The organism is Kitasatospora sp. NPDC059673, assembly GCF_042734215.1.
Taxonomy (GTDB): Bacteria; Actinomycetota; Actinomycetes; order Streptomycetales; family Streptomycetaceae; genus Kitasatospora.
In genome coordinates, this window is record NZ_JBHWEN010000038.1 from 1 (window position 1) to 50,051 (window position 50,051).

General features: G+C 72.9%; 50 protein-coding genes, 1 pseudogene and 1 riboswitch. Of the genes and pseudogenes, 14 read left to right on the plus strand and 37 right to left on the minus strand.

What is annotated here, in order from left to right; all coding sequences use genetic code 11:
- Positions 1 to 286 precede the first annotated feature (286 nt).
- The 5 genes from ACFV18_RS30575 to ACFV18_RS30595 form a co-directional block, all read right to left on the minus strand.
- Positions 287 to 973 (minus strand): copper homeostasis protein CutC, encoded by a 687-nt coding sequence (locus ACFV18_RS30575; RefSeq protein WP_380488527.1) that lies wholly within the window; start codon positions 971 to 973, stop codon positions 287 to 289.
- Positions 974 to 1,108: 135 nt separating this feature from the next.
- Complete coding sequence (locus ACFV18_RS30580) at positions 1,109 to 2,068, minus strand: hypothetical protein (protein WP_380488529.1); 960 nt, start codon at positions 2,066 to 2,068, stop codon at positions 1,109 to 1,111.
- On the minus strand, positions 2,065 to 2,409 hold the full coding sequence (locus ACFV18_RS30585) for a PadR family transcriptional regulator (RefSeq protein WP_380488530.1): 345 nt from the start codon (positions 2,407 to 2,409) through the stop codon (positions 2,065 to 2,067). The genes ACFV18_RS30580 and ACFV18_RS30585 overlap by 4 nt, the downstream gene beginning before the upstream one ends.
- A 25-nt stretch (positions 2,410 to 2,434) precedes the next feature.
- Positions 2,435 to 5,149 carry an ABC transporter permease gene (locus ACFV18_RS30590; RefSeq protein ID WP_380488532.1) on the minus strand — a complete coding sequence of 905 codons (2,715 nt, stop codon included), beginning with the start codon at positions 5,147 to 5,149 and terminating at the stop codon, positions 2,435 to 2,437.
- Positions 5,146 to 5,862, minus strand: a complete 717-nt coding sequence (locus ACFV18_RS30595) for an ABC transporter ATP-binding protein (RefSeq protein WP_380488534.1) — start codon at positions 5,860 to 5,862, stop codon at positions 5,146 to 5,148. The genes ACFV18_RS30590 and ACFV18_RS30595 overlap by 4 nt, the downstream gene beginning before the upstream one ends.
- Before the next feature lie 149 nt (positions 5,863 to 6,011).
- Between ACFV18_RS30595 and ACFV18_RS30600 the strand changes: the two genes are divergently transcribed.
- Complete coding sequence (locus ACFV18_RS30600) at positions 6,012 to 6,641, plus strand: HD domain-containing protein (RefSeq protein WP_380488535.1); 630 nt, start codon at positions 6,012 to 6,014, stop codon at positions 6,639 to 6,641.
- Between the two features lie 273 nt (positions 6,642 to 6,914).
- On the opposite strand, the gene ACFV18_RS30605 is transcribed toward ACFV18_RS30600, so the two are convergent.
- The 5 genes from ACFV18_RS30605 to thrC all read right to left on the minus strand — a co-directional run bounded on the left by ACFV18_RS30605 (position 6,915) and on the right by thrC (position 11,704).
- The gene (locus ACFV18_RS30605; RefSeq protein WP_380488536.1) at positions 6,915 to 7,271 is read right to left on the minus strand and encodes a hypothetical protein; all 357 of its coding nucleotides are present in this window, start codon (positions 7,269 to 7,271) and stop codon (positions 6,915 to 6,917) included.
- A gap of 109 nt (positions 7,272 to 7,380) precedes the next feature.
- Positions 7,381 to 9,003 (minus strand): chaperonin GroEL, encoded by a 1,623-nt coding sequence (gene groL, locus ACFV18_RS30610; RefSeq protein ID WP_380366033.1) that lies wholly within the window; start codon positions 9,001 to 9,003, stop codon positions 7,381 to 7,383.
- Between the two features lie 322 nt (positions 9,004 to 9,325).
- Positions 9,326 to 9,532, minus strand: a complete 207-nt coding sequence (locus ACFV18_RS30615) for a cold-shock protein (RefSeq protein WP_014137493.1) — start codon at positions 9,530 to 9,532, stop codon at positions 9,326 to 9,328.
- 567 nt (positions 9,533 to 10,099) lie between these two features.
- A complete protein-coding gene (locus tag ACFV18_RS30620) occupies positions 10,100 to 10,378 on the minus strand; it encodes a MoaD/ThiS family protein (RefSeq protein ID WP_380488537.1) in 279 nt (92 codons plus the stop codon).
- A 45-nt stretch (positions 10,379 to 10,423) separates the two neighbouring features.
- Positions 10,424 to 11,704 carry a threonine synthase gene (thrC, locus tag ACFV18_RS30625; RefSeq protein ID WP_380488538.1) on the minus strand — a complete coding sequence of 427 codons (1,281 nt, stop codon included), beginning with the start codon at positions 11,702 to 11,704 and terminating at the stop codon, positions 10,424 to 10,426.
- Positions 11,705 to 11,721: 17 nt separating this feature from the next.
- A riboswitch (SAM riboswitch) is annotated at positions 11,722 to 11,851 on the minus strand.
- Positions 11,852 to 11,990: 139 nt separating this feature from the next.
- Between thrC and ACFV18_RS30630 the strand changes: the two genes are divergently transcribed.
- Together ACFV18_RS30630 and ACFV18_RS30635 are read left to right on the plus strand one after the other, a co-directional pair.
- Complete coding sequence (locus tag ACFV18_RS30630; protein WP_380488539.1) at positions 11,991 to 12,989, plus strand: glucosyl-3-phosphoglycerate synthase; 999 nt, start codon at positions 11,991 to 11,993, stop codon at positions 12,987 to 12,989.
- A gap of 192 nt (positions 12,990 to 13,181) precedes the next feature.
- Positions 13,182 to 14,648: a trehalose-6-phosphate synthase gene (locus ACFV18_RS30635; RefSeq protein ID WP_380488540.1), complete on the plus strand. Its 1,467-nt coding sequence runs from the start codon at positions 13,182 to 13,184 to the stop codon at positions 14,646 to 14,648.
- Between the two features lie 67 nt (positions 14,649 to 14,715).
- Here ACFV18_RS30635 and otsB read toward each other — a convergent pair whose 3' ends face one another.
- The 4 genes from otsB to ACFV18_RS30655 all read right to left on the minus strand — a co-directional run bounded on the left by otsB (position 14,716) and on the right by ACFV18_RS30655 (position 18,093).
- A complete protein-coding gene (otsB, locus tag ACFV18_RS30640) occupies positions 14,716 to 15,564 on the minus strand; it encodes a trehalose-phosphatase (protein WP_380488542.1) in 849 nt (282 codons plus the stop codon).
- A gap of 46 nt (positions 15,565 to 15,610) precedes the next feature.
- Positions 15,611 to 15,841, minus strand: a complete 231-nt coding sequence (locus tag ACFV18_RS30645; RefSeq protein WP_380488543.1) for a DUF3263 domain-containing protein — start codon at positions 15,839 to 15,841, stop codon at positions 15,611 to 15,613.
- A 52-nt stretch (positions 15,842 to 15,893) separates the two neighbouring features.
- On the minus strand, positions 15,894 to 17,156 hold the full coding sequence (locus tag ACFV18_RS30650) for an extracellular solute-binding protein (protein WP_380488544.1): 1,263 nt from the start codon (positions 17,154 to 17,156) through the stop codon (positions 15,894 to 15,896).
- A 148-nt stretch (positions 17,157 to 17,304) separates the two neighbouring features.
- Positions 17,305 to 18,093, minus strand: coding sequence for a DeoR/GlpR family DNA-binding transcription regulator (locus tag ACFV18_RS30655; RefSeq protein WP_380488545.1), 789 nt, complete (start codon positions 18,091 to 18,093; stop codon positions 17,305 to 17,307).
- A gap of 189 nt (positions 18,094 to 18,282) precedes the next feature.
- Between ACFV18_RS30655 and ACFV18_RS30660 the strand changes: the two genes are divergently transcribed.
- From ACFV18_RS30660 to ACFV18_RS30675, 4 genes are all read left to right on the plus strand, one after another.
- On the plus strand, positions 18,283 to 19,203 hold the full coding sequence (locus tag ACFV18_RS30660; protein WP_380488546.1) for an SIS domain-containing protein: 921 nt from the start codon (positions 18,283 to 18,285) through the stop codon (positions 19,201 to 19,203).
- Positions 19,204 to 19,329: 126 nt separating this feature from the next.
- Positions 19,330 to 20,262, plus strand: coding sequence for an ROK family protein (locus tag ACFV18_RS30665; protein ID WP_380488547.1), 933 nt, complete (start codon positions 19,330 to 19,332; stop codon positions 20,260 to 20,262).
- On the plus strand, positions 20,259 to 21,434 hold the full coding sequence (nagA, locus tag ACFV18_RS30670) for an N-acetylglucosamine-6-phosphate deacetylase (protein ID WP_380488548.1): 1,176 nt from the start codon (positions 20,259 to 20,261) through the stop codon (positions 21,432 to 21,434). The genes ACFV18_RS30665 and nagA overlap by 4 nt, the downstream gene beginning before the upstream one ends.
- A gap of 87 nt (positions 21,435 to 21,521) precedes the next feature.
- Complete coding sequence (locus ACFV18_RS30675; RefSeq protein WP_380488550.1) at positions 21,522 to 22,376, plus strand: ketose-bisphosphate aldolase; 855 nt, start codon at positions 21,522 to 21,524, stop codon at positions 22,374 to 22,376.
- A 51-nt stretch (positions 22,377 to 22,427) separates the two neighbouring features.
- Here ACFV18_RS30675 and ACFV18_RS30680 read toward each other — a convergent pair whose 3' ends face one another.
- Positions 22,428 to 23,342 carry a hypothetical protein gene (locus ACFV18_RS30680; RefSeq protein WP_380488551.1) on the minus strand — a complete coding sequence of 305 codons (915 nt, stop codon included), beginning with the start codon at positions 23,340 to 23,342 and terminating at the stop codon, positions 22,428 to 22,430.
- Positions 23,343 to 23,417: 75 nt separating this feature from the next.
- Positions 23,418 to 25,190 (minus strand): diguanylate cyclase domain-containing protein, encoded by a 1,773-nt coding sequence (locus ACFV18_RS30685; RefSeq protein ID WP_380488553.1) that lies wholly within the window; start codon positions 25,188 to 25,190, stop codon positions 23,418 to 23,420.
- Between the two features lie 294 nt (positions 25,191 to 25,484).
- Here ACFV18_RS30685 and ACFV18_RS30690 point away from each other — a divergent pair, with 294 nt between their 5' ends.
- Positions 25,485 to 26,039 carry a flavin reductase family protein gene (locus ACFV18_RS30690; protein ID WP_380488554.1) on the plus strand — a complete coding sequence of 185 codons (555 nt, stop codon included), beginning with the start codon at positions 25,485 to 25,487 and terminating at the stop codon, positions 26,037 to 26,039.
- 7 nt (positions 26,040 to 26,046) lie between these two features.
- On the opposite strand, the gene arfB is transcribed toward ACFV18_RS30690, so the two are convergent.
- Positions 26,047 to 26,475: an alternative ribosome rescue aminoacyl-tRNA hydrolase ArfB gene (gene arfB, locus ACFV18_RS30695; protein WP_380488555.1), complete on the minus strand. Its 429-nt coding sequence runs from the start codon at positions 26,473 to 26,475 to the stop codon at positions 26,047 to 26,049.
- Positions 26,476 to 26,537: 62 nt separating this feature from the next.
- Here arfB and ACFV18_RS30700 point away from each other — a divergent pair, with 62 nt between their 5' ends.
- Both ACFV18_RS30700 and ACFV18_RS30705 read left to right on the plus strand, forming a co-directional pair.
- Entirely contained in the window at positions 26,538 to 27,029 is a 492-nt protein-coding gene (locus ACFV18_RS30700) for a hypothetical protein (protein ID WP_380488557.1), read from the plus strand.
- A gap of 115 nt (positions 27,030 to 27,144) precedes the next feature.
- On the plus strand, positions 27,145 to 27,720 hold the full coding sequence (locus tag ACFV18_RS30705) for a TerD family protein (RefSeq protein WP_380488558.1): 576 nt from the start codon (positions 27,145 to 27,147) through the stop codon (positions 27,718 to 27,720).
- Between the two features lie 61 nt (positions 27,721 to 27,781).
- Here ACFV18_RS30705 and ACFV18_RS30710 read toward each other — a convergent pair whose 3' ends face one another.
- The 7 genes from ACFV18_RS30710 to ACFV18_RS30740 all read right to left on the minus strand — a co-directional run bounded on the left by ACFV18_RS30710 (position 27,782) and on the right by ACFV18_RS30740 (position 34,203).
- A complete protein-coding gene (locus ACFV18_RS30710; RefSeq protein WP_380488560.1) occupies positions 27,782 to 28,801 on the minus strand; it encodes a hypothetical protein in 1,020 nt (339 codons plus the stop codon).
- Positions 28,802 to 28,926: 125 nt separating this feature from the next.
- Entirely contained in the window at positions 28,927 to 29,424 is a 498-nt protein-coding gene (locus ACFV18_RS30715) for a DUF3180 domain-containing protein (protein WP_380488561.1), read from the minus strand.
- 142 nt (positions 29,425 to 29,566) lie between these two features.
- Positions 29,567 to 30,166, minus strand: a complete 600-nt coding sequence (folK, locus tag ACFV18_RS30720) for a 2-amino-4-hydroxy-6-hydroxymethyldihydropteridine diphosphokinase (RefSeq protein WP_380488563.1) — start codon at positions 30,164 to 30,166, stop codon at positions 29,567 to 29,569.
- 35 nt (positions 30,167 to 30,201) lie between these two features.
- Positions 30,202 to 30,561, minus strand: coding sequence for a dihydroneopterin aldolase (gene folB / locus ACFV18_RS30725; protein WP_380488585.1), 360 nt, complete (start codon positions 30,559 to 30,561; stop codon positions 30,202 to 30,204).
- Between the two features lie 164 nt (positions 30,562 to 30,725).
- Positions 30,726 to 31,223 (minus strand): nuclear transport factor 2 family protein, encoded by a 498-nt coding sequence (locus tag ACFV18_RS30730; RefSeq protein WP_380488565.1) that lies wholly within the window; start codon positions 31,221 to 31,223, stop codon positions 30,726 to 30,728.
- A 2-nt stretch (positions 31,224 to 31,225) separates the two neighbouring features.
- Complete coding sequence (gene folP, locus ACFV18_RS30735) at positions 31,226 to 32,092, minus strand: dihydropteroate synthase (protein ID WP_380488566.1); 867 nt, start codon at positions 32,090 to 32,092, stop codon at positions 31,226 to 31,228.
- A 278-nt stretch (positions 32,093 to 32,370) separates the two neighbouring features.
- A complete protein-coding gene (locus ACFV18_RS30740) occupies positions 32,371 to 34,203 on the minus strand; it encodes a phosphatidylglycerol lysyltransferase domain-containing protein (RefSeq protein ID WP_380488568.1) in 1,833 nt (610 codons plus the stop codon).
- A 392-nt stretch (positions 34,204 to 34,595) separates the two neighbouring features.
- Between ACFV18_RS30740 and ACFV18_RS30745 the strand changes: the two genes are divergently transcribed.
- Positions 34,596 to 35,780 (plus strand): alpha/beta hydrolase, encoded by a 1,185-nt coding sequence (locus ACFV18_RS30745; RefSeq protein ID WP_380488570.1) that lies wholly within the window; start codon positions 34,596 to 34,598, stop codon positions 35,778 to 35,780.
- Between the two features lie 22 nt (positions 35,781 to 35,802).
- Here ACFV18_RS30745 and folE read toward each other — a convergent pair whose 3' ends face one another.
- The 6 genes from folE to dacB all read right to left on the minus strand — a co-directional run bounded on the left by folE (position 35,803) and on the right by dacB (position 43,525).
- Positions 35,803 to 36,408 carry a GTP cyclohydrolase I FolE gene (gene folE / locus ACFV18_RS30750; protein ID WP_380488571.1) on the minus strand — a complete coding sequence of 202 codons (606 nt, stop codon included), beginning with the start codon at positions 36,406 to 36,408 and terminating at the stop codon, positions 35,803 to 35,805.
- Positions 36,409 to 36,526: 118 nt separating this feature from the next.
- Positions 36,527 to 38,569: an ATP-dependent zinc metalloprotease FtsH gene (gene ftsH, locus ACFV18_RS30755; protein ID WP_380488573.1), complete on the minus strand. Its 2,043-nt coding sequence runs from the start codon at positions 38,567 to 38,569 to the stop codon at positions 36,527 to 36,529.
- Positions 38,570 to 38,790: 221 nt separating this feature from the next.
- Positions 38,791 to 39,345, minus strand: coding sequence for a hypoxanthine phosphoribosyltransferase (hpt, locus tag ACFV18_RS30760; protein WP_035864922.1), 555 nt, complete (start codon positions 39,343 to 39,345; stop codon positions 38,791 to 38,793).
- Positions 39,346 to 39,408: 63 nt separating this feature from the next.
- Positions 39,409 to 40,554: a tRNA lysidine(34) synthetase TilS gene (tilS, locus tag ACFV18_RS30765; protein ID WP_380488575.1), complete on the minus strand. Its 1,146-nt coding sequence runs from the start codon at positions 40,552 to 40,554 to the stop codon at positions 39,409 to 39,411.
- Positions 40,555 to 40,797: 243 nt separating this feature from the next.
- Positions 40,798 to 41,952: a zinc-dependent metalloprotease gene (locus tag ACFV18_RS30770; protein ID WP_380488576.1), complete on the minus strand. Its 1,155-nt coding sequence runs from the start codon at positions 41,950 to 41,952 to the stop codon at positions 40,798 to 40,800.
- A 115-nt stretch (positions 41,953 to 42,067) separates the two neighbouring features.
- Positions 42,068 to 43,525, minus strand: coding sequence for a D-alanyl-D-alanine carboxypeptidase/D-alanyl-D-alanine-endopeptidase (gene dacB / locus ACFV18_RS30775; RefSeq protein WP_380488577.1), 1,458 nt, complete (start codon positions 43,523 to 43,525; stop codon positions 42,068 to 42,070).
- Positions 43,526 to 43,662: 137 nt separating this feature from the next.
- On the opposite strand from dacB, the gene ACFV18_RS30780 reads away from it, so the two are divergent.
- Positions 43,663 to 44,154: an inorganic diphosphatase gene (locus tag ACFV18_RS30780; RefSeq protein WP_100587648.1), complete on the plus strand. Its 492-nt coding sequence runs from the start codon at positions 43,663 to 43,665 to the stop codon at positions 44,152 to 44,154.
- Positions 44,155 to 44,247: 93 nt separating this feature from the next.
- Here the strand turns inward: ACFV18_RS30780 and ACFV18_RS30785 are convergent, their stop codons facing one another.
- The 3 genes from ACFV18_RS30785 to ACFV18_RS30795 all read right to left on the minus strand — a co-directional run bounded on the left by ACFV18_RS30785 (position 44,248) and on the right by ACFV18_RS30795 (position 46,094).
- Positions 44,248 to 44,466 carry a dodecin gene (locus ACFV18_RS30785; protein ID WP_380488578.1) on the minus strand — a complete coding sequence of 73 codons (219 nt, stop codon included), beginning with the start codon at positions 44,464 to 44,466 and terminating at the stop codon, positions 44,248 to 44,250.
- 96 nt (positions 44,467 to 44,562) lie between these two features.
- The gene (locus ACFV18_RS30790; protein WP_380488579.1) at positions 44,563 to 45,513 is read right to left on the minus strand and encodes an asparaginase; all 951 of its coding nucleotides are present in this window, start codon (positions 45,511 to 45,513) and stop codon (positions 44,563 to 44,565) included.
- A gap of 62 nt (positions 45,514 to 45,575) precedes the next feature.
- A complete protein-coding gene (locus tag ACFV18_RS30795; RefSeq protein ID WP_380488580.1) occupies positions 45,576 to 46,094 on the minus strand; it encodes an ABC transporter substrate-binding protein in 519 nt (172 codons plus the stop codon).
- Positions 46,095 to 46,440: 346 nt separating this feature from the next.
- Here ACFV18_RS30795 and dtd point away from each other — a divergent pair, with 346 nt between their 5' ends.
- Positions 46,441 to 46,872 (plus strand): D-aminoacyl-tRNA deacylase, encoded by a 432-nt coding sequence (gene dtd, locus ACFV18_RS30800; protein WP_035872970.1) that lies wholly within the window; start codon positions 46,441 to 46,443, stop codon positions 46,870 to 46,872.
- Between the two features lie 6 nt (positions 46,873 to 46,878).
- Here the strand turns inward: dtd and ACFV18_RS30805 are convergent, their stop codons facing one another.
- The 3 genes from ACFV18_RS30805 to ACFV18_RS30815 all read right to left on the minus strand — a co-directional run bounded on the left by ACFV18_RS30805 (position 46,879) and on the right by ACFV18_RS30815 (position 48,962).
- Positions 46,879 to 47,835: a YgfZ/GcvT domain-containing protein gene (locus ACFV18_RS30805; protein ID WP_380488581.1), complete on the minus strand. Its 957-nt coding sequence runs from the start codon at positions 47,833 to 47,835 to the stop codon at positions 46,879 to 46,881.
- A gap of 10 nt (positions 47,836 to 47,845) precedes the next feature.
- The gene (locus tag ACFV18_RS30810; RefSeq protein WP_380488582.1) at positions 47,846 to 48,292 is read right to left on the minus strand and encodes a Fur family transcriptional regulator; all 447 of its coding nucleotides are present in this window, start codon (positions 48,290 to 48,292) and stop codon (positions 47,846 to 47,848) included.
- Positions 48,293 to 48,377: 85 nt separating this feature from the next.
- Positions 48,378 to 48,962 (minus strand): FABP family protein, encoded by a 585-nt coding sequence (locus tag ACFV18_RS30815; protein ID WP_380488583.1) that lies wholly within the window; start codon positions 48,960 to 48,962, stop codon positions 48,378 to 48,380.
- Between the two features lie 254 nt (positions 48,963 to 49,216).
- Between ACFV18_RS30815 and ACFV18_RS30820 the strand changes: the two genes are divergently transcribed.
- Entirely contained in the window at positions 49,217 to 49,579 is a 363-nt protein-coding gene (locus ACFV18_RS30820) for a DsrE family protein (RefSeq protein ID WP_380488584.1), read from the plus strand.
- A gap of 178 nt (positions 49,580 to 49,757) precedes the next feature.
- Here the strand turns inward: ACFV18_RS30820 and ACFV18_RS30825 are convergent.
- Positions 49,758 to 50,009 (minus strand): annotated as a pseudogene (locus ACFV18_RS30825) (DUF3099 domain-containing protein); the annotation flags it as partial.
- Positions 50,010 to 50,051 lie beyond the last annotated feature (42 nt).

The window sequence follows — 50,051 nt, forward strand, 5'->3', positions numbered from 1 at the left end:
CTCCACACCTACAACTACCATCGCTGCCACACCGCACTCGGAGGACAACCACCGATCACCCGCGTCAACAACCCTGCGGGTCAATACAGCTAGGCGGGCGGATGGGCGCGAGACAGGGGACGCGAACGCAGGTGGGCGCGAAGACAGGGGCGCGGGGAACTGCGCGCAGCGGAGGCACCCACCCGCAAGATCGCGACGCAGGACAATGACCTGCACTTGATCGCGACCTTGCGGACGTGGCCTGCGCTTGTCGCGCAGTTCCCCGCGCCCCTCTCTGCGCACCTCACTACTCCCCGATGAGCTCCCGCCACTGCACGACCTTCGTCGCGTCCACCGCCCCGGCCCAGCCGCCCAGGCGCACCGCGCCGCCGATGTGGAAGGCGTCGAAGCCCGCCGCGCGCAACTCGGGGACGTGTGCGGCGCGCAGGCCGCCGCCGACGAGGATCTGCTGGCGGTAGCCGGGTTCGCCGGACTTGGCGAGTTCGCCGAGGAGGACCTCCCGGCCCGCGTCCACGCCGGCCGGGTCGCCGGAGGTGAGGAAGGTGTCGAGCCCGGGCAGCTCGGCGACGGCGGCGCGGACCTCGGAGCGGTCGGTGCTGTGGTCGATGGCCCGGTGGAAGGTCCAGCGGCAGCCGGTGACGGCGTCGGCGACGGCGCGGGTCGCGTCGAGGTCGATCGCGCCGTCGGGGGTGAGGAAGCCGAAGACGAACTCCTCCGCGCCCTCGGCCCGCAGCGCGGCGGTCCGGGCCAGCAGTACGTCGAGGTCGCCGGGGGTGAAGCCGTCGCGGATGCGGAGCATGACCCGCAGCGGCAGCGAAACGGCGGCGCGGATCGCGGCGAAGTCCTGGACGGTGGGGGTGAGCCCGTCGGCGGCCATGTCGGTGACCAGTTCGAGGCGGTCCGCGCCGCCCGACTCGGCAGCCCTGGCGTCCTGGGGGGTCAGCGCGATCACTTCGAACATTGGTCTAGACATGTCCGACAGCCTGCCACATCGGCCCGCCCCGGGCGACCCCCCTCGGCCGTTCGGCCCCGCGCCCTCTCCCCGTTCGCTCCCCGTCGGCGCCCCGTTCGCCCGTCTCCCTCCCCGTTCGCCCGCCTCCCTCCCCGTTCAGCCCAGCCGGGGCGCGACCTGACGCCCCGCCGGCCGGACGGAGCCGAGCAGTCGGAACGCCAGCAGCAGCGCCAGCGCCGTCCCGAACGCGTACGGCGCGGCCCGCCACACCCCGCCGAGCTGCTCCCAGAGCGAGAACAGGCTGAACCCGGCGGTCAGCGGCAGCAGCGCGACGCCGAATGCGGCGGGCAGCAGCCGGTCGCGGGCGGCGAACAGCATCAGCAGCGGCGGGAGCAGCAGCAGCGCGACGGGCCACCAACCGTCCATCAGGTAGCGGGTGTCGTAGCTGCCCTGGGCCCGGGTCACGGCGAATCCGGCGGCCGCGCCGGCCAGGACCAGCAGCCGGTCGGCCCGGCCGCGGGAGTCGCCCGGCCCGGTCGGTGCGAGGGCCAGCAGCAGGCCGCCCAGCAGGTAGGGCATCAGGACGACGGCGGAGTAGAGGAAGAACCAGCCGCTGCCGGGCTTCGGGCCGAACAGGTCCAGCGCGGCGTACCCGATCCGGACGGCGCCGAGCAGCACCACCACGGCGCCGAGCAGCCGGACGGCCCGCCAGGCGCCGAACGCGGCGGCGGCGGCCAGCAGCAGCGGGACGACGACGAGGCCCAGCACGGCGAGGTTCTCCACCAGCCGGGCCCACGGCACGGCCGTTCCGGCCCGGGCGGCGTCGGTGATCCCGAACTCCCGCCAGTCGCCGGTGCCGGGCAGGGTGCCGAGGCCGAGCAGGGCGCCGGCCAGCAGCGGGGCGGCGGCGACCAGCAGGCGGCCGGGGAGCGCGGTCTCGGTCAGGCCGGTGCGTAGCCGCAGGCCATAGCCGGCGAGGTCGAGTGCCTCGCGGGCGGTGGCGAGGCGGCCGGAGCCGGCGGTGGTGTCGGCGAACACCTCGGCGAGTTCGGCGCCCCGGTCGCGGCGGTAGCGGGCGGGGTAGAGCGCGAGGGCGGTGCGCAGCGCCAGGTTCATGCGGTGGCCCCCCGGGGACGGGCGGCGCCGCCGAGGCGGCGCTGCGCCTCGGCGGCGACGGTGCGCAGCCGTTCGGCCTCGGTGGCCAGGACGTCCCGGCCGGTGCCGGTGAGGGCGTAGGTGCGGCGGGCCCGGCCGTCGACGATCTCCTCGGCGGCGACCTCGATCAGGCCCTGCTGGAGCAGCCGGTCGAGGGCGCCGTACAGGGTTCCGGTGCGGAGCCTGACCCGCCCCCCGGAGATCGCTTCGACCTCCTGGATCAGCGCGTATCCGTGCCGGGGGGCGTCCGCGAGGGCGGTGAGCAGCAGCAGGGTGGGTTCCTGCATGGCGCGTTCAGTCATACGACTACATATATCGCCGACCTTCCTATCCCCGCCATCCGGATCCGCTCCGCCCTGCGGGGTCGTCCCGGCGCAGCGCGCCGAGCAGGCCGGCCAGCACCGGCAGCCCCAGGGCGAACAGCGCCAGGGTGGCCCACGGGATGTCGGCGGTGTTCAGCACGGCGGGCGCGCCCATCACCCCGGTCACCCGGGAGCGCAGCAGGGCGTAGGCGGGGACGAAGCCGCTGACGGTGCCGAGCAGGGCGCCGAGCAGGGAGATCAGTCCGGCCTGGAGTCCGGCGACGGTGCGCCGGGTGCGCGGCCGGGCGCCGATCGCGGACAGCAGGACGCGTTCGCGGCGGGCGTCGTCGGCGGCCAGCGCGGTGGAGACCACGGCCGCGCCGAGCACCACCAGGGCGGCGAAGCCGCTGAGCGCGACCCGCACCACGCTGTCCTGCGGCCGGAAGCCGCGCTCCACCCCGAACTCGGAGTGCGGGGCGAGCCGGGCGACGGTGGCGGCGGCCCGCTGTTCGGCCCGGTCGGGGACGGGGGTGGTGGGCAGCCAGATCGCCCCGGTCGGCGTGACCTTCAGGCCGAGTCCGCGGATCGTCTCGGGCGCGATCACCAGCGGCGCGTAGCGCTGCGCGGCGGGCCGCTCGACCAGGACGGCCTCGACGGTGACGTCCTTGGCCTCCATGCCGTTGCCCAGCATCCGCAGCACCGCCTTGCCGTCGTGCAGGTAGGACGGGTCGGTGACCACGGCCTTCCCGGCGAGCAGCGCCGTCTCGGCGGCCGGGTCGCGCACCGCCAGCAGGTTGTGCAGCACCGGGACGTCGCCCACCACGGCCGGCCTGGTGACGCGCTGGCCGTAGCGCTGCCCGCCCTCCGCGTACACCACGCTGGAGCAGCCCTCGCAGAACACGTACTGGGCCTCGTACAGGTCGGCCCGCTCGCCGAGGTCCGGCAGGTCCTGGACCAGGGCCGTGCGCAGCTGTGGCAGGGCGTCGGTGTCGCCGTGCACGGTGAGCCGGACGGCGCCGACGGGCTGTTCCAGCCGGTAGGAGGCGCGGTCCTGGGCCTCGGCGCCGGCGGTGTGCACGCCGACCGCGACGGCTCCGGCGACGGCGGCCAGCACGGCGGCGACGGCGGGCCCGGTGCGGGAGCGGTGCCGGGCGGTGTCGCGAAGCGCGAGCCGCGGGCCGACGGGCAGCAGGCGGGCGAGCCGGCCGAGCAGGGCGAGCAGCAGCGGGGTGAACAGCAGCAGGCCGAGTTCGGCGAGCGTCGCGCCGCCCAGCACCGCCAGGGTGCGTATCGACAGTCCGGCGACCACCGGCATCCCGCCGGTCGGGGCGACCACCGCGCCGTACAGCGCGAGCCCGCTGCCGAGCAGCACGACGACCAGGCCGAGCAGCGGCGTCCAGCGGGCGGAGCGGCGCACCGGGTCACGGTCCGTCAGGCCGTCGAGCACCTCGCGGCGTCCGGCCTGCAGGGCGGGCAGCAGCGCGGCCAGCAGGGCGGTGACCACGCCGACGGCGGCGATCGCCAGCAGGTCGGACGGGTTCAGGGTGAGCTGCCCGAACCGGCTGCCGCCCCACTCCTCGATCCGGGTGCGCAGCACGGCGACCAGGGCGGCGCCGACCACGGTGCCGAGGACCGCGCCGGCCGCGCCGAGCACCAGGCCGCCGCCGAGCACCACGGCCCGGACGTGCCCGGGGCGGCCGCCCGCCGCGCCGAGCAGGGCGAGTTGGCGGCGGGCCCGCCGGGCGCCGACCGCGAAGGCGGGGCCGGCCAGCAGCGCGACCTCCAGCAGGGCCATCGCGGCGGTGGTGGCGACCGTCATCAACCGGCGCTCGCGGGCGTCCTGGGCGCCGACGGCCTCCTGCCCGGCCAGCACCTCGGCCGGCGGGTGCGCGGCGACCTGACGGCTCGCCAGGGTGTAGCCGTAGCGGTTGAGTTCGCGCACCTGCTCCCAGCCGAGCTGCGCCCCGGCGGACAGCCGGACCAGCCAGGCGGCCTTGCCGGCGGCGGCCTGTTCGGCACTCGGGTTCTGCGGGGCGAGCCCGGCGACGACCTGAGCGGCGTCCAGCTGCTGGTACAACTCGCCGGGGCGGGCGACCAGTTCGGACTTGTTCAGGTCACCGGGGAGTTCGACGGTGCCGGTCAGCGTGAACGGGGTGGACTCCAGGCCGCGGACGGTGACCCGGTCGCCGATCCGCAGGCCGGTGCCGGTGAGGAACGCCCGGGTGGCAGCGGCCTCGTGGGCGGCGGCGGGGGCCCGGCCGGAGACCAGGTTCAGCCGGCCCTGCCAGAGCTCGCCGGTCAGATCGGCCTCGAAGGTGTCGACGGGGGCCAGGCCGTCCTTGGTCTGCACGGCCGCCACGGGGCCGGTGCGGGCGGGGATCAAGGTGCTGCCCTTGGGGAGCAACTCGCCGAGCAGCGCGGTCGGTTCGGTGGCGGCGGCGCGCTTCTGCTCGGGCGTTTCGTTGCCGGGGCGCAGCGGCAGGGTGCGGACGCCGTCGGCCGGGAACACCGACTGCTCGATGCTCCGGCCCGGGTCGTAGGCGCCGATCAGCGCGTCGGAGCGGCCCATCAGCCGGTCGGAGCGCTCGGCGGCGGTGAGCTGTCCGCTGCGGTGCACCACGTCCACGCCGGTCGCGCCGAGCACCGGCAGCGCGATCATCGCGACCACCAGGGCGCTGCGGCCCTTGGCCCGCCAGGCGTCGCGGCGCGCCATCCGCAGCACCGCCCGCCAGGCGCTCATCGGCCGGCCCCGGTGCGCTGCGCGGCCTCCCGCAGGTACCGGCCGTCCCGGAGGAACACCACCCGGTCCGCCCAGGCCGCGTGGGTGGCGTCGTGAGTGACCATCATGGCGGCGGCTCCGGCGTCGCAGCGCGAACGCAGCACCTGGAGCACGGCCTCGCCGGTGGCGGAGTCGAGCGCGCCGGTCGGCTCGTCGGCGAGCACCAGGCGGCGTTCACCCGCCAGCGCCCGGCCGATCGCCACCCGCTGCTGCTGGCCGCCGGACATGTCCTCCGGGAAACGGTCGGCGAGTTGGGCGATGCCCAGTTCCTCCAGTGCGGCCAGCGCCTCCGCGCGGGCGGTCCGGGCGGAGACGCCGTCGAGTTCGCGCGGCAGCGAGATGTTCTCGGCAGCGGTCAGCGACGGAATCAGGTTGTACGACTGGAACACGTAGCCGACCGAACGGCGGCGCACATCGGCCAACCCGGCCCGGCTCAGGCCCTCCAGCGGGGTGCCCTCGACCAGCACCCGGCCGGCCGACGGGCGGTCCAGGCCGCCGGCCAGCGCGAGCAACGTGGACTTCCCGGAGCCGGACGGCCCCATCACGGCCAGGAACTCCCCGGCGCGCACCTCCAGGTCGATCGGGTGCAGGGCGTGCACCTGGGCCTCGCCCCGGCCGTGCACCCGCCCGACTCCCTCCAGGCGCAGCACGGCCTGCGCGCTCGATCCGGTCATGACTCCCCCTCGGAACAGCGGAACGTCTTGCATACCGAGTATGTATAGCCTTCGCGCGACGACTACTCAAGTCTGCGTCATAAGTCGGTGAACTACCTATAGTGTGGGTCACATCCGGGCTACCTCCGGCAGGGAGCAGAATGACCGTCATGACCGCATCGCTGTCCGAGCGCTGGCACGCCCTGCTCACCCGCTGCGGCGCCACCGTCAACCCGGAGCCGTACGCCCGCGACCTGCTCGCCCGCTGGGCCGAACCGCAGCGCCGCTACCACACCACCGACCACCTGCGGGCCGTCCTGGACCGGATCGACGAACTCGCCGACCACGCCGAGGACCCGGACGCCGTCCGGCTGGCCGCCTGGTTCCATGACGCCGTCTACCGGCCCGACCGTTCCGAGAACGAGGAACGCAGCGCCGCCCTCGCCTGCCGCGCCCTGCGCGAGGCGGGCCTGCCCGAATCCCTGGTCCACGAGGTCGCCCGCCTGGTCCGGCTCACCCTCACCCACCACCCCGCACCCGGCGACCACAACGGCGAAGTCCTCTGCGACGCCGACCTCGCCGTCCTCGGCTCACCCCCCGACCGCTACGCGGCTTACACCGCCGCCATCCGCGAGGAATACTCCTTCGTCCCCCCGGACGCCTTCCGCGAGGGCCGCACCGCGATCCTCCACCACCTCCTCGCCCTCCCCGCCCTCTACCGCACCCCCGAGGCCCACACCCGCTACGACGCGCAAGCGCGAGCGAACATGCAGGCCGAACTCAGGGAGCTGGGGAGCTGAAAACAGGGGGCGCAAAAGCAGGTGGGCGCGAAAACAGGTGGGCGCGAGAGCAGGTGGGCGCGAAAACAGGGGCGCGTGGGGGTACCTCCCGGCCCGCTAGGGCTGGGGGAGAACTGCGCGAAGCGGAAGGCGCCCACCAGCCAGATCGCGACGCAGGACAGTCACTTGCACTTGATCGCGACCTTGCGGACGTGGCGTGCGCTTGTCGCGCAGTTCCCCGCGCCCCCGGTTTCGCGCCCGCCTGCGTTCGCACCCTCTCGCGCCCGCCTGCTCTCACTCGAGCGAACCCACCGCCGCGACGACCATCCCCTTCTTGCCGCACACCCAGTGCGGATCCGCCCCCAACTCCGGCTCCACGCCGAGCGCGTGCGGGTCGTCCTCCGCCGCGCACGCGGAACAGAGCGGCCAGCGCCCGTACGACTCCAGCAGCGCGTCCTGTACGTCCTGGGCGATCAGCCCGAGCACGAACTCGCAGCCGTCGGGCCACTGTTCGAGCCACCAGCGGCGGTGGGTGACGGCGTCCTCGACCAGCGAGACGATCGCGGCGTCGGCGACGTCACGCGCGGTGAGGTCGGCGAGGATCAGTGCGCGGGCGTTGTGCAGGGCGGCTTCGATCTGGGGGCTGGCCATCCGCCCATTGTCCCAAACCGCCGCGACAAGCAGGAACGCCGCGAGGGCGGCCTCCCGAAGGAGACCGCCCTCACGGCGTGAGAACGACGGATCCGTCCGAAGGGCCGGATCAGAAGTCCATGTCACCGCCCGGCATGCCGCCGCCGGCGGCCGCAGCGGCCTTCTCCGGCTTGTCGGCGATGACGGCCTCGGTGGTGAGGAACAGCGCCGCGATGGAGGCGGCGTTCTGCAGGGCGGAGCGGGTGACCTTGGCGGGGTCGATGATGCCGGAGGCGATCAGGTCGACGTACTCGTTGGTCGCGGCGTTCAGGCCGTGGCCGGCGGGCAGGTTGCGGACCTTCTCGACCACGACGCCGCCCTCGAGGCCGGCGTTGGTGGCGATCTGCTTGATCGGGGCTTCCAGGGCCACGCGGACGATGTTGGCGCCGGTGGCCTCGTCGCCGTCCAGCTCCAGCTTCTCGAACGCGACACCGGCCTGCAGCAGGGCGACGCCACCACCGGCGACGATGCCCTCCTCGACGGCGGCCTTGGCGTTGCGCACCGCGTCCTCGATGCGGTGCTTGCGCTCCTTGAGCTCGACCTCGGTGGCCGCGCCGGCCTTGATGACGGCCACGCCGCCGGCCAGCTTGGCGAGGCGCTCCTGGAGCTTCTCGCGGTCGTAGTCCGAGTCGGAGTTCTCGATCTCGGCGCGGATCTGGTTGACGCGACCGGCAACCTGGTCGCTGTCGCCGCCGCCGTCGACGATGGTGGTCTCGTCCTTGGTGATGACGACCTTGCGGGCGGTGCCCAGCAGGTCCAGGCCGGCGTTCTCGAGCTTGAGGCCGACCTCCTCGGAGATCACGGTGCCGCCGGTCAGGATGGCGATGTCGCCCAGCATGGCCTTGCGGCGGTCGCCGAAGCCCGGGGCCTTGACGGCGACGGACTTGAAGGTGCCGCGGATCTTGTTCACGACCAGGGTCGACAGGGCCTCGCCCTCGACGTCCTCGGCGATGATGACGAGCGGCTTGCCGCTCTGCATGACCTTCTCCAGCAGCGGGAGCAGGTCCTTGACCGAGGAGATCTTGGAGTTGGCGATGAGGATGTACGGGTCCTCGAAGCTCGCCTCCATGCGCTCCAGGTCGGTGGCGAAGTAGGCGGAGATGTAGCCCTTGTCGAAGCGCATGCCCTCGGTGAGCTCGAGCTCCAGGCCGAAGGTGTTGCTCTCCTCGACGGTGATGACGCCTTCCTTGCCGACCTTGTCCATGGCCTCGGCGATGAGCTCGCCGATCTGGGTGTCGGCGGCCGAGATGGAGGCGGTGGAGGCGATCTGCTCCTTGGTCTCCACGTCCTTGGCCTGGGCCAGCAGCTGGTCGGAGACGGCGGCGACGGCCTTCTCGATGCCGCGCTTCAGGGCCATCGGGTTGGCGCCGGCGGCGACGTTGCGCAGACCCTCGCGGACGAGCGCCTGGGCCAGCACGGTGGCGGTGGTGGTGCCGTCACCCGCGACGTCGTCGGTCTTCTTGGCGACCTCCTTGACGAGCTCGGCACCGATCTTCTCGTACGGGTCCTCGAGCTCGATCTCCTTGGCGATGGAGACACCGTCGTTGGTGATGGTGGGGGCGCCCCACTTCTTCTCCAGAACGACGTTGCGACCCTTGGGGCCGAGCGTGACCTTCACGGCGTCGGCAAGCTGGTTCATGCCACGCTCAAGGCCGCGGCGGGCTTCCTCGTCAAAGGCGATGATCTTGGCCATTAGAAGTGGTCCTCCGGGACACGGTCGACTGCTCGGACCAAGGGGGTGCCCGCGACGGACGGCCCAGGAGAGCGCGGGTCCTGTCCCCGCCGCTTCCGGGGCCTCACCGGCCCGGTCCGTTGTCACTCTCACGCTGTGAGTGCTAACGCCAATGATTAGCACTCGGGGGTGTCGAGTGCAAGCCCATTCGGCGCCCTCCGACAGCCCTCCCGGGAAACCCGCAGGCCGGGCCGGAGAACGCCGACAGGCCCGACCTCGGACGCGTCGCGCCGGGGCCGGACCTGCCGGGTCGTACCTGTCGTGGGTGCGGTCTACCGGGCCGTCAGGCGCCGGCGGCGCGGACCATGTCGGCCTGCGGACCCTTCTGACCCTGCGAGATCTCGAACTCGACCCGCTGGCCCTCTTCCAGGGTGCGGTAGCCGTCCATCTGGATCGCGCTGTAGTGGACGAACACGTCCGCTCCACCGTCGACCGCGATGAAGCCGTAGCCCTTCTCGGCGTTGAACCACTTGACGGTGCCCTGAGCCATTCCGAACTCCCCTTGTGCTGTGCTGGCCCTTCAGAGATCCGCGGGACGCGGACCCGGAGGTCTGGAAGGCCGGCCTGTGGGGACTCCCCCCCGTACGGCGCAGCCTCTGTCGCGGCTGAATGTATCCGGATATGCGCCCTCTGCAACAGGGCCTAATTTTGCGGAAACTCCGCGCCCGGCAGGGGATATGACGGGGCGAAAGGTATGCAGGGCGACAATTGCCACCGGACATAACGGACGCGTCCCCGCAAATCGCCGGAAGAATTCTGACGGCGGCCTGACAGGCCGAGCGGCGAACGGTCCGGCGCATGTCTCGGAGCGCGGGACGGGACGGGGCCGGCGCGAGGTGCGGCACGGGGAAAAGCGAGGATTGGAACGGGCCGTATCGGGGAACGGCTCCACCCGCACTCTACTCCCCCGCAAAGGCGGGAATTCCAGCGGCCCGCCGGGTCGGAATCACGGCTGCCCGCACGCCCTCGGCCGATGCGCCGAGCCGCCGCCAGGCGGCTCGGAAATCGAATTCCGAGCGCGCGCCCGACGGCGGCGGAGCGAATGCGCGGGGCGGCGTCAGCAGCCGCCGGCCACCGCCGGAATGATCGACACCGAGGCGCCGTCCTTGATCTCGGTCTCCAGACCGTCCGCGAAGCGCACGTCGTCGTCGTTGACGTACACGTTCACGAAGCGGCGCAGCTTGCCGGTGTCGTCCAGCAGGCGGGCGGCGATGCCGGTGTGGTTGGCCTCCAGGTCCGCGACGACGGCGGCCAGGGTGGCGCCCTCGGCGGTCACCTCGGCGGCGCCGCCAGTGTAGGTGCGGAGGATGGTGGGGATGCGGACGGTGGCGCTCATGGGGTTGGCTCCTCGAAGAACTTGGGGGGGTCAGGCCGGGAGGGTTCAGGCGGAGGCGAGACCGGCGGCGCGGAAGGACTCCAGCGTCGGGCGGATCACGGCGGTCATGCCGGAGTCGGCGACCGCGTCGAGGGTCTTCAGGCCGTCACCGGTGTTGATCGCGACGGTCTCCTTGCCCGGGTCGAGCTGCCCGGTCTCGACCAGCTTCTTCAGCACGCCGATGGTGACGCCGCCCGCGGTCTCGGCGAAGATGCCCTCGGTGCGGGCCAGCAGCTTGATCGCCTCGACCACCTGGGCGTCGGTGACGTCCTCGACGGCGCCGCCGGTGCGGCGGGCGATGTCGAGCACGTACGGGCCGTCGGCGGGGTTGCCGATCGCCAGCGACTTGGCGATGGTGTCCGGCTTGACCGGCTTGATCACGTCGCGGCCGGCCTTGAACGCGGCGGAGACCGGGGAGCAGCCCTCGGCCTGGGCGCCGAAGATCCGGTACGGGCGGTCCTCGACCAGGCCGAGCTTGATCAGCTCCTGCAGGCCCTTGTCGATCTTGGTGAGCTGGGAGCCGGAGGCGATCGGGATGACGATCTGCTCGGGCAGCCGCCAGCCGAGCTGCTCGCAGATCTCGAACGCCAGGGTCTTGGAGCCCTCGCCGTAGTACGGGCGCAGGTTGACGTTGACGAAGCCCCAGCCCTCACCGGCCGGGTCACCGATCAGCTCCGAGCAGAACCGGTTCACGTCGTCGTAGTTGCCGTCGATGCCGACCAGCTCGCCGCCGTACACAGCGGCCATCACGACCTTGCCCTGCTCCAGGTCGTGCGGGATGAACACGCAGGACTTGAAGCCGGCCCGGGCCGCGGCGGCGCCCACCGCGCCCGCCAGGTTACCGGTGGAGGAGCAGGACAGCGTGGTGAAGTCGAAGGCGCGGGCGGCCTCGATCGCGCAGGCCACCACCCGGTCCTTGAACGAGTGGGTGGGGTTGCCGGAGTCGTCCTTGATGTGCAGCTGCGCGGTGAAGCCCAGCTCGCGGCCCAGGTTGTCGGCCTTCACCAGCGGGGTCCAGCCCGGGTTCAGGTTCGGCTTGCCCGCGACGTCGGCCGGGACGGGCAGCAGCGGGGCGTAGCGCCAGATCGACGCCGGGCCGGCCTCGATCCGCTTGCGCAGTTCCTCGGCGTCGTGGCCGGCGTAGTCGTAGGCGATCTCCAGCGGACCGAAGCACTCCAGGCACGCGAAGCTCGGGCCGAGCGGGAAGCGGGTGCCGCACTCGCGACAGGACAGTGCGGTGGCCGGACCGAGATCGACGGCGGCAGCTGCGGGGGTGTCAACAGCCATGGTGGCGAGGCCCTTTCTCCTCATCTTCCCCGGGACGCGGTCGCGCCCGGGCCGGAATTGGCACCTGTCCCGCCGGGCCCTGCGAGGCCGCGCGAGAAGGTTGCCGGGACGTCAACGGGCCGTTCCCTCAGTCCCTCTGGATGAGCTCTGTGAAGTTGTGGTCGTACGCTGCGAGCGACCCCGGCGTGCGAAGGTCCGAGCGCAGTACGAAGACTGTAACGGAAGGCCGGTGCAGTCCAACCTCACCGTCCGACACCCGAGACAGACCGAGACAGGGAGCGAGATCTTGGCCGAGCAGCCCGAGCCCGGGGTCCTGCCGGAAGTGGCCGACTGGCTGCGCCGCCGGTCCTGGACGGCCGCCGACCGGCCGCTCGACCGGCTGCTCGCCGCCAAGCACGCCGCCGGCCCGGCCGGCACCGTCAGCGTGGTGCTGCCCGCCCTGGACGAGGAACCCACCGTCGGCGAGATCGTCAGCACGATCCGCACCGAGCTGATGGAACGCGTCCCGCTGGTCGACGAACTGCTGGTGGTCGACTCCGGCTCGGTGGACGGCACCGCCGCCGCCGCGGCCGCCGCCGGCGCCCGGGTGGTGCACCGCGACGCCATCCTGCCCCGGCTGCCCGCCGCCCCCGGCAAGGGCGAGGTGCTGTGGCGCGCACTGCTCGCCAGCAGCGGCGCGATCGTCTGCTACATCGACGCCGACCTGCGCGAGTTCGACCCGGCGTTCGTCTCCGGCATCGTCGGCCCGCTGCTCACCGACCCCGCCCTGCACCTGGTCAAGGCCATGTACGACCGCCCCTTCGAGGCCGACGGCGCCATCGTCCCGGCCGGCGGCGGCCGGGTCACCGAACTGGTCGCCCGCCCGCTGCTCAACCTGCACTGGCCGCAGCTGGCCGGCTTCGTCCAGCCGCTCGGCGGCGAGTACGCGGCCCGCCGCAGCCTGCTGGAGCGGCTGCCCTTCCCAACCGGCTACGGCGTCGAACTCGGCCTGCTGGTCGACGCGTTGGAGCTGGTCGGGCTGGACGCGCTGGCCCAGGTCGACGTCGGCGTCCGGCACCACCGCCACCAGGACGGCCAGGCCCTCGGCCGGATGGCCGCCACCATCTACCGCACCGCCCTGGAACGCCTCGACCGCGCCCACCGCCTGAAGGCCGACGACGACCTGGTCCGCCCCCTGCTCACCCAGTACACCCGCACCACGGACGGCTTCACCCCCCGCACCCACCCCGTGCCGGCCACCGAACGCCCGCCGATGATCACCGTCCCGGAGTACCGCAACCGCTGACCGCGGCCCCACGTCCGTCCCGGCGAACGGCATCCACCTGCCCGATCAGCCGGCCGCCGTGGTGGCCCTCGGTGCCGCCGCTGCCCGACCACGGCCCGGCCCGCCCGTTCCCGGAGGGCTGACCCCACTGTTCACCCGGCGCGAGCCGCGCCGGGTGGTTTGGTCCGCTGATCGCACGGCAAGGTTGGCTGTATGGCCGATCACGCGTCCGAACGCCCCAAGCAGTCCGGAACCGCCCCGATCCTGGTGGCCTCCAACCGCGGCCCGGTGTCCTTCCGCACGGAGGACGACGGCGCGCTGAGCCTCCGCAGAGGCGGCGGCGGCCTGGTCTCCGGGCTCTCCGCGATCGACGACCCGAACGCCGTCTGGGTCTGCGCCGCCCTCTCCGCCGCCGACCGCACCGCCGCCCGGCAGGCCCCCGACGGACGCCTCGACCGGGCCGGCCACGACGTCGGCGGACAGGCCGTCCGGATGCTGGACATCGACCCGGAGACCTTCGCCCGCGCCTACAACGGCGTCGCCAACTCCACCCTGTGGTTCGTCCACCACCTGCTGTACGACATCCCCACCAAACCCGTCTTCGACGACCGCTTCCGCACCGAATGGGCCGCCTACCGGGCCTACAACACCGCCTTCGCCGAGGCCCTCGCCGCCGAAGCCGCCCCCGGCGCCGCCGTCCTGGTGCAGGACTACCACCTCTCGCTGGCCCCCGCGCTGCTCCGCGAACTCCGCCCCGACCTGCGCATCGGCCACTTCTCGCACACCCCCTGGGCCCCGCCCGACTACTACCGGCTGCTGCCCGACGACGTCGCCGCCGAGGTCCTCCGCGGCATCCTCGGCGCCGACCGCGCCGCCTTCCTCACCCGCCGCTGGGCGCTCGCCTTCGCCGACTGCTGCGAGACCGTCCTCGGCGCGGGCATCGACCGCGACGCCCTCACCGTCACGCACGCCGGCCGCACCACCCGGCTCGGCGTCCACGGCCTCGGCGCCGACGCCGCGTTCCTGCGCGAACGCGCCCACCGGCCCGACGTCGACGAACGCCTCGCCGCCCTGCGCGAAGCCGTCGGCCACCGGCGCACCATCGTCCGGGTCGACCGCACCGAACTCAGCAAGAACATCGTCCGCGGCCTGCTCGCCTACCGGCACCTGCTGCGCACCCGCCCCGAATGGCTCGGCCGGGTCGTCCACATCGCCTTCGCCTACCCCTCGCGCACCGACCTCGTCGAATACCGCGAGTACACCGCCGCCGTGCAGCGGATCGCCGAAGAGATCAACACCGAATTCGCCACCGCCGACTGGCAACCGCTGATCCTGCACGTCGAGGACGACTTCCCCCGCTCCCTCGCCGCCTACCGGCTCGCCGACGTCGCCCTGGTCAACCCCGTCCGCGACGGCATGAACCTGGTCGCCAAGGAAGTCCCCGTCGTCTCCGACCACGGCTGCGCCCTGGTCCTGTCCCGGGAGGCCGGCGCCCACGCGGAACTCGCCGACGACGCGATCACCATCAACCCCTTCGACATCGTCGCCACCGCCGAGGCCCTGGCCCAGGCCCTCGCCATGCCCCCCACCGACCGCACCGCCCGCACCAAGCGCCTGGCGGCCGCGGCGACAGCGCTGCCGCCCCAGCAGTGGTTCCTGGACCAGCTCCACGCGTTGTGAGCAAGCCCAGGGAGCCGAGCACCACTGGGGTGCCGGGGCCTGCGCGGAGGCGAACCCAGGGCCGTGCTCACGCACCCAACCGCTGTGCCAGCTCGTTGAGCAGGTCCACCACCCCCGCGGGCCCCGCCACCACCAGGTCCGCGCGGTCGGCCAGCTCCCGGACGGGGGGCTCGCCGGTGACGGGGCCGCTGCAGACGAGGAGGCCGGGGTGGCCCTGCGCCCGGCGCTCGGCGACAGCCTCGTACGCGGCGATGTCACCGAGATCGTCGCCGGCGAACAGCACCGGCCCGGCCTCCCGTTCGGCGAGGAACCTCCGGAGAGCGACGCCCTTGTCGACCCCGGGCGGGCGCAGCTCCAGCACCATCCGCCCGGGTTCGACCACCAGCCCGTGCCGCTGGGCGAGTGCGGCCAACGGCGCGCGCAGCCGCTCCAGCTCGCCGGAGGGGTCGTCCGCGCGCCGGGTGTGCACCGCCAGCGCCCGCCCCTTGTCCTCCACGAAGACACCCTCGGCCGCCTTCAACTCCTCCAGCAGCACCGGCAGTTCACCCCGAACAGCCGCAACGCCCAACGGGGCCGGCGCCGCGGTGACAGCGCCCGTGCGCGCGTCCCAGCGCTCCGCGCCGTAGTGGCCGAGGACGGTCAGGTGCTCCAGGCCGGGAGTGGCGGCGAAGCCGCCGTACCCGGCGGCGGTCGCGGCGGGTCGGCCGGTGACGATGACGACCGAGCCGACCAGCGGGGCGAGTGCGGTGAGGGCGGGGACGACGCCGGGGTGGGCGCGGGCCAGTTCGGGGTCGGCGACGATCGGGGCGAGTGTGCCGTCGAAGTCGAGTCCCACGACCGCGGAGCCCGGGTCGGCGAGCAGGCCCGCCAGTCCGGCCCGCCCTGCCTGGGACGTGATCTGCTCAGCAATTCCCATGGCCCCGACGCTACCGGGCGCAGGCCGCCGACGGGCCCCGATCGCGTCACTGCCGGGCGTCGCGCCGCCCCTGCCGCACCCGCCGCAGCCGGTTGACCAGGACGGGTGCGTGGGCGAGTGCCTCCGGCCGGTCGAGCAGGGCGTTGAGCAGCTGGTAGTAGCGGGTGGCGGAGATGCCGAGTTCCTGCCGGATCGCCTGTTCCTTGGCGCCGGCGGTCCGCCACCCGCGTGCTTCCAGTTCGAGTACCGCCCGGTCGCGGTCGGTCAGTTCGGCCATGTGTCCAGGCTAGACACCGCAGCCGTCAGCCCCCGGCCGGGCATCGCAGCCGTCAGCCCTTGCGGGCCCGCGACGCCTCCGCCGTGGCGGCGGACTGGAGGTCGCCGAGCACGTCCGAGGAGCCGGCCCGCACGGCCTCGCCTATGCGCTGCTTGAGCATGCTGTTGACCTTGTCCCAGGACGGGTCGCCGAGCGGGTAGAAGCTCGCGCTCGGCAGCGCGTTGAGGAACTCGTTGAGGTCCTTGTGCGCGGGGTTGGCGGACATGTCCTCAAGGGTGTCCTGGGTGACGGGCAGCATGTTGTACTGCTCGTCGAACTTGAGGGTGTTCTCCTTCGCGTAGGCGAAGTCGAGGAACTTCTTGATCTCCGCCCGGTGGCCGTTCGCCTTGAACGCCATCACCCAGTCGGCGACGCCCAGCGTCGAGGGCTTGATGCCGGTGTCCTTGCGCGGGATCGTGGCGGTGCCGTACTGGATGTGCCCCGCGACGGCCTTGCTGATCAGCCCGGGGTGGCCGTTGAGCATGGCGGTCTTGCCGGCCGCGAAGTCAGCGAACGCGGTCTTGCGGTCGACCTTGGCCGGGTCGTCGTAGGTGAGGTGCTTCTCGACCAGGTTGGTGCGCAGCCAGGAGAAGGTGGCGCGGTTCGCCGCGCTGTCGATGGTGTAGTTGCCGATGCTGTCGGCGAGTCCGCCGCCGCCGCTCATCGTCCAGATCATCGCCTCGCCCTGGGCCTCCTCGGGGCCGAGCGGCAGCGCGTACGGGGTGACGCCGGGGACCTTGGCCTTGATCTGTTCGGCGGCGCGGCGCACGTCGTCCCAGGTGGTGGGCGGGTTGGTGATGCCGGCCTTGGCGAAGATCTCCTTGTTGTAGAAGAAGACCCGGCTGGAGGAGATGAACGGGATGCCGTACTGGCTGCCGAGCACCTGGCCGGCCTTGGCGAAGGAGTCGAGCAGGTTGACCTGGGTGCGGTTGGAGAGCACGTCGCCGGCCGGGTAGAGGCGGTTGGCGACGACCTGGTCCGCGTAGCCGCCGGTCTGCGCGATGTCAGGGGTCTTGCCCTTCGCGATCAGGTCGGCGAGGTGCTTGTCGATGTCGTTCCAACTGACCACATCGACCTTGATCTTGATGCCGGAGTTGGCCGCCTCGAAGCGGCGGGCCAGATCGTTCCAGTAGATCGAGCTGGAGTTGGTCTCGTTGTCGCCGTAGTCGGCTGCGACCAGATTGAGCGTGACACCCCCCGACATGTCCAGGACTCCGCAGCCGGTGAGCAGCAGGGATCCGACGATGGGCAGGGGGAGCAGCGCTGATCGCTTCACAGATGGACCGCCTTCATAAGGGTTACAGCGTGACCCTGACAGGCGTCCGGCGGCCCGGTCCAGGCCTGCTGGAACGGAGTTAACGAAGTGTCACATCCAGTTGCGCTCAGTGTGACGGTCCATCAGAAACTGTCCGAATAGCGGACGCTCACGCCTTGAGAACGGTGACCCGTGCGTCGGCGAAGGCGGCCGCCACCGGGTCGGCGACCTGGTCGTCGGTGACCAGGATGTCCACCCGGTCCAGGCCGCAGATCCGGGCGAAGGCGCGGTGGCCCAGCTTGGAGGAGTCGGCGGCGACCACCACCCGGCGGGCCCGCTCGGCGAGCAGCCGGTTGACCGCCGCCTCGCCCTCGTGGTGGGCGGTGGCGCCGTGTTCGGCGTCGATCGCGTCCACGCCCAGCACGGTGGTGTCCAGGGTGAGTTCGCCGAGCACCTGGGCGGCCAGCGGGCCGATCAGCTCGTAGGACTGCGGTCGGGCGACGCCGCCGGTGACCACGATCTTCACCTGTGGACGGACCGTCAGTTCGTTGGCGATGTTGAGCGCGTTGGTGACCACGGTGAGGCTCTGGCCGTTCTCGGGGTGCTCGGCCAGGTCGGGCCGGACGGCGAGGGCGCGGGCCACCTCGGTGGTGGTGGTGCCGCCGTTCAGGCCGACCACCTCGCCGGGCGCGATCAGGCCGGCCACCAGGGCGCCGATCCGCTGCTTGGCGTCGGCGTTGCGGGCGGTCTTGTAGCGCAGCGGCAGATCATAGGAGACGCTGTGCGCCACCGCGCCGCCCCGGGTGCGGGTGACCATCTGCTGACGGGACAGCTGGTCGAGGTCGCGCCGGATGGTCGCGGCCGAGACGTCCAGCGCGCCGGCCGCCTCCTCGACGTCCAGCTTGCCGTGCTCGGCCAGCAGTTCCAGCAGCGCGTTCCACCGTTCGTACCTGGACACCGTTCCGCTCCTTCCGCGCTCGCCACCGCGCGCCCCGCGGCCCGGTCGGGAAAGCTTCGCACAACCCGGTCACGGCGGATGCATTGCGCGATGCTGCGCGAAACGGCTATAAAACAATCAGATTTGCGCACGCGCTCACTCGACTGCAGGAATGCAGCCCGCCCGGTGACAGCCGAAGGAGTCCGCACCATGCCGCACCCGTCCCTGACCGGCGAGGAGATCGCCACCCAGCCCGAGAACTGGCGCACCGCCGCGGCGCTGGCGGCGAGCGGCCCGGCCGGCCTGCCGCAGCGCGGCGAGCGCGTGGCCGTGGTCGGCTGCGGCACCTCGTGGTTCATGGCGCAGGCGTACGCCGCGCTGCGCGAGGCCGGCGGCCACGGCGAGACCGACGCCTTCGCCGCCTCCGAGTTTCCGCACGGGCGCCGCTACGACCGGGTGCTGGCGATCACCCGCTCCGGCACCACCACCGAGGTGCTGCGGCTGCTCGCCGACACCGACCTGCCGAGCACCGCGATCACCGCCTGCCCCGACCAGCCGGTCGCCGCGGACGCCGGGCACCTGATCGACCTGGGCTTCGCCGACGAGCGCTCGGTGGTGCAGACCCGCTTCGCCACCACCGTGCTGGCCCTGCTCCGCGCCCACCTGGAGCTGGAGGAGGCCCGCCCGGTGGGCGTCGCCACCGTCGCCGAGGCCGCCGCGGACGCCGAGCGCGCCGTCGCCTGGGAGGTGCCGCAGGAGCTGGTCGAGCTGGAACAGATCTCCTTCCTCGGCGCGGGCTGGACCAACGGCCTGGCCCAGGAGGCCGGCCTGAAGATGCGCGAGGCCGCGCTGGCCTGGACCGAGGCGTACCCGGCGATGGAGTACCGGCACGGTCCGATCTCGATCACCGCTCCGGGCCGCGCCGCCTGGGCCTTCGGCGCCCTCCCGGCCGGCCTGGCGGACGAGGTGGCGGCGGTCGGCGGCCTGCTGGTGGCCGGCTCCGGCGCGGGCGGCCTGGACCCGCTGGCCGACCTGGTCCGGGTGCACAAGCTGGCCGTCGCGCTGGCCGCGCACCGCGGTCTGAACCCGGACGAGCCGCGCAACCTGACCCGTTCGATCATCCTGGCCTGACCGTCCGCCCGGGCCCGGCAAAACCCCCAGGAGTCGGCATAGCGCGACAAAGCTCACCTCTCAGGACCAGACCAATCGAGCAACTGGACTAGACCTCTTCGACCTGGCCAAGGGAAACTGTCCCCCGTGAAGCACGTCATCGCACTTGATGTAGGCGGCACCGGCATGAAGGCCGCGCTGGTCGCCCAGGACGGCTCCGTGCTGTACGAGGCACGCCGACCGACCGGGCGGGAGCACGGCACCGACGCCGTCGTCGCCACCATCCTCGACTTCGCCGCCGACCTGGCGCAGGAGGGCCGCACCCGGTTCGGTGCCGCCCCCCTCGCGGCAGGCGTCGCCGTGCCGGGAACGATCGACGAGAAGAACGGGATCGCGGTCTTCTCCGCCAACCTCGGCTGGCGGGACCTGCCGATGCGCAGGCTGCTCGGCGAGCGCCTCGGCGACATCCCGGTCGCCCTCGGCCACGACGTCCGCTCCGGCGGGCTCGCCGAGGGCCGGATCGGGGCCGGTCGGGGAGTCGACCGCTTCCTGTTCATCGCGCTCGGCACCGGTATCGCCGGCGCGATCGGCATCCACGGCGCCATCGAGGCCGGCGCCCACGGCTACGGCGGCGAGATCGGGCACGTGGTGGTCCGCCCCGGCGGCCCGCAGTGCGGCTGCGGCGCCCGCGGCTGCCTGGAGACCCTGGCCTCCGCCTCCGCGGTGTCCCGGGCCTGGGCCGGGGCCACCGGCGACCCGGAGGCCGACGCCGCCGCCTGCGCGCTGGCCGTCGAGGCCGGCGACCCGGCGGCCCTGGTGGTCTGGCAGAACGCGGTGGACGCGCTCGCCGACGGCATCGTGGTGGCACAGAGCCTGCTCGACCCGTCGACGGTGATCGTCGGCGGCGGGCTGGCGGAGGCCGGTGACACCCTCTTCACACCGCTGCGCGCGGCGGTGACCGAGCGCCTGACCTTCCAGATGCCCCCGAAGGTCGTTCCGGCCATGCTCAAAGACACCGCCGCGTCCCTGGGCGCCGGTTTGCTCGCCTGGGATCTGCTCTCCATGGAGGTGACCGCGTGACCGCGGACCGAACTGCACTGGCCGGAGCCCGACTTGTCGTCCCCGGCGGGGTGATCGAAGGCGGCCGGCTCACGGTCGTGGGCCCGCGCATCGCGGACCTCGGCGGCGAGCGGGCGCCCGGCGACCTCGACCTGACCGGTTGCACCGTCGTCCCCGGCTTCGTCGACCTGCACGTGCACGGCGGCGGCGGCGCCTCGTACGCGTCCGGCGTCGCCGAGGAGGCGCTCACCGCCGCCCGCACGCACCTGGAGCACGGCACCACCACGACGATGGCCTCCACCGTCACCGGCGAGATCGACGAGGTCTGCCGCCAGGCGGCCGTGCTCTCCGAACTCGTCGAGGACGGCGTCCTGGCCGGCATCCACTTCGAGGGCCCGTTCATCTCCCCGGGCCGGTGCGGCGCCCACCGCCCCGACCTGCTGCGCGACCCCGACCCGGCGCTGGTACGCAAGCTCGCCGACGCCGCCCGCGGCCACGCGAAGATGTTCACCCTCGCCCCGGAGCTGCCCGGCGGCCTGGAGTCCGTCCGGATGCTCGCCGACCAGGGCATCATCGCCGCCGTCGGCCACACCGACTCCGACTACGCGGTCACCCTGGAGGCGATCGACGCCGGAGCCACCGTCGCCACCCACCTGTTCAACGCGATGCCGGGCATCCAGCACCGCGCCCCCGGCCCGATCGTGGCGCTGCTGGAGGACGAGCGGGTCACCGTCGAGCTGATCAACGACGGGATCCACCTGCACCCCTCGGTACTCGAACTCGCCTACGGCACGGCCGGCGCCGAACGGGTCGCGCTGATCACCGACGCGATGGGCGCGGCCGGCATGGGCGACGGCCTGTACCCGCTGGGCCCGCTCCAGGTCCGGGTCGAGAACGGCGTCGCCCGCCTGGTCGAGGGCGGCTCCATCGCCGGCTCCACCCTCACCCTGGACGTCGCCTTCCGGCGCGCCGTCACCGTGCTCGGTCTGTCCCTGAACCAGGCCGTCACCTCGCTGTCCACCGTCCCGGCCCGGCTGATGGGCCTGGCCGACACCCTCGGCACCCTGGAGGCAGGCAAGAACGCCGACCTGGTCGTCCTCGACTCCGACACCTACGAGCTCGCCGCGGTGATGCGCCGCGGCGAGTGGATCGTCGGCGCGGACCGCTTCACCAGGGCCGGCAACCCGGCCTGACCCGGCACCGCCCGCAAGGGCGGGTCCGCACGGAGGGTGAGCAGCGGAAACCTGCGCCTCGTTGCTCACCCCACCCGGGAGACCCCCTTGCCGCTCGCCGCTACCTCCGACCTGCTCGCCTCCGCCGCCGCCGACCGGCGCGGACTGCCCGCCTTCAACGTGATCACCTTGGAGCACGCCGAGGCGATCGCCGCCGGCGCCGAAGCCGCCGGCACGCCCGTCGTGCTCCAGCTCAGCCAGAACGCGATCGCCTACCGCGGCGGCCGCCTGCTGCCGATCGCCCGGGCCTGCGCGGAGATCGCCGCCGCCGCCCGCGTGCCCGTCTCTCTGCACCTCGACCACTGCGAGGATCTCGACCTGCTGCGCGCGGCCCCCGCCGCCGGGTTCTCCTCGGCGATGTTCGACGCCTCCGCGCTGCCGCACGACGAGAACGTCAAGGCCACCGCCGAGGCCGCCGCCTGGGCGCACCGCCACGGCCTGCATCTGGAGGCCGAACTCGGCAGGGTCGGCGGCAAGGACGGCGAACCGCCGCTGTCCGCGCACGCTCCCGGCGCCCGCACCGACCCGGCGGAGGCCGCCCGCTACGTCGCCGACACCGCCGTGGACGCGCTGGCCGTCGCCGTCGGCTCCTCGCACGCGATGACCTCGCGCACCGCCGACCTCGACCTCGCCCTGATCCGCGAACTGACCGCCGCCGTCCCCGTCCCGCTGGTCCTGCACGGCAGCTCCGGCGTCCCCGACGAGCAGCTCACGGCGGCGGTCGCGGCCGGCATGGTGAAGATCAACATCGGTACGGCGCTCAACCTGGCCTTGACCTCCGCCGTCCGCGACCACCTGGCGGCCCACCCCAACGCCACCGACCCGCGCAGGTACCTCACCGCCGCCCGCGACGCGATGGCCCGCACCGTCGAGCAGCTGGCCCGGGTGGTCACCGGCCGCTGACACGCCGACGGGGGCGCCGGGGAAGCTCTCCCGGCGCCCCCGTCGCGGTGATCACTTGGTGGGGTAGGTGTTGACCGACATCGGCGTCACCGCGACCTGGTCGAGCAGCACGGTGCCCGCGCCGGCCGGCAGGGTGACGGTGATGGTGTTGGCACCGGCCTGCAGGTCCGGCCATATGTTGGTGCTGTACCAGGACTGGTTCGGGTCCTGGCCCTGGCTCTTCGAGTAGTTCTTGAAGGTCACGCCGCCCTGGTGCTCCTTGCCGTTCACCAGGACCTGCGCGGGCTGGTCGGCGCCGGTGTTGTTGAAGTGCAGCCAGACCTTGGTCCGCCCGGCGGTGTCCCAGTTGACCGTCCAGGTGAACGACGAACCGCCCTGCAGCGTCAGGTACTTGCCGTCCGCGGAGACGGCGCCCTTGACGGCGGAGTCGGTGCTCGCACCCTGCGCCTGCAGCTTGGAGGCGTCGCCGAGCGGCTCGTTCGCGGCACTCGGGCTGGGCGCGGGGCTGGACGGCGCCGACGAGCTGGGCCCGGCCGGGGCGGAGGGGCTGTGCGTGGTGCCGGCGGCCTGGTTCTTGCCGCCGTCCGGGTCGCCGGTGGACAGCGCGACGCCCGCGCCGATGGCGATCGCGGCGACCACCGCGACGGCGCCGATCACGGCGGCCTTGCCGCGCCCGGCCGGCCGGTCCTCGCCGGGCCGGGGCCGGGAGCGCTCGGCGTACCGGGACTGGTGCGGCAGCGCGGCGGTCTCCTGCCCGGGCGCGGCCTGCGGGTGGCCCGGGCCGCCGGGCGGCGGGGCCTGCGGGTGGACGGGGCGTTCGCCGTAGTTGGCGCGGCCGACCTCCATCGGGCGGCTGTAGCCGGTCCGGGGCCGCTCGGGCGCGGGCTGCTCGCCCTCGGCGGGGCGGTAGAGGTACGCGAACGGGTCGTCCTCGTCCGCGCCGTCGTTGCTGCCGGCCGTCGTCACGGTCAACTCCCCAGGACTGGATGCTCTCGTACCCAGGGCACCCTACCTGCCGTCCTTGACGGCGGCGTAAGCGGTTCAGCCCGCCCGGCGGTGCGAGCGCTCGCCGCGCGAGCCGCGGGCCGCGCTGCCGCGGGTGCGCTTCTCGTCGTACATCCGCTCGTCCGCGGAGTGCAGGACCTCGTCGATGCTCATGCCGCAGCCGGCCCAGCCGATGCCCAGGCTGACGCCGACCCGCACGGCCCGGTTGTCGATCCGCATCGGCGGCAGGATGGCGCTGCGCAGCCGCCCGGCGAGCTCCTTGGCCTCCTCGCGGCCGATGCCGTCGGCCAGCACCACGAACTCGTCGCCGCTCATCCGGGCCACCGTGTCGCCCTCCCGGACGACCTGCAGGAGCCGGCGGGCGATCTCGATCAGCACGGCGTCGCCGGCGTTGTGCCCGTAGCGGTCGTTGACCAGTTTGAAGCCGTCGAGGTCGCAGTAGAGGACGGCGAGCCCCTTGTCGGGGCCGGGGCGGCGGTGACCGTGCCAGAGTTCGCCGGCCGGCGGATCGGCGGGGACGACGGCGTGCGCATGGTGCGCGGGGGCGCCGTCCTCGCCGAACACCTCGCCGGACGCGAAGGCCTCCCGGTCGCGGCCCAGGGCACTGTCGGGGGGCGCGTAGCCGTGCGCGAGGGTGACGGGGCCGACGGGCACCTGCGGGCCGTCCTGGACGGCGTGGCCGGGCGGCAGCGCCTGCCCGTGCGGGCCGGGGGCGGGCAGCGGGGGGCGGGAACAGAGCCGGCGGGCCAGCCGGGCCCGCAGTTCGGCGCCGTTGGGCAGGCCGGTGAGGGCGTCGTGGCTGGCCCGGTGGGCGAGCTGCAGCTCGTGCCGCTTGCGCTCCTCGATGTCCTCGACGTGGGTGAGCAGGAAGCTGGGCCCCTCGGTGGCGTCGGCGACCACCGAGTTGCGCAGGCACACCCACTGGTAGCCGCCGTCACGGCGGGACAGCCGCAGCTCGGCCCGGCCGCCCTCGGCGCTGGTGCGCAGCAGCAGCTCCAGGTCGTCGGGGTGGACCAGGTCGACGAAACGCTGCTGGCGCAGGGTGGCCCGGGGGCGGCCGAGCAGGCGGCACAGGGCGTCGTTGACGCGGGTGAGCTGGCCGGTGCCGTCGCCGTGGAGTTCGGTGATGGCCATGCCGCTGGGGGCGTACTCGAAGGCCTGCCGGAAGGATTCCTCACTGGCCCGCAGGGCCTGCTGCTCCTTCTCCAGCCGGGCCAGGGCGCGCTGCATCTCGGCCCGCAGCCGGGCGTTGCCGATGGCTATGGAGGCCTGGAGGGAGAACATCTCCAGCGCTTCGCGGGTCCAGGCGCCGGGGCGTTTGCCGCTGCGCGGGCGGTCCACCGAGAGGATGCCGAGCAGGTCGCCGCCGGCGCTGTACATGGGGGCGAGCAGCACGTCGGCGGGGTGCCAGTCGTTGTCGTAGACGGGCATCGGGCCGTCGCCGGTCCAGGTGGGGATGTCGGTGCCGATGGCCCAGCCGCGGTCGTGCGGGATGAAGCGCAGGGTGCCCCAGTGGTCGGCGACCTGGAGCATCCGGTCCCAGGACTCGCGCGAGCCGACCTGGCCGAGCAGGACGGCGGGGCCGCCGAAGGTGCTCTCCTCGATCTCCCAGACGGCGGCGACCACCAGGTCGCCGTCGGGCCGCACCAGGCTGACCGCTGCGGCGTCGAATCCGAGCCCGTGGACCGCTCCCTCGACGACCGCCTGCAGGGTTCCCGCCAGGCTCCGGGCAGCGTTGAGGTCCGCCACGACCCGGTGCAAGGTGCGGAGGGTCGCGAGGCGGACGTAGGGCTCCGACTCGGCTTCCATGCGGGGGCTCCCCGGCTGCTTCGGATGGTCTTGAAAGGTTGTCGTCCGATTGCCAGAAGAACTGAATCACAGCGAGCACTCCGATAGGCACGCTCGGTCAGCAATAGGCTGTCAGTGTGACTCAAATCACATAATGATGAAGTGATGATCGTATTCGGAAACGGCAGGGAACGACAGGACGCCCGGCAGGCGACTTCCAGCGGCGCGCCGCCCGCGCGCTCGGCCCAGCGACCGACCCGGCCTACGACCAGGGCCCGATACCGGCACGCGCGCCCGGCGACTACCGTGCGGTACGTGTACAGCTCCCCGCAGTCCCCCACCTCCCCCTCCGCTCCCGCCCCGGTCGCGGAGGCCGGCGCCACTCCCGAGGAGTTCCGCGCCGCCCTCGGCCAACTGGCGGCCGGCGTCTCGCTGGTGACCGTGCACGACCCCGAGGAGGACGAGGACGCCGGCATGACCGCCACCTCGTTCCTGTCGGTGTCGCTGGAGCCGCCGCTGGTGCTGATCTCGGTGCGCGAGGACTCCCGGATGGACGACCTGCTCACCCGGGCCGAGACCTGGGCGGTGTCGCTGCTCGGCGAGGAGCACCGCACGCTGGCCTCCCGGTTCGCCATGAAGGGCCGGCTCAGCGACCGCCTGCTGTTCGCCGACGCCGCCTGGCAGCGCGGCCCGCACTCCGGCGCCCCGCTGATCGACGGCGCGCTCGCCACCGTCGAGTGCCGCACCGAGCGGCGCATCCCGGCAGGCGACCACACCCTGGTGCTCGGCCGCGTGCTGGCCGCGCGGGTGCCCGCCCCGGCCGCGAAGCCGCTGGTGTACTTCCGGGCCGGCTACCGCCACCTGGGCTGACCGGCCGTCACTCCGGCTTGATCCGGCCGCGCCCCTGCTTCAGCGTGGCCCGGTGCCGCTTGTTCTCCAGCCGCCGCTCCACCATGCCCCGGCTCGGCCTGGTGGCCCGCCGGGCCTTCGGCGGCGGCGCGGTGGCCTCACCGAGCAGCGAGGCCAGCCGGGCGGCCGCGACCTCGCGGTTGCGCCACTGCGAGCGGTGCTCGGAGGCGCGCACCACCAGCACCCCGTCGACCAGCCGGGAGGCCAGCCGCTCCAGGGCGCGGTCCTTCCACACCGGCGGCAGCGCCTCGGAGGCCGCCAAGTCCCAGCGCAGCTCGACCTTGCTGTCCGAGGTGTTGACGTGCTGGCCGCCGGGGCCGGAGGAACGGGAGAAGCGCCAGACGAGCTCGGCGTCGGGGACGACCACCGAACCCCGTACGCGCACGGGCTCAGTCATGCCGCCATCATCCCGCCCGGGCCCGGCGGCCGTCACCTGGTTAACCCGGCACAATGGCGGGCGTGATCGAGCTCGGCTACTCCCTGTCCAACCGCTTCCCCGACCCCCCGCAGACCGACTACCGCACCGCGCCCGTCCGCGCGCTGCGGCACGACCTGTTCGCCGGGGACGTCTACCTGGAGACCGACGACGGCGCCGGCGTGGAAACCCGCTGGGGCTGGGTGCCGGTGCTGGACTTCGCCTGGGCGCTGTGCGACATCGTCGAGCGCCTGGACGAGGACCCGCGCGGCAGCCGGGAGGCCCGGGTGCGCACCGAGGACCTGGACTTCACCCAGAACACCGAACTGCTGCGCTTCGCCCGCCGGTTCGGCTGGGTGGAGATCACCGCCACCTGGCGCCCCGAGGACGAGCCGCTGGTGGTCCGGCACGCCGAACTGCGCCGGGAGTCCCGGGACTTCCTGCAGGACGTGCTGGCCGACCTGACCGAGCTGCACGAGGACCTGGCCGACAATCCGAACATCTGGACCGTGCAGGGCCGGTACCGGAGAATCTGAGCCAACGTCGGGCGGCCGATCGGGGGAGAAATCCGTCCGTCCACCAAGCAGCGGAACCAATGGCCGCTCATCCCGCGTTCTCAGGGCAAAACCGACCGAAGGGACACCACAGACCATGCCCGTGAGCCTCTCCAAGGGTGGCAACGTCTCGCTGACCAAGGAGGCCCCCGGCCTGACCGCGGTCACCGTCGGCCTCGGCTGGGACGTGCGCACCACCACCGGCACCGAGTTCGACCTGGATGCCAGCGCGATCGTGCTGAACGGCGAGGGCCGGGTCTACTCCGACCGCCACTTCGTCTTCTTCAACAACACCAGCACCCCGGACAGCACCGTCGTCCACACCGGCGACAACCGCACCGGCGAGGGCGCCGGCGACGACGAGGCCATCAACGTCAACCTGGCCGCGCTGCCCGCCGACGTCACCCGGATCGCCTTCCCGGTGTCGATCTACGACGGCAACAACCGCGGCCAGAGCTTCGGCCAGGTCCGCAACGCCTACATCCGGGTGCTCAACCAGGCCGGCGGCGCCGAGATCGCCCGCTACGACCTGTCGGAGGACGCCGCCACCGAGACCGCCATGGTCTTCGGCGAGCTCTACCGCAACGGCGCCGAGTGGAAGTTCCGCGCCATCGGCCAGGGCTACGCCTCCGGCCTGGCCGGCATCGCCCAGGACTTCGGCGTCAACGTCTGAGCTCCCCGCAGCACGTGAAAAGGGCCCCCGCTCCGTCCGGAGCGGGGGCCCTCTCGCGTCCTCAGGAGCGGCCGGCCCGCAGCTCCGGCAGGTCCAGCACCTCGGTCTCGTCGTGCGCGGTCAGATCGACCACCTCGCCGGGCTCGGTGTCGGACTCCGCGTGCTGATGGCTCGGCGACTGCTCCACCGCGCGGTGCGCGGGCTGCCCGGCGTCCACCGGAGCGGCGTCCAGCACCGCGTAGCGCTCGCTGTCGGCCACCGCCTCGTCGCCCACCACGTCCGCCAGGTCACCGACCGCCGGGGCCGGCGCGGCCGCCCGCAGCGCGGCCCGGGCGGTGCCCGGCCGGCCGAAGAAGCTGAACGCCGCCGCCCGCGGCCGCTGCGGGGCCACCGGGGCCGTCTGCTCGCCGTCCTGCGGGCGCGCCGCGGGCAGCGCCGGGCCGACCGGGCGCAGCGCCGCCGAACCGGTGGCCGGCACCGGCTCCGGCATCCGCGGCCGCAACTCGACCTGGGCCCGCTCGTCGACCACGCGACGCGCCTCGGCCGCCGCCGCCTGCCGCTCCAGGTGCCGCAGCGCGGCCTGCGCGCGGACGAACGCGGCCGGGGTGGCCGGGTGCTTGGGACGGGTCGCCTCCAGCGCCCGGCGGGCCGCCTCGGCCTCCTTCAGCGCCTGCTCGGCGACCAGCACGGCACGCTCGCGCAGCAGCCGGGCGATCTCGGTCTCCGCCTTCGCCAGCCGGGACTTCTCCGCGGTCAGCCGCCGCCCGAAGCGGGTGGCCCGCTCCTCGGCGACCTCGGCCGCGTACTCGGCCTCGGCGATCTGCTCCTCGTAGCTCTCCTCGGCGCGCAGCCGGCGCACCATGGCCACCTCGGCGGCGGCCCGGGCGGCCCGGTCGCGCTGCCGCAGCACCAGCGCCAGGCCGACCACCGCGACCACCGCGGCGACCCCGACCGAACGGGCCACGATCTGATCCGGACTGGCCACCAGCGCGGCCACCGCCGCGACCACGAGCACACCGGAGGCGACCGGTGGCAGCGACCGGCTCAGAACGGAGGAATGACGGTGGCGTCCGCGAGACATGGCTAGAAACTAGCGTGCGAGTCGAGGCGCTGTCAGCCTCGGCCCCCATTCCGCCCTTGACACGCCGACAGAAACACGGGACGCGTACGTCCCACCACGCAGCGCGACCGGATCCGGCGCGAAGTTCAGCGCGAGGACGCGGCCGTGCCGCGCGGGTGGTCCGGGTCGTCGTGGTCCTCGGGGAGCTTGCAGATGTGCTGCAGCCACAGCGCCACCGCGATCACCGCCGCACCGGCCAGCACCGAGAACAGCGCCGTCCCGGCCTGCGCCCGCCGGGCGGGGACTTCCAGCGAGCCGAGCAGGAACACCCCGACGCCCGCGTACACCCCGGTCACCACCGCCGACACCAGCGCGCTGGCCTGCCCCAGCACCAGCGCCCGCGCCGCGTGCAGCGGATCGACCCGCTTCGCGTCCGGCTGCCGCTCCCGGATCGCCTTCAGCCGGGACCGCAGCGAGATCGCCACGGCCAGCAGCACCATGGCGATCGCCGCCAGCACGAACGGCGCGTACGCGGGCACCCCGGGCAGCGTGCCCAGCGAGTCCCACAGCCGGGCGCCGCCCCAGGACAGCAGCCCCGTGATGGCGACGATGCCGAGCAGCAGGCGGAGACGGAGCGGCTTCACGCGGACGGGCTTCCTTCCCAGTGGTTCGACCCGGCCTTCACGGCCCGGGGGTCCGGCGGGTCACGGCGACCAGCCCACCGTACCGGCCGGGCCGCACCCGCAGGGAGCTACGCCCGCACCCCGCCGGAAGTTCCCGGACCACTCACTCCGGCAGTCGCAGCTGCAGGTCGGAGCGCAGCCGCACGCCCTGGCCCTCGGCCCCGCCGAGGCCCGCCAGCAGCTCCGCGACCGGCCCGTGCCCGGGCACCTCGGCCTTCGGGTCGGCGTCCTGCCAGGGCGCCAGCACGAACGCCCGCTCGTGGGCCCGCGGGTGCGGCAGGGTCAGCTGCGGGTCGTCGCTGACCACGCCCTCGTAGGTGAGGATGTCGACGTCCAGGGTGCGGGCCCCCCAGCGGACGGTGCGTACCCGTCCGAAGGCGTCCTCCACGGCGTTGGCCCGCTCCAGCAGGTCCCGCGGCGGCAGCGAGGTGCGCAGCACCGCGACGGCGTTGAAGTAGGCGGGCTGGTCGGCGGGCCCGCCGACGGCGTCCGTCTCGTACACCGCGGACACCGCGGTCACCCGCACGCCGGGAGTGTCCTCCAGCGCGTCGACCGCGCCCTGCAGGGTCTCCAGGCGGTTGCCCAGGTTGCTGCCGAGCGCGACCGCGGCGGTCCGCGACTCGTGCAGGGTGGACTCCACGCGGTCCACCTTGCCCTGCAGGTCGAACGTGGTCGGCGTGGCGGTCGGGTCTGTGGTGGCCATGGGAGTTCCCTCCACTCGGGCTCCACCGGGCGCCATCAGGCGCGGCCCCGGCGGATCGTGATGGTGACGTCGTCGAACGGGACGGTGATCGGGGCATCGGGCTTGTGCACGACGACCTCGACCTCCTCGACCACCTCGTGCCGCAGGCACTGGTCGGCGATCCGCTGGGCCAGCGTCTCGATCAGGTCGACCGGGTCGCCCGCGATGATCGCGGTGACCTCCTCCGCGATCACGCCGTAGTGCGCGGTGCGGGTCAGATCGTCACTCTCGGCCGCCGGACGGGTGTCCAGGAACAGCGTCAGATCGACGACGAAGGTCTGGCCCTCGATCCGCTCCCGTTCGAACACGCCGTGGTGGCCGCGGGCACGGAGCCCACGCAGGGTGACGCGGTCCAGCACAAGAATCACTGCTCCCAGCTGACGGCCCCGCCGAAGCGGGGACCGGCGGGCACCGTCGCCCGCCGCCCCTCGAATCTACCTTCGAGTGCCGACCGCCCCGGACCGCCTCCCCGGCCGCCCACCCGATCGGACCGGCCACCGCGGCCCTTGACGGACGGCTCTCATTCCTCTTCGTCGTCCTCGTCGTCGCCACTGGTCAGCACCGGCGAACCGTGGTGCGACCACAGCTTCCAGCCGCCCGCGGTACGCCGGAACAGGTTCGTCGAGACGACCTTCCCGCCGACCAGCGGCCCCAGCTCGCCCTCCTCCTCGGGCTCCCCGCCGGACAGGATGTTCTCCGTGCAGGTGACCAGTGCCACATCGCCCTGCACGTCCACCTCCACATCCGTCAGGAAGAACTGGATGTACTCGGTGTTCGCCATGATCAGCATGTACGAACGCGTCACCTGGGCCCGGCCCACCAGCGCCGGCCAGCCCGGGTGCACACAGAACACCCCGCCCTTGTCGTCCGCCTCGCCCGGGCCCAGCCAGATCGACTCGACGGCCTCCAGGTCCCCGTTCTCCAGGGCCTCGTACAGCGCCTGATTGGCCGCCAGCACGGCTTCCTCGTCCGGTTCCAGCGCCGCCGCCCGATCGTTGCCGCTCACTGCCTCCGCCACGCCTACCCCCTCTGCTCCGCCTGCTCCCAGGCCGCGACGACTCGTACGGCGTCAGCCGTGCCGGACACGTCATGCACCCGCACCGCCCAGGCACCCGCCTTCGCCGACAGCACCGAGACCGCCGCCGTGGCGTCGTCCCGCTGCCGCGCCGGGCGCAGCTCCCCGGTTTCCGGGTTGGCGAGCAGCGTACCCAGGAAGCGCTTGCGCGAAGCCGCGACCAGCACCGGCCGCCCGAGCGCCGTCAGCGCGTCCAGCCGGCCCAGCAGCGCCCAGTTGTGCTCACTCGTCTTGGCGAACCCCAGGCCCGGGTCCAGGATCAGCTGATCCTCCTTCACCCCCGCCGCGAGCAGATCCTCCACCCGGTCCGACAGCTCCCGCACCACGTCCGCGACCACGTCGTCGTACACCGCCTGCGCGTACATGTCCGCCGACTGCCCGCGCCAGTGCATCACCACGAACGGCGCGCCGGTCTCGGCGACCACCCGGGCCATCTCCGCATCCGCGAGTCCTCCGGACACGTCGTTGACGATCTTCGCGCCCGCCTCCACCGCGGCCCGCGCCACACCCGCCCGCATGGTGTCCACCGAGACCACCACCCCCGCCCGGGCCAGCTCGGTCACCACCGGCACCACCCGGCGCAGCTCCTCCGCCTCCGTCACCCGCAACGCCCCCGGCCGGGTCGACTCCCCACCCACATCCACCAGGTCCGCCCCCTGCGCCACCAGCTCCAGCCCATGCGCGATCGCCTTCGCCGGATCCAGCCACATCCCCCCGTCCGAGAACGAATCCGGCGTGACGTTCACCACCCCCATCACCGCACAACGGTCAAGGACGGGCAGGCCAGGGAGGTTTTCGCTCATACGACCCATTATCGACGCTCGGGGTACGGGCAGGCGGGCGCGAACCCAGGGGCGGGGCAGCGGGCACGAACCCAGGGGCAGGGAAACGGCAGCGGGTGCGAACCCAGGGGCGCGGGGAACTGCGCGAAGCGGAAGGCACCCACCCGCAAGATCGCGACGCAGGACAATGACCTGCACTTGCTCGCGACCTTGCGGACGTGGTGAGCGCTTGTCGCGCAGTTCCCCGCGCCCCTGTTTTCGCACCCAACCGCTCGCGCGAGTCTCCCCGCGCCCTGGTTGTTCTCTCCCTACGCCGCCTGGCCCAGCTGAGCCGGAGCCTCCGGCATGAGCCCCTGCCGCTGGCGCTTGCGCCCGAATCGCGGCATGCCCAGCGTGATGAACGCCTCCGCCTGCATCACGGCGAACCCGATCCGCGGCAGGTCACGGGTCTGCTTGTAGACCAGGAAGCGGGGCTCCCAGGTGGGCTGGAACTTCGCGTTGAACTTGTACAGCGACTCGATCTGGAACCAGCGCGACAGGAACACCAGCAGTCCGCGCCAGGCCCGCAGCACCGGCCCGGCGCCGATCCGCTCGCCGCGGGCCAGCGCCGAGCGGAACATCGCGAAGTTCAGCGAGACCCGCCGGATGCCCATCGCGCCGACCTCCTGCAGGGCGGCGACGATCAGCAGCTCGTTGAGGCCGGGGTCGGCCTCCCGGTCGCGGCGCATCAGTTCCAGCGAGATGCCGTCCGCACCCCACGGGACGAAGTGCAGCACCGCCTTCAGGTCCTCGCCGCCGGAACCGTCCTCGGGGGCCTTGTGCGCCGTGACGACCACGCACTCGTCGTCGCTCGGGTCGCCGAAGCGGCCGAGCGCCATGGAGAAGCCGCGTTCGGTGTCGGTGCCGCGCCAGCGGGCCGCCGCGTCGGCGATCTGCCGCTTCTCCTCCAGGGTGAGGTCGCCGACCCGGCGGACCTTGCAGGAGTAGCCGTTGCGTTCGATCCGCTTGACCATCTGGCGGACGTTGCGCATGGCGCGGCCGGAGAGCGAGAAGGTGGAGGTGTCGACGATGGCCTCGTCGCCGAGTTCGAGCGCGTCCAGGTCGGCCTCGCGGGTCCAGACCTCGCCGCCGACCTCGGAGCAGCCGCAGACGGCGGGCACCCAGGCGTGTTCGCGGGCAGTGGCCATGAAGACCTTGATCGCGCCGGGCCAGGCCTCGACGTCGCCGACCGGGTCGCCGGAGGCGAGCATCACGCCGGAGACCACCCGGTAGGAGATCGCGGCCTTGCCGGTGGGCGAGAACAGCACGCTCTTGTCGCGGCGCAGCGCGAAGTAGCCGAGCGAGTCGCGCTTGCCGTGCCGGGCGAGCAGGTCGCGGAGCTTGAGCTCGTCCTCGGGGGTGAGCTCGGGTTCGGGCTTCTCGGGGCGCAGCGCCAGGTACGCGGTGGTGAGCGCGGTGACCAGGCCGAGCGCGCCGAGCGAGTAGCCGACCAGGTCGCTGATCCGGTCGCTGGTGTAGTGGATCGGGCCCTCGAAGCCGAACAGGCCGTAGCCGACGTGCTCCAGCCGCTGGTACAGCGACGGGTCGCCGATCTCGTACTTCCACCGGACGGAGACGATGGCCAGACCGATCAGCACCGAGACGACGCCGAGCACGACGAAGTTGAGCACCGCGCGCCAGCGGGTACGCGGGTCGGCCTTGGCGTAGAACTCGCGCTGGTGGATCAGCATCACCACGAACAGCGCCAGCGAGATCACGGCCTGGACGAACTGGTGCCAGCGCAGCATGTGGAGCGCGGCGCCGATCGGCAGCAGCACGCACACGGCGCGCCAGGCGCGCCGCTTGCGGCGGCGCAGCGCGTGCGCGAGCAGCACCAGCAGCATGCCGACCATCAGGGTGCCGGCGGCGGCGAGCGTGGTGGTGCCGCCGGGCAGCTGGCCGGCCCAGGTGTGCACCCGGGTGGCCCGGAACCTGGGGAAGACCGCCGAGGTGATGTTGATCAGGCCGATCGCCAGACAGGCGTATCCGACCGCGCCCGGCAGCCATTGCCTCGGTACGGCGGATGCCTGGGACCGGAGCGTCTGCAGTCCCCGCCGGCGGGGCTGGTCGGACGTGGTCTCAGCAGACACGGGAGCGCTCATGGGAACCCAGCCTAGAGGCACCCGGGTGCTGCTCGCGCACCCCGGGAGCCGGGTTGTGATGAACCTTCATGACTGTTCCTTTTTCTGGCAATCCGCACGTCAAGAGGGGGCCACCGGACGGATGAAGGGTCCCGCCCGGGGGCCCGGTTCGAACGGCTGCACTCATCGGACCGGGGGACGCGGCGGGTACCACCGATGCCGCACCTGTGGCCGCCGGCACGGCGGTTCGGCGCGATTCCAACACGTGGACGCCGCATTCTAGGGCGACGGTTCCCGTTCGTGCAGTCATCCGGTCGTACTGGTTTCCGACGCTCGGTCAGACTACCCCCACTCGCACCCGACGGACCGTCAAACAATGTTGACCGAGCGGGAGTCGAGGAGGGCCGGAAGGCATGGAGCTGACCAGTCGGACACTGATGTACGTGCTGATCGTGGTGGGCGCGGCGGCCCTGGCGGCCACCCTCTGGCTGTGGCCGCGGCTCTCCCGGCAGCGACCGCTGCCGGTACTGGGGCGACTGGGCCTGTTGACCGTCACTCAAGCGGCGGCGCTGTCGGTGCTGCTGCTGTCCGTGAACAACGCGTACGGCTTCTACACCTCCTGGGACGACCTGCTGAACCCCGGAAAGGCCGCCCCGTTGGCGCTGAACTCCGGGCGCACCCCCGGCGCAGCCCCGGAGACCGACAAGCTGGTGCAGCCGACCACCGACGGCGGGCTGGAGACGGTCAAGGACGTACTGCCGGCCGGACCGCCCGAACAGGTCGGCCGGGTCGACTCGGTGAAACTGACCGGCACCGAGTCCGGCCTGTCCGATCAGATGTTCGTCTATCTGCCACCCGAGTACTTCAACCCCCGCTACAACCGCCAGCACTTCCCGGTGCTGGTCGCGCTGGCCGGCTACCCCGGCCCGACGCTGCACCTGGTCGAGAACCTCCAGCTGCCGCAGACCGCCGCCGAACTGCAGCGCACCGGCCAGATGGCCCCCACCGTGATCGTGATGGCCCGCCCCACCGTCGCCCCGCCGCGGGACACCGAGTGCGTGGACGTCGCTGGCGGGCCGAAGACCGAGACCTGGTTCGTCAAGGACGTGCCGGCCGCGCTGCGCTCCGCCTACCGGGTGGGCCGCACGGCGGAGTCCTGGGGCGTGTTCGGCTACTCCACCGGCGGATCCTGCGCGCTGCGGCTGGCGATGCGCCACCCCGACGTGTACCGGAACGCGGCCGGGATGCACCCGGACTACACCGTGCCGAACGACCGCTGGACCGACGGCGACCTGTTCGGCGGCGACGCGGAGGCGGCCAAGCAGGCCGACCTGAACTGGCGGCTGAAGAACCTGCCCGCCCCGGCCGCGACCCTGCTGGTGGTCTCGACCCACGCCGAGGACGACTACCCGGCGACCGAGAAGTTCCTCAGCGCCGCGAAACAGGCGGCCGGCGACCACCCGGAGTTCCTGATCGACTCACTGCTGCTGCCGGACGGCGGCCACACCTTCGACACCTGGCGCCGCGAACTGCCGGCCACCCTGGAGTGGCTCAGCGACCACCTCGCACCCCCGCAGGACCGCGAACCGCGGCCCTGACGGGGGCACCCCTCGCCGTCCGTTATCGCCCGATGATGAGGCTCATCGCCTCGGCGCGGGTGGCGGAGTCGCGCAGCTGCCCGCGCACCGCCGAGGTGACGGTGGTGGCGCCGGGCTTGCGGATGCCGCGCATCGACATGCACATGTGCTCGCACTCGATCACCACGATGGCGCCGCGCGGCTCCAGGATGCGCATCAGCGCGTCCGCGACCTGGCTGGTGAGCCGCTCCTGCACCTGGGGGCGGCGGGCGAACACGTCGACCAGCCGGGCCAGCTTGGACAGGCCGGTGATCTTGCCGCTCACCGCGGGGATGTAGCCGACGTGCGCGACACCGCGGAACGGGACCAGGTGGTGCTCGCAGGTGGAGTACACCTCGATGTCCTTGACCAGCACCATCTCGTCGTGACCGAGGTCGAAGGTGGTGGTGAGCACGTCCTCCGGCTGCTGCCACAGGCCCGCGAATATCTCCCGGTATGCGCGCGCGACCCGGGCCGGGGTCTCCAGCAGGCCCTCGCGGTCCGGGTCCTCACCGACGGCGATGAGCAGTTCGCGAACCGCGTTCTCGGCCCGCTTCTGGTCGAACTCGCCGACGGGGAACTCACCGTCGAGCGTCACCGGATCGATCATGCGTGCGTGCCTCGCTGCTCGTCAAAGGGGGAAACAGTTTCCGTGCAGCACGAATGCCGCGCCTCCAGGGTACAAACCCCGGAAACGCGGCATCCATTCCGAACAGGTGCTCGGTCGGTCAGCTCTCGACCTGGCCGCCGTCGGCCGGCGGCAGCTTCACGGTGTCGACCGGGCTGTCGTTGCCGGAGACGGCGCCGTTGCTCAGCGACAGCTCCTTCGGCGACTGCACCGGCGGCCGGGTGGACGGGGTGCGGCGGGCCGAGCCGGTCCACGCCGGGCGCGGGGGACGCTTGATGACCGGAGCGAAGACCTCGGCGATCTGCTCCTTGTTCAGCGTCTCCTTCTCCAGCAGTTCGAGGACCAGGTTGTCGAGCACGTCGCGGTTCTCGACCAGGATCTCCCAGGCCTCGTTGTGCGCGGTCTCGATCAGCTTCTTGACCTCCTCGTCCACCAGCCCGGCGATCTCCTCGGAGTAGTCGCGCTGGTGGGCCATCTCACGGCCCAGGAAGGGCTCGGAGTCGGAGGAGCCGAACTTGATCGCACCCAGGCGCTCGCTCATGCCGTACTGGGTGACCATGGCCCGCGCGGTGGCGGTGGCCTTCTCGATGTCGTTCGAGGCGCCGGTGGTCGGGTCGTGGAAGACCAGTTCCTCCGCCGCCCGGCCGCCCAGCATGTAGGCGAGCTGGTCGAGCATCTCGTTGCGGGTGGTCGAGTACTTGTCCTCGTCCGGCAGCACCATGGTGTAGCCGAGCGCGCGGCCCCGGGACAGGATGGTGATCTTGTGCACCGGGTCGGAGTAGTTGCAGGCCGCCGCGACCAGGGCGTGACCGCCCTCGTGGTACGCGGTGATCTTCTTCTCCTTGTCGGACATGATCCGCGAGCGCTTCTGCGGACCGGCCACGACGCGGTCGATCGCCTCGTCCAGCACGTTGTTGTCGATCAGCTTGAGGTCCGAGCGGGCGGTGAGCAGCGCGGCCTCGTTCAGCACGTTCGACAGGTCGGCACCGGTGAAGCCGGGGGTGCGCTTGGCGACGGCCGACAGGTCGACGTCCGGCGCGATCGGCTTGCCCTTCTGGTGCACCTTGAGGATGTCCAGCCGGCCCTGGAGGTCCGGGCGGTCGACGGCGATCTGCCGGTCGAAGCGGCCGGGGCGCAGCAGCGCCGGGTCCAGGATGTCGGGGCGGTTGGTGGCGGCGATCAGGATGACGCCGCCCTTGACGTCGAAGCCGTCCATCTCGACCAGCAGCTGGTTGAGGGTCTGCTCGCGCTCGTCGTGACCGCCGCCGAGACCCGCACCGCGGTGCCGGCCGACGGCGTCGATCTCGTCGACGAAGATGATCGCCGGGGCGTTGGCCTTGGCCTGCTCGAACAGGTCGCGGACCCGGCTGGCGCCGACACCGACGAACATCTCGACGAAGTCCGAGCCGGAGATCGAGTAGAACGGGACACCCGCCTCGCCCGCGACGGCGCGCGCCAGCAGGGTCTTGCCGGTACCGGGCGGGCCGTACAGCAGCACGCCCTTGGGGATCTTCGCGCCGACCGCCTGGAACTTGGCCGGCTCCTGCAGGAACTCCTTGATCTCGTGGAGCTCCTCGACGGCCTCGTCGGCACCCGCGACGTCCGCGAAGGTGGTCTTCGGGGTGTCCTTGGTGAGCAGCTTGGCCTTGGACTTGCCGAACTGCATGACCCGGGAGCCGCCGCCCTGCATCTGGTTCATCAGGAACAGGAAGACCACGACGATGATCACGATCGGCAGCATCGAGAACAGCAGGCTGACGAAGGTCGACTGCTTCTCGGGGCTGACCGTGTAACCGTCCGGGATCTGCCCGCCGGCGTACTTGGTCTGGAGGTTCCTGGCCAGGTCGGCGGCCTGAACGTCGCCGGTGTAGGAGGCCTGGAAGCGGCTGCCGGACGGCGACTTGCCGTTGGCGCCCGGCTTCAGCTTCTGGTTGTCCTGGAGCTGGATCTTGATGAGGTTCGAGTCACCGGTGGTGAGCTGCGCCGACTTCACCTGGTTGCTGTCGATCGCGCTGATGATCTGACCGGTGTCCGCAGTCTTGTAGCCGCTCGAGTCCGAGACGAGCTCCATCAACGCGAACACGGCGAGGGCGGCCAGCACGACCCACATGATCGGCGCACGGAAGTATCGCTTGACGTCCATCCATGCGGGGCGTCACCGCCCCGTCCCTCCTGCCATTCAACGGGCGCTGGTCGGCCGTGGGCCGCGGCGCATCCGATATGTGCTCGTCAGACGAGCTGTTGATTGGACCGTACCGCAGCGGGCCCCGCTCACGACGGGATCACACCACGGTGCGACCTATTTTCCTACCCCCGCACAACGGGTGGGAACAGGGCACTGTTCCCACCGGTCGTCCGATCGGTTCAGCCCCCGTAGACGTGCGGGGCCAGGGTGCCGATGAACGGCAGGTTGCGCAGCTTCTCCGCGTAGTCCAGGCCGTAGCCGACCACGAACTCGTTGGGGATGTCGAAGCCGACGTACTCGACGTCGATCTCCACCTTGGCGGCGTCCGGCTTGCGCAGCAGGGTGCACACCTTCAGCGAGGCCGGGCCGCGCGAACCGAGGTTGCCGAGCAGCCAGGACAGCGTCAGGCCGGAGTCGATGATGTCCTCGACGATCAGCACGTCGCGGCCGGCGATGTCGGTGTCCAGGTCCTTCAGGATGCGCACCACGCCCGAGGACTTGGTACCCATGCCGTAGGAGGAGACGGCCATCCAGTCCATGGTCACCTGGCTGTGCAGGGCCCGGGCCAGGTCCGCCATCACCATGACGGCGCCCTTGAGGACGCCGACCAGCAGAAGGTCCTTCCCGGCGTAGTCCTGGTCGATCCGCGCGGCCAGCTCCACCAGCTTGGCGTCGATCTCGTCCTTGCTGATGAGCACCTTCGCGAGGTCTGCGCCCATGTCGTTCTGGTCCACCGGGGATACGTCCTCAAACGTTCGGGGTCTGGGTTCGGCGGCGGCGGTACGACTGGTTCGTGCTCAGTCGCCCTGCCGCCGAAACACCAGCGTGCCACACCGGCGCACGGCTTCGACGCCCCCGGGTAGGTGCAGGGGGCCCTGGCCGCGCCAGCCGGTGACCAGCGAGTCCACGGTTTCCAGGTGGCGGGCGAACAGGTCGCCGGCCGGGCAGCCCGCGCGCAGGGCGGCGCGACGCAGTACCCGGCGGCGCACCGCGGGGGGCAGTTCGGAGAGCTTGCCCACGTCGAGGGCACCGTCGGGGCCCCGCAGGTCCTGCTCGGCGAGGGCCGCCCACTGGTCCAGCGCGTCCGCGTCGTCGCGGAACAGCCGGGCGGTGCGGGCCAGTGCCTCCACCACGCCGCCGCCGAGGTGCTTCTCCAGCACCGGCAGCACCTCGTGGCGGACCCGGGAGCGGGTGTAGGCCGGGTCGGCGTTGTGCGGGTCGTCCCAGACGGGGATGGACTGCGCGGTGCACGCCTGCCGGGTGGCGGCCCGGTCGAGCTCCAGCAGTGGGCGGCGGTAGCGGCCCTTCTGCGCGGGCATCCCGGCCAGCGAACGGGCACCGGAGCCTCGGGCCAGGCCCAGCAGCACCGTCTCGGCCTGGTCGTCGCGGGTGTGGCCGAGCAGCACGGCGAGCGCGCCGTGGCGTTCGGCGGCGGAGTCCAGCGCGGCGTAACGGGCCTCCCGGGCGGCGTTCTCCGGGCCGCCCTCGCGGCCGACATGGACCGCGACCGCCTCCACCGGGTCCAGACCCAGCTCGCGCAGCCGGACGGCGACCTGTTCGGCGCGTTCCGCGGAGCCGTCCTGCAGGCCGTGATCGACGGTGACGGCGCCGACCCGCAGGCCGAGCTTGGGGGCCTCGAAGGCGGTGGCGGTGGCCAGGGCCATCGAGTCGGCGCCGCCGGAGACCGCGACCAGCACCAGCGGGGAACCGGGGGCGGCCGGGGTGCGGGGCAGGCCGGAGGGGTGGCGGCGGGCATTGCCGATCAGCGTGCCGGGCACCGTCGCGGTGGTGGCCAGCGCGGGCAGCGGGGCGGCCTGCGCCGGCGGCGCGGTGCGGGGGGCGCGCACCGGCTCGCTCGGACTGACGCCCGCCTCGGCGGCGAGCTCGGCGAGGGTACGGCGGACGGCGAGGCGTATCGCCGCGACAGCGGGGTGTGGGCCCATGGTTGGCACTCCTTGGCGGAGGGGGGTTACGTCGGCCGCCTGTCAGCTCTCTGTCACCAGGCGCTCACAGATGGTCGCAGAATCCGGCCACCGCCCACGCCCCCCGCGCCAACGGCGGATCCACGGTCCCACGTACGGGTGAATGGAGAAACGTTACGTCTGCCGCCAGGTGTACGACTCGCCCGGTTGACCGTCCACCGCGGGCCGCACCTGACGCCCGCCCGAGGGTCCCGGGCGGGCGGCTCAGCCGACCACCCGGGCCACCCAGGACGCCGGGTCGTGGATCTCGTCCTTGGTGGGCAGCGTGTTCGGCGAGGTCCACACCCGGTTGAAGCCGTCCATCCCGGACCGCTCCACCACGCCGCGGACGAACACCGCGCCGTCCTGGTACTGGCGCAGCTTGGCGTCCATGCCGAGCAGCCGGCGCAGCACCAGGTCGAGCCGGCCACTGCCGCGGTCGCGGCGGCGCTGGAACTTCTCCCGGATCTCCGTCACCGAGGGCACCACGGCCGGGCCTACGCCGTCCATCACCACGTCGGCGTGGCCCTCCAGCAGCGACATCACCGCGGTCAGCCGGGCCAGGATCTCCCGCTGCGCGGGCGTCTGCACCAGGTCGGTGAGGCTGCCCGCGGTGGAGCCGTTGCCGCGGCCGCCGAAGCCCGGCAGGCCGCCGAGCGCCTCGCGCAGCCGGTCCAGCAGGGCCGAGGGGTCGACGTCGGTCTGGGCCAGGAACTCCTGCACCTCGGACTGGATGTGGTCGCGCAGCCAGGGCACCGCGGTGAACTGGGTGCGGTGGGTCTCCTCGTGCAGGCACACCCAGAGCCGGAAGTCGTGCGGGGCGACGTCGAGTTCGCGCTCCACGTGGACGATGTTCGGCGCCACCAGCAGCAGCCGCCCGGGTGGCGTCGCCAGGCCCCGGCGCGGCTGGTCGAACAGGCCCTCGGGGCTGTCGGGAGCGGTGGGCAGCCCGGCCGGAGCGAAGGTCTCGTACTGGCCGAGCACCTTCGCCGACAGGAACGCCAGCACCGCGCCGACCTCCACGCCGGTGGCCTTGGCGCCCACTGAACCGACCGCAGCGGTGCCCGGGCTCTCCTGGCGGCGGGCGGCCAGCCGGTCGGTCAGCGGGCGGACCACGGTGCGGAAGCCCGCCACGTTGGCCCGCACCCAGCCGGGCCGGTCGACCACCAGCACCGGGGTGCCGGGGGTGCCCTCGCCCAGCCCCATCCGGGTGAACTCGCGCACGTGCCGCTCGGCCTCGACGGCGTGCCGGCGCAGTTCGGAGACCACCGCGCGGGCCTCCTCCCGGCCGACCCGGGGCCCGGGCCGGGCCAGGCGCACGGCGGTCGCCACCGCGAGATCCCAGTCGACCATCTCCGCACCGCTGTTCGCGCTCGTCATGCCCTCACGGTACGTGCTCGCCCCCGCCCGGGGGAGACAACCGGGTCGGCCGATCCGCCCCGGTCGGCCCGCTGACGCCGGGTCAGCGGGCCGACGGCGCGTCACCCGGCCCGGGTCAGCAACCGCAGGCGGCGATCTTCGCGACGATCCGGTCGACCGCGGCGCGGGCCGCGGTCGGGTCGGCGCCGGTGCGGGTCATCAGCGCGAACGCCAGCACCCGGCCGTCGGCGTCGACCACGGTGCCGGCCAGCGTGTTGACGCCCTGCAGGGTGCCGGTCTTGGCGCGCACGACGCCGGCCGCCTCGCCGGCCCCGGACTTGGCGCCGAACCGGCCGGCCAGGGTGCCGGTGAAGCCCGCGACCGGCAGGCCGGTGATCACCGGGCGCAGCTCCGGGTGCTGCGGGGAGGCGGCCTCGGCGAGCAGCTTCACCAGGGTGAGCGGCGGGATCAGGTTGGCCTTGGCCAGGCCGCTGCCGTCGGTGATCAGCGCGCCGGTCAGCGGCACCCCGAGCTTGCCGAGCTCGGCGGTGACGGCGCTCGCGGCGCCCTCGAAGCCGGCGGGCTGCTTGGCGGCGAGCGCGGCCTGCCGGGCGATGGCCTCGGCGAGCTGGTTGTCGGAGGCGGTGAGCATCCGCTCCACCAGCCGTCCGATCTCCGGCGACTCCACCCGGGCCAGCTCCTTGGCCCCGGCGGGGGCGGTGGCCTGGCCGGCCTTGTTCTGGACGGTGACGCCTTCGGCCTTCAGGAGGTTCGCGAAGGTCTCGGCGGCCTGCCCGGCCGGGTCGAACACCCGGGCCGGGGCCTCGTCGGGCGAGCGCGGGTCGATCCGGCCCTCGTCGACCATCAGCGGGGTGACCGCGGCGATGTTCATCGCGTCGTGGTCCTTGTGCAGCAGCGGGCCGCTGTACAGCGAGGTGTCGTAGGACAGCTTGACGCTCGTGGTGCCGGCCGCCTTCAGCGCGGCGGCGGTGCGGCGGCCCAGCTCGGCGATCGAGGCGGGCGCGCTGTCCGCGTCCACCGGGGCGCCGCCGATCCGGATCTGGTCGATGGGCAGCGCCGTCAGGGTGGGGTCGCCGCCGCCGACCAGGGTGATCTCGCCGGGGGTGGCGCCCTGCACCACGGTGGTGGCGATCCGGTGGCCGGCCGGCAGCAGCGCCAGGGCGGCGACCGCGGTGGCCAGCTTGGTGGTGGAGGCGGGCGTGGCCGGGGTGTTCTCCTGCGCGCCGAACAACAACTCGCCGGTGGCGGCGTCGGCGACCGCGAAGTTCAGGGTGCCCAGCGACTTGTCCTGGACGGTGGCACCGAGCGCCCCGCGCAGCCCGTTGCCGGTCGGCGGGTGGCTGTCGCCGGCGTCCCCGGCGGACAGCACCGGGCCCTTGACCGGGACGGCGCGCTGCCGGTTCCCGCGTCGGTCCTGCTTGCCGCGCCCCTGCCCGTCCCCGTCCGGCCCGTCCCCGCCCTGGCGGTGCCCGTCGTCGGCGTGTTTGCCGTGCCCGTCCGAGCGGCTGGCGCCCGGCGAGGGCTGGGCCAGCGCCGGGTCGGCGACCGTCAGCACCCCCGCGGCCAGTGCCACCCCCAGGACCCCGACGAGCGCCGTCCTGCGCCCGCGCCCCACCCCTGACCCTGATCTCACGGACCGGCCCCTTTCCCGAGCACTCCCTGCCGTAGGAGACACTTGGATTCTGTCAGTCCCCACCCTTGGAGGAAGCGTTGGAGTTCGACGTCCTGATCGAGATCCCGAAGGGCTCGCGCAACAAGTACGAGGTCGACCATGAGACCGGTCGGCTCCGTCTGGACCGCATGCTCTTCACCTCGACCCGCTACCCGGCCGACTACGGCTACGTCGAGGGCACCCTCGCGGACGACGGCGACCCGCTGGACGCGCTGGTCATCCTGGATGAGCCGACCTTCCCCGGCTGCCTGATCAAGTGCCGCGCCATCGGCATGTTCCAGATGACCGACGAGGCCGGCGGCGACGACAAGCTGCTGTGCGTCCCGGCGACCGACCCGCGCTGGTCGCACCTGCAGGACATCCAGGACGTGTCGGAGTTCGACCGTCTGGAGATCCAGCACTTCTTCGAGGTCTACAAGGACCTGGAGCCCGGCAAGTCCGTCCAGGGCGCCGACTGGGTCGGCCGGGCCGAGGCCGAGGCCGAGGTCGAGGCTTCGATCAAGCGCCTCCAGGAGCAGGGCGGCCACTGAGCCGCCACGCCCTTCGGGGCGGCCCGCAGTGCCCGCGCGAGGGGCGGGAGTCCGGTGTTGGACTCCCGCCCCTCACGCGTTCCCGGCGGTCGGTCAGCCGTCGTTGTCGTCGAGCCGGAACCCGACCTTCAGGCCGACCTGGAAGTGCTTGATCGCGCCGTCCTCGATGTGGCCGCGGATCTGCACCACCTCGAACCAGTCGAGGTTGCGCAGGGTGCGGTCGGCGCGGGCGATGCCGTTGCGGATGGCGGCGTCCACCCCTTCGTGCGAGGAGCCGACGATCTCGGTGACCCGGTAGGTGTGGTCGGACATGCAGGTACTCCCTGTGCGGCGGTGGCGGGCGCTCCCCCGCCGTCCACCGTGCACCAGGGCGCCGGAAGGGGCATCCCGGCTTCGCCCGACGGGGCGTCAGAACGCCGCGCGGACCTCGCCGACCACCGCGCCGCCACCGTGCAGCGGAGCGGACGCGATCCGCTCCAGCACCGGGTCCTGGAGGCCGAGGCGGCGCAACGCGGCGGCCAGCACCGGGCCGCGGGCGCGCTCCGCGCCGTCCTCGATCTTGAAGGCCAGGGCGCGGCCATCGGCCAGTGCGACCACCTGGACGGCCTCCGCGCCCATCTTGGACAGCGCGCCGGGCACCGCCCGCATCAGCCAGGTGTCGGCCCGGCGGGTGCCGGCCACGTACTCGGGGTGGGCGCGCATCGCGTCGGCCACCCGGCGCTGCTCGGTGCCGGGCTCGGCCATCACCAGGGCGCGGTAGCCGCGGGCCAGGCCGGTCAGCGAGACGGCCAGCAGCGGGGCGCCGCAGCCGTCGGTGCCGGTGTGCACGGCCGGCTCGCCGGCGGTCTCCTCCAGCGCGGTGCGGGCCAGGCGCTGGATCGGGTGCTCGGGGTCGAGGTAGGAGGCCAGGTCCCAGCCGTTGGCGGCGCAGGCGGCCAGCCAGCCGGCGTGCTTGCCGGAGCAGTCCATCAGGATCGGCGCCCGCTCCCCGCCGGAGCGCAGCAGCTCCTCCGCCTCGACCTCGTCCAGCGGCAGTTCGGCGGGGGTGCGCAGGGCGACCTCGGTGAGGCCGGCGTCGGCCAGGATCCGGCGCACCCCGGCCCGGTGGAAGGGCTCCGCGGAGTGGCTGGAGGCGGCCAGCGCGAGCTGCTCGCCATGCAGCTCCAGGCCGGCCCGCAGGGTCGCCATCGCCTGGAACGGCTTGGCGGTGGAGCGCGGGTAGACCGGCTGCTCGGGGGTGCCCAGCGTGTACGCGACGGTGCCGTCGGCGTCGAGCAGGACCAGCGAACCGCGATGGCGGCCCTCGGTGAAGCCGGAGCGTATGACCTCGGCGAGGGCGGGCAGGACGGACTGCGACACGGGCGGTCTCCAGGACGTGCGGTGCGGTGAGGGTGGGTGGGCCCCGGTCGCGTCCCGACCGCTCAGCCTCCGCCGAGCAGGTCCTCGACCCGGGCCTCCCCCTCACGGTACCTGCGGGTGATTTCCGCCCCGCAGTCGTCCGCGGTGCGCTGCAGCGTCTGGCGGCGGCCGGACACCTCGCGCTCGTGCTCGGCCAGCCGTTCGACGGCGGCCAGCAGGTCGGCGGTGGCGTGCGCGCCGAGGTCGGCCAGTTGCACGTCGCCCATCAGGGCGTCCGCCTCCAGCCGGTAGCGCTCGCCGCGGGGCGGGCCGAGGGTCAGGTGCCGGGCCGGGCGGCGGGTGGTGGACGGGGCGTCCGCCAGGATCGCGGGCAGCCGGTCGAGCAGCGCGCACTGCGCCTCGCTGGCGCCGGCCAACGGGATCTCCCGGCGCTGGAGTTCGGCCCGCAGGATGTCCATCCGGCCGTGCAGCAGGCGGCGCAGGTACGACAGGTCGGCCTCCTGCTCCAGGGCGTCCCGGCGCAGCACCCGCAGTTCCTCCAGGGCCAGGCCCGCCAGCCCGTCGAGCGCGCTCACGTCCATCAATCCGACCACCTGCCGTAGTACCTGTGCCCGCCGATCGCACGGCCGCCCGCCACTCAGGGTTCCCCCCGGCGGGCGATGCCACTCGTGCGGGTGACGCGGTTCGCCGGGACGACGGACGCCCCCTCGGGGCCCGGATGGCCCCGGGCCGTCGGACAGCGTGCCATTCCGGGCCCCGGCGCCGCACGCCCGAGTACCCGGATGGCCCCCTGGCGAACACCCCTGGCTAGTACGAAGAATCCGCGCCATGGGTTCACCTGCACCGATCGGGGCGCACCGCATGCGACCCCGGCGTGCAACCGGAGGGTGCGCGCCCCCTGGGTGGACGTGCGGGCACAATGGCGGCATGCGAGCAGTGGTGCAGCGGGTCGCCGAGGCGGCCGTGACGGTGGACGGCGAGACGGTCGGCGCGATCGAGGGGCCCGGCCTGTGCGTCCTGGTCGGCGCCACCCACGAGGACACTCCGGCGCAGGCCGCCCAACTGGCCCGCAAACTGTGGACGCTGCGGCTGTTCCCCGGCAGCCCCGAGCAGTCCTGCTCGGAGCTCGGCGCCCCCCTGCTGGTGATCAGCCAGTTCACCCTGTACGGAGACGCCCGCAAGGGCCGCCGCCCCACCTGGAACGCCGCCGCCCCCGGCCCGGTCGCCGAACCGCTGGTGGACGCCGTGGTGGCCGAACTCCGCGCCTTGGGCGCGAAGGTGGAGACCGGGCGGTTCGGTGCCGACATGAAGGTGTCGCTGGTGAACGACGGGCCGTTCACCGTCCTGCTGGAGGTCTGAGACCGGTCAGGCCGGGACGATCACGTCCTGGCTGCCGGGCACGCCGTCGGCCAGCAGCACCGCGTCGACCGGGGTGTTGCGCTTGACCAGGGCCAGCGCGACCGGGCCGAGCTCGTGGTGGCGGGCCGAGGAGGTGACGAAGCCGACCGGCCGGTCCTGGCCCTCGACGCGGACCTCGGCCCCGTGCCCGGGCAGCTTCTCCTCGGTGCCGTCCAGGTGCAGGAAGACCAGCCGGCGCGGCGGGCGGCCCAGGTTGTGCACCCGGGCGACCGTCTCCTGGCCGCGGTAGCAGCCCTTGTGCAGGTGCACCGCGCTGCCCAGCCAGTCCACCTCGTGCGGGATGGTGCGGTGATCGGTCTCGAAACCCAGGCGCGGCCGGTGCCCCTCGATCCGCAGCGCCTCGTACGCCCACACGCCCGCGGCCGGACCGAACCCGGCTGCGGCCTCGGCGAGTTCGGCGCGCGGCAGGAACAGGTCACGGCCCCACGGGAGTTCGCGCACCGCCGCGGCCCGGTCGGCGAGGACGGTGGAGCCGGCCGGCAGGAACACCACGGCGTAGTCGGCGGTGGCGTCGGTGACTTCGGCCCGGTTCCAGAACTTCATCGACTCCAGGTACGTCACCAGCGCGGGCGCGGTACCGGGCTCGACGTGGATCCAGGTGGTGGCACCGTCGTCGACCAGGTACAGCGCGTGCTCGACGTGCCCGTGCGGGGACAGCACCAGTGCCTCGGTGGCCTGCCCCGGCGGCAGTTCGCTGACGTGCTGGGTGAGCAACAGGTGCAGCCAGCTCAGCCGGTCCGGCCCGGTGACGGTGATCACGCCGCGGTGCGACAGGTCGGTGAAGCCGCGCCCGGCGGCCAGTTCGCGCTGCTCGCGGAACAGGTCGCCGTAGTGGGCGGCGACCCCTTCGTCGGGACCTTCGGCGGCGACGGCGCCGGGCAGCGCAAGCAGCGGGCTCTTCATACCGGCCAGCTTACGGCTGCGGGTGCTCCAGCTTGGCGGTGCAGTCCGCGCAGCGGCCGAAGATGGCGAAGTGCTTCAGATCGGTGTCGAAGCCGTGCTCGGTGCGCAGGCTCTCGATCAGCGGCGCGGCGATCGCGGTGTCGGTCTCGGAGACCTGGTCGCAGTCCCGGCAGACCAGGTGCAGGTGGGTGTGCCGACCCGCCAGGTGGTAGGTGGGCGCGCCGTGCCCGAGGTGGGCGTGCGAGACCAGACCGAGCTCCTCCAGGAGCTCCAGCGTCCGGTACACGGTGGAGATGTTGACGCCACTGGCGGTGCGGCGGACCTGCGCCAGGATCTCGTCCGGGGTGGCGTGGTCGAGTACGTCGACAGCCTCCAGCACCAGCTGGCGCTGCGGGGTCAACCGGTAGCCGCGCTCGCGCAGGTCGGCCTTCCAGTCGGTGGTGTCGGTGTTCGCCACGGTGTCCCTGCCCGTTGAGAGGTCGTGCCGACCAGTGTAGGGACCGACCGCCGGGTCGGTCCCCCACTCGTCCGTGCCCGTCCGCTCAGCGGAAGAACGCGATCCCGTCGTCCGGGAGGTCGTTGACGTCCTTGACCAGCTGCGCCGGGTTGAGCACCTTCTTCAGCTGCGCCGACATGTACGGCCGCAGCGGCACCTGGGGGGCGGCCTTCTCGCCGACCCACAGCAGCTCGTCCTTGACCAGGCCGAACAGGCGCTTGCCGCCGCTGTACGGGGCCGCGCCCTCGATCCGGGCGACGGCGTCGGTGGCCAGGTCGATCTGCGGCTTGCCGTCGTGCAGCTTGCCGTACCAGATCTCCACGGTGCCGTCGTCGCGCACCGAGGAGACCTCGATCTCGCGCTCGCCGCTGGTCCCGTGCTGGTTGCTGGTGACGCGCCAGAAGGCGTGCTCCATCTCCAGCGGGCGGACCTTCTCGCCCTGCTCGTCCAGCACCCAGGTACGGGAGCGGAACTCCAGGAAGGGTCGTCCGTCGTGGCGGAAGACGATCTCCTGGCCGAAGTTGCACTTCTCGCTGCCGGGGAAGTCGTGGACGCCCGCGCCCTCCCAGGTACCGAGGAGGAAGGCGAGCGGGACGACGTCCCGGTGGAGGTCGGAAGGAATCTCGATCATGGTCCTGGCTGCTGTCGTCGGACGGTTACCTGGTCAACCGTACGGCAGAGCTCAGCGCTGGCCCTGGTAGAGCTTCATGACCGAGAAGATGGCGAACCAGGTGATCAGCACGGCCACCAGAACCAGGACACTTTCGAAGAAGATCTCAAGACCGGACACGGTGTGCTCCCAGGGGCGGGTTCGACGGAGGAACGGGGCTTTCCACTACGGCCGGGAGTCTATCGGGCGCCCCCTGCGGCCGTAGTCTCTGGGGCATGTCGAAGAAGCTGGTCATCAAGGTCACCGCCGGTGCGGACGCGCCGGAGCGCTGCTCACAGGCCTTCACGGTCGCCTCGGTCGCGGCCGCCAGCGGCGTGCCGGTCTCGCTCTGGCTCACCGGCGAGTCCTCGTGGTTCGCGCTGCCCGGCAGGGCCGCCGAGTTCGAACTGCCGCACGCCGCACCGCTGCCCGACCTGCTGGAGGTGATCCTCGCCGCCGGCACCGTCACCCTCTGCACCCAGTGCGCGGCGCGCCGGGACATCGGCCAGGCGGACGTCATCGAGGGCGTGCGGATCGCCGGCGCGCAGGTGTTCCTGTCCGAGGTGATGGCGGACGACGCGCAGGCGCTCGTCTACTGATCCACTACCGGCCCTCCGGGGGCTCCCGGTCCGGCCGGTCGCGGTCGTGGCCGGGCTGCTCCCAGTGCGGATCGTCCCAACGGGGGTCGTCCCAGCGCGGGTCGTCCGGGCGCCGGTCGTCCGGCCCCGGATCGCCCGGGCGCGGATTGGCCCACAGGTCCTCGGGCGGTTCGCGGTCCGGCCGGTCCCGGTCGTGGCCGCGCTGCTCCCAGTGCGGGTCGTCCCAGCGCGGGTCGTTCCACCAGTCGTCGTCCTTGTCGCGCCGGTTGGCGAGGACGGCGGCCAGTGGCGGTATCACCATGGCGAGCACGCACATGCCGATGGCGGCGCCGACCGAGTAGAAGCGCACCACGCCCCAGGCGAGGACGAACAGCCCCAGGCAGACGCCCATCATCACGAAGTAGCGCACATGCCGCCGGTGTGCCTGCACCCCTCCAGGGTAGGCCGAGGGCCCCGGCCGTCAGAAGACGGC

Excerpts from the sequence above, each read along its gene's own strand:
- ACFV18_RS30575 (WP_380488527.1), bottom strand. The coding sequence starts at position 973 with ATGTCTAGACCAATGTTCGAAGTGATCGCGCTGACCCCCCAGGACGCC.
- ACFV18_RS30580 (WP_380488529.1), bottom strand. The coding sequence starts at position 2,068 with ATGAACCTGGCGCTGCGCACCGCCCTCGCGCTCTACCCCGCCCGCTAC.
- ACFV18_RS30585 (WP_380488530.1), bottom strand. The coding sequence starts at position 2,409 with ATGACTGAACGCGCCATGCAGGAACCCACCCTGCTGCTGCTCACCGCC.
- ACFV18_RS30590 (WP_380488532.1), bottom strand. The coding sequence starts at position 5,149 with ATGAGCGCCTGGCGGGCGGTGCTGCGGATGGCGCGCCGCGACGCCTGG.
- ACFV18_RS30595 (WP_380488534.1), bottom strand. The coding sequence starts at position 5,862 with ATGACCGGATCGAGCGCGCAGGCCGTGCTGCGCCTGGAGGGAGTCGGG.
- ACFV18_RS30600 (WP_380488535.1), top strand. The coding sequence starts at position 6,012 with ATGACCGCATCGCTGTCCGAGCGCTGGCACGCCCTGCTCACCCGCTGC.
- ACFV18_RS30605 (WP_380488536.1), bottom strand. The coding sequence starts at position 7,271 with ATGGCCAGCCCCCAGATCGAAGCCGCCCTGCACAACGCCCGCGCACTG.
- groL (WP_380366033.1), bottom strand. The coding sequence starts at position 9,003 with ATGGCCAAGATCATCGCCTTTGACGAGGAAGCCCGCCGCGGCCTTGAG.
- ACFV18_RS30615 (WP_014137493.1), bottom strand. The coding sequence starts at position 9,532 with ATGGCTCAGGGCACCGTCAAGTGGTTCAACGCCGAGAAGGGCTACGGC.
- ACFV18_RS30620 (WP_380488537.1), bottom strand. The coding sequence starts at position 10,378 with ATGAGCGCCACCGTCCGCATCCCCACCATCCTCCGCACCTACACTGGC.
- thrC (WP_380488538.1), bottom strand. The coding sequence starts at position 11,704 with ATGGCTGTTGACACCCCCGCAGCTGCCGCCGTCGATCTCGGTCCGGCC.
- ACFV18_RS30635 (WP_380488540.1), top strand. The coding sequence starts at position 13,182 with ATGGCCGATCACGCGTCCGAACGCCCCAAGCAGTCCGGAACCGCCCCG.
- otsB (WP_380488542.1), bottom strand. The coding sequence starts at position 15,564 with ATGGGAATTGCTGAGCAGATCACGTCCCAGGCAGGGCGGGCCGGACTG.
- ACFV18_RS30645 (WP_380488543.1), bottom strand. The coding sequence starts at position 15,841 with ATGGCCGAACTGACCGACCGCGACCGGGCGGTACTCGAACTGGAAGCA.
- ACFV18_RS30660 (WP_380488546.1), top strand. The coding sequence starts at position 18,283 with ATGCCGCACCCGTCCCTGACCGGCGAGGAGATCGCCACCCAGCCCGAG.
- ACFV18_RS30685 (WP_380488553.1), bottom strand. The coding sequence starts at position 25,190 with ATGGAAGCCGAGTCGGAGCCCTACGTCCGCCTCGCGACCCTCCGCACC.
- arfB (WP_380488555.1), bottom strand. The coding sequence starts at position 26,475 with ATGACTGAGCCCGTGCGCGTACGGGGTTCGGTGGTCGTCCCCGACGCC.
- ACFV18_RS30705 (WP_380488558.1), top strand. The coding sequence starts at position 27,145 with ATGCCCGTGAGCCTCTCCAAGGGTGGCAACGTCTCGCTGACCAAGGAG.
- ACFV18_RS30710 (WP_380488560.1), bottom strand. The coding sequence starts at position 28,801 with ATGTCTCGCGGACGCCACCGTCATTCCTCCGTTCTGAGCCGGTCGCTG.
- folK (WP_380488563.1), bottom strand. The coding sequence starts at position 30,166 with ATGGCCACCACAGACCCGACCGCCACGCCGACCACGTTCGACCTGCAG.
- folP (WP_380488566.1), bottom strand. The coding sequence starts at position 32,092 with ATGGGTCGTATGAGCGAAAACCTCCCTGGCCTGCCCGTCCTTGACCGT.
- ACFV18_RS30740 (WP_380488568.1), bottom strand. The coding sequence starts at position 34,203 with ATGAGCGCTCCCGTGTCTGCTGAGACCACGTCCGACCAGCCCCGCCGG.
- ACFV18_RS30745 (WP_380488570.1), top strand. The coding sequence starts at position 34,596 with ATGGAGCTGACCAGTCGGACACTGATGTACGTGCTGATCGTGGTGGGC.
- folE (WP_380488571.1), bottom strand. The coding sequence starts at position 36,408 with ATGATCGATCCGGTGACGCTCGACGGTGAGTTCCCCGTCGGCGAGTTC.
- ftsH (WP_380488573.1), bottom strand. The coding sequence starts at position 38,569 with ATGGACGTCAAGCGATACTTCCGTGCGCCGATCATGTGGGTCGTGCTG.
- tilS (WP_380488575.1), bottom strand. The coding sequence starts at position 40,554 with ATGGGCCCACACCCCGCTGTCGCGGCGATACGCCTCGCCGTCCGCCGT.
- ACFV18_RS30770 (WP_380488576.1), bottom strand. The coding sequence starts at position 41,952 with ATGACGAGCGCGAACAGCGGTGCGGAGATGGTCGACTGGGATCTCGCG.
- ACFV18_RS30785 (WP_380488578.1), bottom strand. The coding sequence starts at position 44,466 with ATGTCCGACCACACCTACCGGGTCACCGAGATCGTCGGCTCCTCGCAC.
- ACFV18_RS30795 (WP_380488580.1), bottom strand. The coding sequence starts at position 46,094 with ATGGACGTGAGCGCGCTCGACGGGCTGGCGGGCCTGGCCCTGGAGGAA.
- dtd (WP_035872970.1), top strand. The coding sequence starts at position 46,441 with ATGCGAGCAGTGGTGCAGCGGGTCGCCGAGGCGGCCGTGACGGTGGAC.
- ACFV18_RS30805 (WP_380488581.1), bottom strand. The coding sequence starts at position 47,835 with ATGAAGAGCCCGCTGCTTGCGCTGCCCGGCGCCGTCGCCGCCGAAGGT.
- ACFV18_RS30815 (WP_380488583.1), bottom strand. The coding sequence starts at position 48,962 with ATGATCGAGATTCCTTCCGACCTCCACCGGGACGTCGTCCCGCTCGCC.
- ACFV18_RS30820 (WP_380488584.1), top strand. The coding sequence starts at position 49,217 with ATGTCGAAGAAGCTGGTCATCAAGGTCACCGCCGGTGCGGACGCGCCG.